Raw genomic sequence first — 57,671 nt, 5'->3', positions numbered from 1 at the left:
CCCGCTCGTGCACCGCGCCCGCCTGGCTCCGCTTGCCGCCGTTGATCGACTCGGCGTAGCTGCTGCAGCGGATCGTCCGGGAGCCGCGGCAGGCGTAGGTGCGCGCCCCCGCGACCGACTCCGTGACGCCGAGGCCGCTCGTGATCGACGTCGTCCCGAGCACCACCCGGGCGCAGCCGCCGCTCACGTTGACGTTGGACTGGTTGCAGAGCAGCGCGTAGCCGCCGCCCACGACCTCGACGCACGACCCGCTGGCCAGCACGGCGCGGTTGCCGGTGACGTCGACGAGCTCCGCCCCGCCGACGAGCTCGGAGCTCGCCCCCTCGACCGAGAGGAGCATCTCCTGCCCCACGTCGACGCGCTGGGTCGCCCCGACGCGCGCGGCGTGGCTCCCGAGCACGTTGCTTGTGAGCGACAGGCCGACGACCTGCGCGTCGTCGCCGTCGATCCGCGTCGCCTCCGGGCCGCCGACCTTGACCGAGAGATCCCGCGAGGCGTGGATCGAGAGCGCCTCCGCGCCCGCGTCGTCGACCATCGTGATCCCCTGGGTCTCGCCGCTCCTCGGCGTGGTCCACGACTGGAGCGCGGTCGTCGCCGACGCCGCGGGGAGCGGGAACGGCGCGACGGCGGTCGCGTTGTAGGCGCGGCCGAGGACGAAGGGGCGATCCGGCGAGCCGTCGAGGTAGCCGACGTGGACCTCCCAGCCCACGCGGGGCAGGAACATCGAGGCGCCGAGCGGGTGCTGGAGGCAGCGGATCCAGTGAGAGGCGCGGTCGTCGGTGATCCCGGAGCGATCCCAGAGGAAGCGCAGCTTGATCCGGCCGAGATCGTCGACGTGGATCTCCTCGCCGGGCGGCCCCGTGATCACCGCGCCGTCGATGTGCTCCACCGCGGGCGCCGGGCGGAGCGCGGGCCGGAAGGGCGGGTGATCTCCGCCGTCCGCGGCCTTCGTCGGCCTGAGCGCGATCCGGTTTCCGTAGGGCGCGGCCGCGCCGCCGTCGCGGCTCGGCCGCGCGTAGCGGTGGGAGAGCTCGGCGACGAGCATCCGCTGCTCGAAGAGGTCCGCGCCCGCGCCCGTGATCTCCACGAGGCGCCCTGGCCCGAGGCGGATGCAGTCGCTCTCCCCCGTGACGGTGACCTTGTCGCGCTGCAGCTGCTCCAGCCGCCGCCTGGCCCGCGCCTTCGCGGCCTCGGCCGTGGGGACGCCGGCCGGCACCTGGAGCCACGCGAGCTCGCCCTCGCCGGCGTGGCCGTCGATGTAGACGTCCGGGTGCCGCACGTCGAAGTCACGCACCGTGACCCGATCGGCCACGGCCTGCTCCTCCCACTCGAGCGACGAGAGGGCGCGCGCGCCGAGCTTCGCCCCGCGAACCCCGGCGTAGGGGAGCGCCGCGCCGCCCTCGATCCCGTCGTGCGAGCCGCTGCCGTCGCCGAGGACGACGCGGTGCTCGCCCTCGGCCGTCGTGTCGAACCAGTACGAGATCCCCTCGTCGGCCAGCAGGCGCTCGATGAACGCCCACTCCGCCTCGGCGTACTGGACGCACTGGGGCCGCACCGTGTACGCGCCCGCGAGCCGCGGCTCGATCGCCGCCGCGGGGATGCCCGCGCCCGCCAGCACCTCGGTCACGATCTGCTCGGTCGTCTTCTCGAGGAAGACCCGGTAGCCGCCGCGCAGCGTGAGGAGCCACGGCGGATCCGAGAGGCGGAGCGCGTAGATGCGCTCCCGGCCGCGGCGGAGATCGCTGCTCGCCTCGACGACGAGGAGGCGGACGAGCCGCTCGGAGCCCTCGGCGGGGTCGACGAGCGCGAGCGTCGCCGGGGCGCGGAGGAGGGCCGCGAGATCCACCTCGTCGGCGACGGCGACGCGCACCTCCCAGGACGAGAGGGCGTCCATGGCCTCGCGCCCAGCGAGCTCCAGCACGACGCACTCACCGAGCGGCTCGCAGGCGAGCCGGACGTCGACGTCGCTCATGGCTCCCAGGTCCGTGAGCCACGGGGGAGGCCGGCGTCGTTCCGCGGGGATCTGCGCATGTTCGCTGCCACCTCGAGATCGCTCCTGGCCACGCGAGGTCGCCGTGGCCGGTGTAGACAAGAGCCGCAACACCGTAACAGAGCAGATCTACGCGCCCGTTGGCCAGCCCGTCGCGCGGCGTCGCGCGGCGTCGCGCGGCGGACCGCCCGGGGAACGCTCGGATCGGCTCGAGGGTGCACGCGGGGCTCGTCGTCGGAGGGCAGCACGACCATGCCCGCCGGTTGTCGTGAGTCTCTGGGTCCTCGGCGCACCCAGGCTCACGCAATTACGCGTGTTCTGCCTGAATGATCTCTCTATTTCTGCCTGGCCAACGAGCTGCCGTTGCGGGACGAGCTGGTACCGTTCCTGGTGGCGCGCTCGGGACGGGCCCTGGACGATTTCGCCCGGTGGGTCGCACCGCGGCGGGAAGTGGAATGGGTGCTCTCCATGCTACAGTACATGCCAATGTCACCGTGGACCCAGGAGGAATTGAAGCGGCGGCTCGCTCGCTCCGATGATCCGGAGATCGAGGCGCGCCGGCAGGGGATCCTGCGCACCTTGCTCGCGGATAGCCCGGAGGTGAAGGAGGAGCTCATCGAGGAGGGCCAGCCTTGCGACGCAGAGCCGCTCCGTGAAATTTTTCGTGAGGGCGTTCACGAGAGGCGACGATCTGGATAGACGTGCCCCGGCGGCTTCGGTCGACCAATCGACGAATGGTCCGGTGGGCAGAGGCACCCATGAAGCGACGGTTTCGGGAGGAATACGATCACAGCCCGAGACCCATCGCTCCGGGTTCGGTGTCGATCCTCCTCGTCGCTTGTCCGCGCTGCTGCGAACGGGCCGAGCTGGCTCGCCGCCACGAGCCGCCCCAGGAGGTGCTGAGCTGCTCGCGATGCGGGCACGTCGAGCAGAACCCGAGCAGATATCGGTACTGGCTTCGGGTCGCATGCTGCGGCCACACCCTCTATGCGGTCGACAGCCACCACCTCGCGTTCCTGGAGCTCTACATCGCCTGTCCCCTGCGCGAGCGCCTGCGGATGCATTGGGCCGATCGCGATTACCTGGCCACGCTGCCCCGGTGGATGTGCCTCGCCAGGAACCGCAAGAGGGTTCTCCGCGGTCTACGGGCCTTACGGAGCAAAATCGTTGATTCATGATCGGGTCGATGGTCATGCGGTTGACGCGGCCCGCCACGCCACACCTCGTCGCGGCCTGACTTCACCGTCGACGGCGTCAGGGCGCACGGGTAACACTGCGTGGAGCCGCGGACCTCCATGACCGACGAACACCCCGCCTTCGAGCAAGCCATCCAAGACGTCATGGAACACCGCGCCTGCGCCCTGGTGGTGAAGCGCGACCTCGTCGAGCTTGCGCTTCTCCTCGCAGACGAGTTCTCGTATGTCAATTCCCAGGGTGCCCTCTGGGGGAAGGCCGAGTACCTCACGGCGGTCGACGGGAGCGCGCTGCGCTGGGCAGTGCTCGAATTTACCCGGAGAGAGTTCACATAAAGGCGGGAAGAACATTGACCTTTTCTTCCTGGCTTCCCGCCTTCATGTTCAATTTTGAGCACTACCTGCTCGGTGGTCTTCTCGAGGATGATCCGGCAGCCGCCGCGCCGCGTGAGGATCCCGTGCACCTCGTGGATCACGTGGCGGAGATCGGGGACAGGGCGGAGAACCCTCTTCGGGTGACGCCGCCGGCAAGCCAGTAAACCACGCCCGGCCCGCTCGCAGGTGCTTCGCGTGGCGTGGGCTAGCGAGGACCCGCCCCGCCCGCGGGCGCCGCCGCGGCGAGCGCGCGGAGCCGCGCGTGCAGGGGCTCGCCGAACGCCTCGAACTCGACGACCTCGACCGGGAGCGCTGCGGCGCGCTGCTCGAACGCCTTCCGGTCCTCACGTCGGACGAGCGCAAAGTGCGGGCCGGCCGCGCCCCGGAAGGCGTGGGAGACCCAGCGGAGCTGATCGCCGAACACCCGATCCTCGAGGCTGACGCCGATGAAGAGCAGCGTCCGCCCCGCCATCTGCGTGCGCAGCGACTCGAGCGCGGCCGTGTAGCGGACCTCGACCGCAGGGCTCGACGGGTACAAGGTCGTGTACCCGTCGGGGGTGAGGATGATGTCGTCCACGTGCTGAATGGCGCCGTGCAGGTGCCACACGGTGGGCCGCTGCAGCGCGCCCTGAGAGAGCTCGACCAGGCCGCTCGGGGACTCGATGATCCACTCGCGCAGGTTGCCGGGATCGGGGCATGCCCAGCGCAGGACGGCGTCGTAGTTCGTGGTGATGACGAGCTGGCTGCCCAGCCCCCACACGAGCCGCGCCAGCTCGAGGGACGCCGGCTCCACGTCCGTCGCGTCCGGGCTGAGCTGCTCGACGAGGAAGCGGTTCCAGGTCGGCCCGAGCGCGCGCTTCGCCTCCTCTGCCGCCTCGAGCAGCCGCGGCGCATCGAGCGAGAGGAGCGCGTTGACGAGCGCCGCATCCTTCTTGCGACCCTCCTCGTCGAGGCGCACCGCGGCCGCAGCCAGCAGCGCAGGCCAGCTGGGAAAGAGGCAGCTCCCGTCGGAGGCCCGCCGCACCGCCATCGCGACGCCCGCCCCGACGAAGGGGACGAGCCTCCTGTTGCGGACGGCCTCGGCCAGGCTGCGCGGGAAGGTCATCGATGTCTCAACCGCCGCGCCGACACGTACCATCGGCCCCGGCCGCCCGTGCGTCGGCGCCGGCGCGGAGATCCTGTAGCGACGCCGCGCCGCGGCGGCGTAAAGCGCGTTGCTCGGCCGGCAGAGCCCGGCCTCGTCTCGGACCACACCGATGAGCTCGAGCCGCGCGATGTCGTCGTCGAGCCGCGTGAAGGGGATCGGCTCCTCTGCGACGATCTGCCGGAAGACCGGCTCGAGGCCTTCGCGGTCGATGGCGTGGAGGACGTGCGGCAGGTTGTGGGCCTCAGCGCGCAGCAGCGTCGCCGCCCCCTCCGTGAGCGAGCCGGAGCGCGCCACCTCCTCCGCCAGCGCCTGCGTGAGGTACGGCTGCCCCGCCGTGAAGGCGCAGAGCTCGGCGGCGCGCGAGGCGGGGAGGCTCGGCGCCTCGGCTGCGGCGAGCAGCGCCGCCACCGCCGCCTCGGAGAGGCCGCCGAGGTAGATCTCATCGAGCACGTTGCGGAGCGGCGAGTTGCGGTGCACCGCCATGTCGCAGAGCTCGATCCCGCCCGCGAGGACGAACGTCCAGCGGCCGAGCTCCCGGTTGACCAGCCGGAGGTTGAACGAGGCGCGCAGCGCGGAGCCGAGCCAGCGCCGGGTCTCTTCCGGCAGCACGCCGAGCTCGTCGAGGAAGAGGCCGATCCGCGGCGCCTTCGCCGCGCCGGCCGCCGCCCGGAGGAACGCCTGCAGCCCGCCGGCGCCGCCCGGGAGCGGGGGTGCGGTGGCGAGCGTGCCACCGAGCTGATCGGCGATCTGATCGGCGAGGTGGCGCGCGCACGCCGCTGGATCGGCCCCGGCGACCGCCTGGAAGTCGACGAAGGCGATCGGCTGCCACGGCCGCGCGCGCTCGCGCGCCCGTAGCAGCACGCTCGTCTTTCCGAGCTGCCGTCCGCCGAGGACCGCGCCGACGGCGTCGCCGTGCCGCAGCCAGCCCTCGATCCGGGCGAGATCCTGCTCCCGGCCGACGAAGAGCGGGCTGCCTGGATCGAGCGGGCCGTGCAGGTGGAAGATCATTCGAGGGTCCTCCGCGCGAGGCCCGCGATGAGCGCGTCGACGTCGTGCGATCTCCGCACCATCGCCGGGTAGGCCGCCATCGCGAAGCGGTATTGGTCCCCGTCGTAGGCGACGAGGCTGTAGAGATCGAGCATCTCGAGCGCCTCGGTCACACGCCCCTCGTCGAGGAGCCCGCGGCGCCGCGCCTCGGCCATGAGCTCTGCGAGCGAGAACGTCGGTCCGGGCAGGAGCAGACTGACGATTCGCTCGCATGGCGTCGTGTCGCTCCAGGCCGTCTCGATGACGTCGCGCTGGAGCTCGCGTTGCGCCGCGATCCGCCCGACATCTGCAGCGGCGACCCGCCGATCGAGGGTCCCGACGACGAGCTGCTGGCAGACGAGCTGCACGAGGTTCGGATGGGAGGAGGTGACATCCATGATCGCGGCGACGACGCGCTCCGGGTCCAGCAGCTCGAAGCCGAGCTGCTGCATCGGCTTACGGACGATCGCCTCGACCGCGTTGTCGTCGAGCGGCCGCAGCAAGAGCTCTTCGCAAAAATTGAAGAACGGCGAGGCGGGATCGTGGAGCTGCTGGTAGAGCGTGCGGCTGCCAGAGAAGACGAAGCGGCAATGTCCCTCGTGCGCGACGGCCCGAAGGGCGCGGAAGAGCCGCCCTCCGTGCGCGACGTCGTCCGCGAGCAGCGCGTCGATCTCGTCGAGGAGAAGTACGACCGTCCGCCCGCTGGCGTGCTTGCGGAGCGCGGCGATGTGCGGCCTCACGAGCGCCACATCCACCGCTCCGCCGCCTTTGGTGTCGACCTCGCCGCCGAGCATCGCCAGGAACTCGCCCCGCGTGGGTCGATCCTCGCAGCTCAGGTAGAGCGGCTCGTAGCGTGGATCGGTCGCGAGCACGCGCTGCACGCGGAGGAGGATCGAGCTCTTGCCCATGCGGCGCCCAGCGACGACCGCGAAGCTGCGCGTGCCGATGCTCTGCGTGAGCGTCTTCACCTCGCGCTCGCGCCCGAAGAACATGTTCTCGGGCACCGGCCCGCGGACGACGTAGGGCGATAGGCTGCCGGGATCCGTGCCCTGCTCGAGGATCATCTCGACGAAGCGGTGCGCCTCGTTGGCGATCACGAGCGAGGCGAGCTGCTCGCGATCGAGCACTACAAAGTCGTAGCGGTAGGGGGACCCGTTGATGCGGTCCCGCAGCGTGCGGGCACCGGACGACGCGCCGGGCGGCGGCACGGCGACGAGGACGATGAAGTACCCGAGGAGCTGCCCTGCCTGGAGGAACTCGGCGAGCCGATCGACGAGCGCCGGGTCGTCGTCCTGCTGCAGGACGAGGACCGGGAACCGCGTGTGGCGGATCCAGAGCATTGGCGCCTCGACGAGGAAGCCGATGACGCCCCGGCGCAAGGGGAGCTCGCGCTCGACGCGGAAGCCGATCGCTTCGCGCAGGAGCTCGTCGAGGAGCCTCCGGCTCTCCTCGACGAAGCGCGTGCTGCCGGTGTCCGCCGCGTCGATCAGCCGCTGCCAGCGCTCGTCGAGCGTCGCCAGGCGGTGGCGCACCTCCTCTGCGTCGGCCGCTGGGCGCTGTACGAAGAACAGCGTGACGTCGCCGACGCGCAGCGCGTCGCCGCGCTCGAGCCGGACCGGCTCGCGGACGCGCTGGCCGTTGACGAAGGTGCCCTGGGTGCTGCCGAGATCTTCAACGGTCACCACCTGCCCGGCCACGTGCAGGCGAGTATGGCGCGGGGAGACCGATGGGGAGTCGAGCTGCAGCCCGCATTGTACGGCCCGTCCGATGGTGACGTCGCTGGCGATCGCGTAGTAGGTGCCGCGCCCCTGGCCCGCGGCGATCAAGAGGACGCCGACCACGACCGGCGGTACCATGTCGAGGGTCGTCGCCATCTCGAACTCCGCGTCCTCGGACGGGGTGGGCGCCGCGCAGAAAGACAAGAGAGGCGCACCCCCGACCCGCTCATCCGAGGGTGCCAGGCGTTGAAGCGCCTGGGCGAGCTCGTCGGCTGCAGGCCGCTTCGCGGGATCCTTGTGCAGCGCGCGGAGCACGATCGCGTCGAGCTCGCGCGGGAGGGCCGGGTTCCACGTCGACGGTGGATCCGGCTCGTCGCGCGTGATCCTGACGAGCACGTCGACGATCGTGGCGCCGTCGAATGGCAGCCGCCCGCACAGGAGCTCGTACGCCACCACGCCCAGCGCGAAGATGTCGACCGCCGGTCCGCGCGCGTCCCCGCCGATGGCCTCCGGGGCCATGTACAACGGCGTTCCGGCGATCGTGCCGGTGCCCGTGGGTGAGCTTGCCCCGACCGGCGCCGCGAGCGCGAAGTCGAGGAGCACGAGCCGTCCCGCCGGTGTCGCCATCATGTTGCTCGGCTTGAGATCTCCGTGCACCACGCCCTGCGCATGCAGGTACGCGAGCGTCTCGGCGATGCGCCGGACGATCGCGATGGCATCATCGAGGCGCGGCGGCCCTCTCCGCCGCAGCGCGTCGAGCGGCTCGCCCACCACGAGCTCCGTGACCATGTAGGGCCGCCCATCGTCGAGCACGCCGTGATCGACCAGCGTCACGATGGACTCGTGCCGCAGGCGCGCGAGCACCCCGATCTCGTTGATGAGGCGCTCGGCCGCGCCGTGTTCGCCGATGACCTTCACCGCGACCTCGGCGCCACCCGCCACCGGCCGCGCGCGGTACACACGCCCGAAGCCGCCGCTCCCGAGCAAACCCAGGATCACGTAGCCGCCGACGCGGCTATCCGGCAAAAGCGCACCCCTCACCGTGGCGATCCTACCGCCGTCTCAGCCCGCGCGGGACGATGGCGACGAGGTCGAGGAAGGCGAAGTCGACGAGGGAGACGATCGGACCTCGGGCGGCGCCGCTCCGGTGAGCCGCGTGCACGGGTCACAGCCGCCGGATCCGCTTGCTTGTGTTCCGGAGGCGCCACGCGCGGTACGAGACGCGGGCCGTGTCGAACGTCGCGCTCCGCGGGGTTCTGGGCAGGAGATCGCAGATGACCATCCCCGCTCCAAAGTCTGTGAACCGGAGGCTCGGCTGGTTCGTTTTCAGCCCAGTGGTCATCGTTGCCGTCGCCTGTGGCCTGTGGATGGGCTGGGTTCACGACCGGCCACAGCCGGAGGAGCAGCGGGCTGGTCGCATGGCGGAACCAGCGGAACGAAGCGATGCCATGCCGCTCGGAACCGACCCGAACCGGCCACAAGGTACCTCTTCCTTTCACGTCTACAGGTCTGACGATCACGGCCTGTCCTGGAGCCTGGCCGGGAGAGGGCTTCCCACCAGAGGACGGATCCACGCCCTCGCGGTCCGGGAGACGACCGCATACGCCGGCTCCGATGACGGACTTTTTGTCTCTGCGGACGGCGGGCACAGCTGGGCGGGGCGCGACATTCCCCCGGATTCCGCGGTGCAGTGCTTCGCCTTCGTGGGACGCCGTCTCTTCGCCGGGACGAAGGGGGCGGGAGTCTTCGTCACGGAAGACGCGGGCCATTCCTGGCGTGCAAGCTCCAAGGGCCTCATCGACCCGAATGTACGATCCCTTGCGGTCCAGGGGGCCGTCGTGTACGCCGGGACCGATTCCGAGGGCGTCTTCGTCCTCCCCGATGGCGCCGAGGCGTGGATCCCGTTCGGCCGCGAGTTGCCCGACGGATCGCAGGTCTTTGACCTGGCGGTCAAGAACACGTGGATCTACGCCGCTCTGTACAGCAGGGGTCTTTATCGGCTTGCCGTCGGTGGCGGGAGCTGGCGGAGAGTGGGAGACGTGGTGCCGCTTCGATTTCACGTGCATGGCGAGTCCCTCCTCGCCGGGCACAACCCGGGAGGGGTGTACCGGTCCATCGACGAGGGACTGACGTGGCATCTCGCTGACGGTCTGACGGATCGCTCACCGACCTGGGTTCTCGGCGACGCGGGCCCGAACGTCCTCGTGGGAACGTCACCGGAAGGTGTCTCGATCAGCCACGACGCAGGCGCGAGCTGGAAACCGAGCGCCGCCGGGCTCCCGCCGGGTGCGGCGGTCGTCGCGCTCGCGGCCGACACGAGCTATGTTCTCGCGGGAGTAGTGACTCAAGACGGCAGGTAGACCCGGGGGCGAGCGGGGCCCGCTTCGGTTGACCAATCGACGGATGGTTCGGTGGGCAGAGGCACCAGTGAAGCGGACGGTTTCGGGAGGTGCTGAGCTGCTCGCGATGCGGACACATCGAGCAGAACCCGAACGGGTAGTTGCATGGTTCCAATGGATTGCGAGGCTCGACCGATCTGCCGGGAAGCAAGCTCCGAGGGCAAGGAATGCGGAAAGGAGAGCAACCGCAAGGACACAAGGGGCGCAAGGGACCAGAGACGAGAACTTCTCTTGCCCGCCCCTTGCGCTCCTCGCGCCCTTGCGGTTTCTCTTCCCTTCTGCTGATTTTCTCGGGACCTGCGCGTCGCCATGCGAGCCGCGCTGCGCGCCCCGGACCTCCATGACCGACGAACACCCCGCCTTCGAGCAAGCCATCCGCGACGTCATGGAACGCCGCGCCCGCGCCCTGGTGACGCGCGACCTCGCCGAGCTCGCGCTCCTCCTCGCAGACGACTTCTCGTACGTCAACTCCCAGGGGACCCTCTGGGGCAAGGCCGAGTTCCTGACGGCGGTCGAGGCGGGCGCGCTGCGCTGGAGCGCGCAGACCGCGGAGGAGGTCAGCGTGCGCAGCTACGGCGAGCTCGCCGTGGTGACGTGCGTGGTGCGCGACGAAGGGACCTGGCACGGCGAGCCGTTCAGCGCGCGGTTCCGCTCCACGCAGGTCTATGCGCGCCGCGAGGGCGTGTGGCGCTACGTGGCGGGCCAGTCGACGGGCCTGGACCAGGGCTGAGCGCGGGGGGAGGACCCTCGCCCGTGGAGCGCGCCAGCGGAGCGCTGGCGAGGGGCTCCGCTCGCCGCGCTGCGCTGCGCGGCGTCACGCGGTGGACCCCACAGGGAACGCTCGGCTCGGGTATAGTCCCCGGGCGCTTGGCGCGAGGCGGGCCCTCGTGAAAGAGAAGATTGCTTCAACCCTCTCGCAGGCGATCCTGCGCCCCGGCGGCGCGGAGACGCAGCCGCGGGCGGGCGACGCCCTGCCGCCGTCGAGCTTCGGCCCGGAGAGCCTCGCCCCGTCGAGCTTCGGCCCGGAGAGCCCCGGCCCGTCGAGCTTCCACCCGCCGAGCCGGTTCGAGGAGTACCGGCTCCTCCAGAAGCTCGGCAGCGGCGGCATGGGCGACGTCTACCTCGCGCACGACACGCTGCTCGACCGCATGGTCGCGGTGAAGTTCATCCGCGCGGCGACCGCGGACGCCGAGGTGCGCGCGCGGCTGCTCGCCGAGGCGCGCGCGGCCGCCCGCATCCAGCACCCGAACGTCGTCGCCGTCTACCGCGTCGGCGAGCTCCGGGGGCGGCTGTTCGTCGTCTCGGAGTTCGTCCGCGGCCAGAGCCTCGACCGCGTCGACATCCCGATGCCCTCGCGCCGCGTGCTCGAGCTCGGGGCGGGCCTTGCGCGGGGCCTCGCGGCCGCCCACCGCCGGGGGGTGCTGCACCTCGACATCAAGCCGGCCAACGCGGTGCTCACCGCGGAGGGCGAGGCGAAGCTCCTCGACTTCGGCCTCGCCAAGCTCCTCGAGCCGGCCGCGCGACCCGACGCGCGCGGGGCGCGATCCGAGATCCCTGGAGGGCGATCCGACGTCCCTGGGGGGCGATCCGACGTCCCTGGGGCGCGGTACGATGTCCCTGGGGCGCGGTACGATGTCCCTGGCGCGCGAGCCGACGTCCCTGGCGCGCGGTACGACGTCCCTGGCGCGCGGTACGACGTCCCTGGCGCGCGAGCGGACTGTCCCGGAGGGCGATCCGACATGCCCGGGGCCCGAGCCGACGGTCCCGGAGGGCGATCCGACATGCCCGGGAGCCGATCCGACGCGCTCGGCGAGGGCGCGCTCGCTGGCGGCGAGGCCCTGCGAGGAGCTCCGTGCGACGCCGACGCGGCGATCGCGCCCGGCGATGAGCCGCTCGCGGGCGAGTTCCGCGAGGCGGCCGAGATGGCGGCGCGCCTGCTCGACGTGACGACGAGCGTCGGCGGCGGCACGCCCCACTACCTGCCGCCCGAGCTGTGGCGCGACGAGCTCGCGACGCGCCGCTCCGACGTGTACTCGCTCGGCGCGCTGCTCTTCGAGCTCTGCGCCGGCGTCCCGCCGCACCACGACGTGCCGATGACCGAGCTCCCGCTCGTCGTCCAGAGCGAGGCGCCCAGGCCCCTCGCCGCCCTCGCGCCGGGCGTCGATCCGCGGCTCGCGGCCGTCATCGAGCGGTGCCTCGAGATCGACCCGGCCGACCGCTTCGCCTCGGGCGACGAGCTGCGCGACGCGCTCGAACAGCTGCTCGCCAGGAGCCGCCACGCCTCCGTCGCCCCGGAGGGCAACCCCTACCGCGGGCTCCTCGTCTTCGATCTCGAGCACCGCGCCGTGTTCTACGGGCGCAGCTCCGAGACGGGGACGATCCTCGACCGGCTCCGCTCCGAGCCCATGATCGTCGTGGCCGGCGACTCGGGCTCGGGCAAGTCCTCGCTCTGCCGCGCCGGCGTGCTCTCGCTCGTGCTCGAGGGCGCCCTCGGCGGCGGGCGCGCCTTCCAGGCGGCCATGATGGTGCCCGGCCGGCAGCCGCTCGCCGCGCTGGCCGCCGCGCTCGAGCCGGTCCTCGGCGCGCCCGCCGAGCGCATCGCGGAGGCCGTGCGCGCCGCGCCGGGCTCGCTCGCCCGCGACCTCCGCGCGCGGCTCGGCGAGCGCGGCGGGCTCGTGCTGTTCATCGACCAGATGGAGGAGCTCGCGACGCTGAGCAGCCCGGGCGAGGCGGCGCTCGTCGGCGAGGTGCTCAGCGCCTTCGCGGCGCGCTCGCCCTCCCTGCGCCTGCTCGCCACGGTGCGCGGCGACTTCCTCGCGCGCGTCGCCGGCATCTCCGGCCTGGGCGACGACATCGAGCGCGCGCTCTACCTGCTCCGCCCGATGTCGGCGGACAAGCTCCGCGAGGCCATCACCGGGCCGGCGCTGGCCAAGGGCGTCGCGTTCGAGTCCGACGCGGTCGTCGACGCGCTCGTCGAGTCCACCGCGCGCGCCGAGGGCGGGCTGCCGCTCCTCCAGTTCGCGCTCGCCGAGCTCTGGGACGCCCGCGCCGCGCCCGACGCGCCGCTCAGCAGCGCCGATCTCGCGCAGATCGGCGGGGTCGAGGGCGCGCTCGCCCGCCACGCCGATCGCGTGCTCGGCCGCATGCCGCCCGAGGTCCACGCGGCCGCGCGGCGGCTGCTCGGCGCGCTCATCACCCCGCAGGGCACGCGGGCGCGGCGCGCCGAGGGCGAGCTCGCGGAGAAGGGCGGCGACGGCGCGGCGCGCGCGGCGCTCGACGCGCTCGTGCAGGGCCGCCTCCTGTTCGCCCGCGAAGGCGAGCAGGGGACGGTCTACGAGATCGCCCACGAGGCCCTGATCCACGGCTGGGGGACGCTGCGCCACTGGCTCGAGGAGCAGCGCGAGCAGCGCGCGACGCGCCAGCGCCTCGACGCCTCGGCCGCCGAGTGGGAGCGGCTCGGCCGGCGCCGCGACGCGCTCTTCAGCGCGCGCCAGCTCAAGGAGGCGAAGGGCCTCGATCCGGCCGACCTGCCGCCGCGCGAGGCGGCGTTCCTGAGGGCGTCGCGGCGCGCCGTCCTGACGCAGCGCGCGGTCCGGTGGGCCCTCGTCGTGGGCGTCCCGCTCGTCGCCGCGCTGCTCTACGGCACGCTGGAGCTCAGGGCGGCGCGCCAGCTCGCCGCGCGGGCGGACAGGAAGATCCACGAGGCCGCGCTCACCTCGTCCGCCGCGGCGATCGAGCGCGCCGAGGCCGAGGCGATCCGCGCGGAGGCGCTCTCGGCGTTCGATCGCCGGCGCCGCGACGAGGGGGAGGCGCTCTGGGAGCGCGCGCAGGGGCGCGCCGCCGAGGCCGAGCGGCTGCAGCTGCAGGTGAGCCAGAAGCTGGAGGCGGCGCTCACGCTCGACGGCGCCCGCAACGACGCGCGCGCGCGGCTCGGCGACGTGCTCTACGAGCGCGCGCTCGCCGCGGACGCGCGCGGCCACGCCTCGCTGCGCGACGAGCTGCTCCAGCGCATGACAACGTACGATCCCGACGGCGAGCGCCGGCAGCGATGGAACGCGCCCGCCGAGGTCGCCATCGAGACCGATCCCCCCGGCGCGGACATCACGCTGGAGCGGTACGAGAGCGACGCGGAGGGGCGCCGGCAGCTGACCGGCCAGCGCCTCCTCGGGACGACGCCCTTCGCGAGCATCGCGCTCGCGCAGGGCTCCTACCTGCTCACCTGCGAGGCGCGGAATCGCACCATCGTGCGTTATCCGTTCCTGGTCCAACGCGGAGAGTCATTGAAGCTCTCCATCCCGCTCCCGCACGCCGGGGACGTTCCTCCCGGGTACATCTACATCCCGCCGGGCCGGTTCCTCTTCGGCGCCGCCCTCGACGACATGTACCGGTGGGCGTTCCTCTCCACCGTTCCTCTCCACGAGATCCGCACAGGCGCGTACCTGATTGCGCGGCACGAGACGACGTTCCAGGAGTGGCTCGACTACATCCAGGAGCTCCCGAAGGAGTCCCGCGGCAGCTCGTCCATCCAGGCGGGCAACGGCGCCATGACAGGCGCCCTGGGGCTGCGCCGCTCGCCAAGCGGCGTGTGGCAGCTCACGATCCAGCCCACGATCCAGGCGTATACCGCGCGGGCAGGGGAGCCGCTCGTGTATCCATCGCGGGCGGTCCGCGCGCAGCAGGACTGGCTTCGTTTCCCCGTCACGGGCATCTCCTTCGCTCAGGCCACCGAGTATGCCGCGTGGCTCCACAGGACAGGCCGCGTCCGCGGAGCCCGCCTCTGCACCGACTACGAGTGGGAGCGCGCGGCGCGGGGCGCCGACAGCCGCATCTTCCCGCACGGGGACAGGCTGTCTCCCGCCGACGCCAACTTCGATGAGACCTACGGCAAGGAGAGCTCCACGATGGGGCCGGATGAGGTGGGCTCGCACCCCGCCTCACGTAGTCCGTTCGGGGTCGATGACATGGCGGGAAACGTGCTGGAGTGGGCCATTTCTTCGATCGAGCCCGACAAAGTGCTGTTGCGAGGTGGTGCTTATATCTATGATCAAACCTCGGTCCGAAGTGACAACCGGACCGTCGTTGATGGCACCTTCCTCGACCCGGTGATCGGGCTCCGCATCTGCGCCTCGTTCCCTCCACCACCGTGAAGGCGACGAGGCCTGCGGCGCTCGAGCCGACGCGGGCTCCGTCGCTCGCGTGATCGGGCCCCGACCGCCCGAGGGAAGACCGTCGATGCGCAAGGCGTCACGGCTTTAGCGGCAGCGTTCGGAGGCGATCATGTTGAAGCGAGGGTTCCTGGCAGGGGCGATGGTCGGGCTCATATCCCTCGGCGCCGGTTGCGCCGCGGAGATCGACGGCGGCGAGGACGAGGAAGCGCTGGCGGAGAGCTCGTTCGCGATGAGCAGGCTCAACGGCATGGCCCTCAACGGGGTCCGCTTCAACGGGGTTCGCTTCAACGGGGTCCGCTTCAACGGGGTCCGCTTCAACGGCGTCTCGCTGGACGCGACGACGCTGGTCGGCACGCGCGAGGGCGACGGCGCGCCGGTCGCCGGGGCCGACTTCATCGGCGCGGACGTCGAGGCGGTCCTGGACGATGGGTCGTCGGTGGCCGTCCGCGTCACGAACGTCGTCGAGCGCGACGGGCTCCAGTACTACACGGTCAAGTACAGCGCCGGCCCCGGGGTCTGGGTGAACATCTGCGGCGAGGGCCTCGACGCGATCCCGGTGAAGGGGACGTGGAACGCGGTGACGGGGGCCCACTCGGACGACGGGGGCATGTTCACGTTCGCCTGTCAGGGCGCGGCGATCGGGAAGTGCGCCGAGTGGGGCTACAGGGAATGGATGGCCGAGGCGGAGTGCAACGCGAGCGGCTGCGAGGACAGGGATCTCTCGTACTTCCATCAAGCGTGCATCCGCATGGTGCGCGCGGACTACTGCGGCGACGGCGTGCCGCACACCCAAGCCGGGACGGCGATCGACGTCTGGGATGCGCTCGGCATCCAGACCGAGACGGTGGGCTCTGGCATGAGCCTCGAGGCCGAGTGGACGGTGGACGGCGCCGCCTGCGTCAAGCACACCCGGTGGAACGGCCTCGGCAGCAGCAACCCGGATCGCGACTACATCCTGGCGCATTGCCCGGAGCGCTGGGCCGGGGACGATCCGAGCTGCGGCGGGAGCACCTCGACCTTCCACAAGGAGAACGGCTTCACGACGCCGCTCGGCCAGCGGCGCATTCTGCGGAACGCGTCGTTCACGACCAACGTGAGCCCGCTGTAGGCGGCGCCGTCGCGCAGGTCCCGTCACCGTCGCGCCCGGGCGGGGGAGTGCCGGAGTGTGTCAGCGCTGCGGCGCGACGATCGAGGGGGGCCGCTGCGCTCCCCGCGAAAACCGCGGCTCTCGACGCGATCGAGCCCCGCGCGGCGGTGGACCATGTCTTGCGATGGGGGCGGGAGCGTCAGGTACAAGCCGCCCTGTTCCGAGCTCCTCGCCGCGCGCATGAGGCAGCGAGCATGGGCTGGAGGTGCACGTCATGCTGCTCGACCGATCCTTTCGACGAACGCTGATTGCCCGTCTCCTGCAGAGCGCCGGCCCCTCGGCGGCCGCAGCGCTCCTCGTCGCAGCGCCGGGCTGCGGAGAGGCCGCGGCCGAGGCCGAGAGCGCCCAGCAGCTCCGTTGCTTCGACTGGTTCGACGAGCTCGGGGCTTGCCTGGACCGCGACGCGGCGCTGGAGGAGTTCAGGACCATCTACCGGCCCTGCGACGGCAAGGACAGGGAGCTGGAGAAAGACACGATCGTGTCGGTGGAGAGCGACGCGACCCGCCGTGACGGCGCGTGCTGTTACGAGGTGATCGTCGAGGAGAACACCATCGACTGCGCCGCGGTGGGACGGCCCTTTTCCCTGGACGGGCACCACCTCACGGCGGCGCCGCGGCCGGCCGAGGCGGGGTGGCTCGCGCGTGCGACGGCGAGCGGCGCCGGTGGGCAGCTGCCTTCGCTGGCGGATCTGACGGACGAGGAGCGGGAGACGCTCGCCGGCGGCTGGCTGCGGAGCGCGCTGGAGGAGCACGCGTCGGTGGCGTCGTTCGCGCGCTTTGCGCTGGATCTCATGGCGCACGGCGCGCCGTCGTCGCTCGTCGAGGCGGCCCACATCGCCGCGCTCGACGAGGTCGGTCACGCCCGCCTCGGGTTCTCGCTCGCGACCGCGTACGGGGGCGGTCCTGTCGGTCCGGCCGCCTTCCCGATGTCGCCGGCGGTGCCGATCGCCGCGGATCTCGCGGCGCTGGCGCGCGCCGCCGCGGAGGAGGGCTGCGTCGGCGAGACGGTGGCCGCGATGATCGCGGCGGAGAAGCGCGCCCGCGCCGAGGACCCCGCGGTGCGGGCGGCGCTCGAGGTGATCGCGGAGGACGAAGCGCGGCACGCCGAGCTCGCGTGGCTGACGGTGGCGTGGGCGATCGGGGCGGGCGGCGAGTCGGTCCGCCGGGCCGTGGCCGAGGTGTTCGAGGCCGCCGCGGCGTCGCTCGGGCGTCCGCCCCCGCCGGGGGCCGAGCCGGGCGGCGGCCGCGCCGCGGCGCTCGCGGCGCATGGGCACCTCGCCGTGGCCGACGTGCGCGCGCTGCAGGGCGCGGCGCTCGCCCAGGTGGTGCTGCCGTGCGCGCGCGCGCTGGGGCTCTGGAGGCCCGCGGCCGCCGCGGGGGCGGCTCGGCCGGCGGCGAGCGCCTAGCTCTACTGCGGGAAGTCGGCCGGGGAAGCGAACCGCCAAGACGCCATAAGACGCCAAGAAAACCGGGGAACAGGGGGGAATGCCCGGACGGCCAGCTTTCCCCTCTCCCCTTGGCGTCCTTGGCGGCTTGGCGGTTTTTCTGCTGATCCGGGGCAACTTCCCGCAGTAGAGCTAGCGACCTCCGGAGGCGCTCAGCTCTTCGCGGCCGCGAGGATCGCCGAGGCGTGCTTCTTTTGGAGCCACCTCGAGCCAGACCTGCTTGATCTTGCCGTCCTTGCCGACTTCTTCGAGCCTGGCAGCGAGGCGCCTCCAGGGTTGGACAAGAGCCGCCCGGTGCATCGGGCCTCGTCCCCTGACGTTCGCCCGTTGGCGCAATCCTCCTCCCGCCGATGACCGGCTGAGAGCATGCAGGCCGTGGAGCCTGGAGAGCCACCTCGATCCCGGACGTTCCGCGAGGCGCATCGCCATTTGAGGCAGCGCAGAGCGCCGGTACAGCGAGGCCACCGCGTCGCGCCCAGCGTCAGCGATGAAAGCGGATGTTACGCCGGTGATACACCGCGTTGCGCCGCGGAAACCCCGCCGCACAGGTCCCCCCGTAACGGGTTGGACGCTCCACCGTTACGCCGCGCAGCGCTGCACCTCCCCTCCATGGGATTCCCGTGGAGGAGATCGCGTTCCTTTCAAGGGGCGGGCGCAGGTCCTGCTCGTCAGCGGTGCCCCCAATCCGCGCCGGCGCGCGCAGGCCCGCGCCTTGCTGAATACGAGCGCGCGGCCCGCTGGACGGCCGCGTTGGCGAAACGAAAACCACAAGGGATCACCATGAAGACGATGATCAAGACCCTGGGTGCGATTGCATGTCTCTGCGCGGGTTCGCTCGTGATGCTCGACTCCGGCGACGCCTCGGCGGCGGCGTTCCGGCGGCTCGGCGTCGGCTACTGCGGATACGAGGGCCCGTCCGTGGTCAACACCAGTCTCTCCAGCTCCACCAAGATCACCTGCACGCTGCCGTCGGACAGCACGCTGGAGCACTCCGACATCGTGACCCTGAAGGTGTACGTCCTCAACCCCTTGGGGAGCCTCTCGAGCGCGAGCGCATGCGTCAGGAACCCGACGGGCACGAGCTTTGTGTGCGGTGGCGACGATGATTCGAACGACGCCAGCGCCATTCTGCAGCCCGCCGTCACCTCCAGCGTCCTGCTGAACCCGAGCTACGCGAGCTGGTTCCCTTACGTCAACGTGACCCTCGGCGCCATGAGCTCCCTCAACGGTATCAAGGTCACCGACTACTGAGCTGCGCGCCCGCATCCGCGGGCCGCGCCCGCTGGCCTCGCGGGCCGGCGGGCGCGGCCCCGGCTGCGCCATTCCCCCTGCATCGATTCCAGCTCGCGACCTCCGGCACGAAGGGAGAGGAACGAAGATGAACGACGAACGAACCCGCCTGCGCTCCTCGCGGACAGGCCTCGCCGTGATGGGGATCTCCACGGCGGCGCTGCTCGCCTCGCTCGTGAGCCTGCTCAGGACCGCGCCCGCCGAAGAGCAACCCCCACGGGAGGCACCCTCGCGCGGAGCGCGCGTGATCCAGGACCCGGCGCGCGAGCGCGCCGCGGGCCAGGGCGACGCCGAACGGGTGGGGCGGCTGGAGCGCCGCGTCGCCGATCTCGAGAGCGCCGCCGATCCGCAGGAGGAGGGCTCCGAGGCCGCCCCGAGCGAGGGGCGCGAGGGCGCGGAGCCGCTCGACCCCGAGGCGATGCGCCGCGAGGAAGCCGCCTGGTGGACGGGCGTCATCGACGCGCACGCGCAGCAGCGCCGCGACCCGGGATGGGCCGGGAGGGCGGAGGAGAGCTTCCAGGCGGACCTCGGCGCGATCGCGCCGGGCCGAACGCTCGAGGTCGTGGACGTGGACTGCCGCACGACCTCCTGCGCGGCCACGATAAGGTGGCCCGCCTACACACCCGAGGTGATGAAAGACGCGGGCTCTCTCGCCGGGCATCCCTATCGGGAGAGGTGCACGAAGAGCATCTCGGTGCCCCCCCCCGAGGACCCCTCTGCGCCCTATCTGGCGCAGATCGTGTTCGACTGCGCGACGCAGCGCGCCGGCCTCGCCCGCCGCTGAACCGCCGGAAGGCTCGGCCGGCGGCGAGCGCGTAGCGACCTCCGGAGGCGCTCAGCTCTTCGCGGCGGCGAGGATCGCCGAGGCGTGCTCCTTGGGATCCACCTCGAGCCAGACTTGCTTGATCTTGCCGTCCTTGCCGATGAGGAAGGACTGGCGCGCGGCGAAGTCGTTGCGCAGCGGCACGCGGAACGCCCTGGCGATCGCGCCTCCGGCGTCGACGACGAGCGGGAACGGGAGCTCGTGTTTCTGGATGAAGGCCTCGTGGCTCTGCGCGTCCTGGGTCGAGACACCGTAGACCTCGAGCCCGGCGCTCTGGAGATCGGCCCAGCCGTCGCGCAGGCCCTTGGCCTGGACGGTGCAGCCCGGCGTATCGTCCTTGGGGTAGAAATAGACGAGCACCTGCTTGCCTTGCAGGCTCGAGAGCTTCACGTCCCTGCCGTCGTGCAGCGTGAAGGTCACGTCGGGCGCGGCGTCGCCGGCCTTGAGCGCGGCGGGCTGGGCGGCCCCGGACGCGCCGGCCTGCGAGGGCTTCTCGGCGGCCCCGCTGGCCGCGCCGGAGGGCTCGTTGCAGCCGGCGGCGAAGGCCAGCGCCGCGAGCGCGATCGTGGGGGCGAGGTGTGCTCTGCTCTTCATGGCGCGCATGGTCTCATCGGCTTCCGGGGACGACAAGCGAGCATCGGCGAGCCGAGGAGCGGCACCGCCAGGACGCCTGAAGGCGCAGAGAGGTGTCTTCACAAGAGGCGCCGAGAGAGGCCTCGTGTTCTTCATGGCAAGGCGCAGGCGGCGATTCGCTCGGTCGCGCCGCGCCGCCAGGCCGGCGCCACCACCAGGCGCGCAATACCCGCACGTCCCGACCGAACGCTAAGGTACCACCCGATGCGCGGTCCACGCTATACATGCGCTGGCCATGCGCTGGACACCTGGGAAACGCAGTGCAAACCTCCGAGACCTTCGCGGCGCATCCGGCGGAGCGAAGCTCGGTGTGGGCGGGACGGTGATCCTGCTCGTGCTCTCGCTGGTCTTCGGGAAGGATCTCCTGTCGGGGCTCGGTCAGGGCTCCGCGATCCCCGGCGCGCAGAGCGGGCGCGCGAGCTCGCCCGAGGAGGAGCGGCTCGTCGATTTCGTCTCCTTCGTCCTCGATGACACGGAGGCCGTGTGGACGCAGGTGTTCAGCCGGACGGGGCAGCGCTATCCGGCGCCCGTGCTGACGGTGTTCACCGACTCCGTGAGGTCGGGCTGCGATATCGGCGAGTCGGCGATGGGCCCGTTCTACTGCCCGGCGGACCGGACGGCGTACATCGACCTCGGCTTCTACCGCGAGCTCAAGGCGCGGTTCGGCGCGCCGGGCGACTTCGCCCAGGCGTACGTGCTCGCCCACGAGATCGGCCACCACGTGCAGAACGTGCTCGGGACCGAGCGCCGCCTGCGCCAGCTGCAGGCCGCGCGCCCGGGCGAGAAGAACGCGCTCTCCGTGAAGATGGAGCTCCAGGCGGACTGCTTCGCCGGCGTGTGGGCCCACTCCACGCAGAAGCGCGACCTGCTCGAGGCGGGCGACGTCGACGAGGCCCTCCGGGCCGCCTCCGCGATCGGCGACGACCGGCTGCAGAAGGCCGCGACCGGCAGGGTCAACCCGGAGACGTGGACGCACGGCTCGTCGGCGCAGCGGGTCGCCTGGTTCAAGCGCGGCATGCAGGGCGGCCGCGTCGAGGACTGCGACACATTCGCCGAGAGCTCGCCCTGAACAGGCGCCGTCCGCCTTCCCGCGCGCGGGAAGGCGAGGGGCGCGCAGATCGCACGAGCGGCGGCTCGCGACAGCTCCGCGCGACGGTGTACGCTGCTCGCCCGCCGATGGTCTCGCCGCACGGTGCCCCTCGCTCCCCGACGCAAGGCCGCCTCCGCCCTCGTGCGCGTCCCCTTCGCCCTCGCGCGCTCGCGGAGGCGCCGTGAGCTCGCGCGAGTCGCCTGACTCCTGGACCGCCGCGCCACGATCGATCGCGGAGGTCATCGAGGACAGCCTCCCCCAGATCGAGGTGCGCCTGCGCCCGCGCGCCATCGCCACGGTCGTCGCGCGCGTCACGGCCGACCTGGGCGACGAGGAGCACCCGAGGCCCGCGCTGCTCGCCGCGCTCGCCCGGTGCGCCGACGGCGCGGCCGCCGAGGTCGACCGGCTGCGCAGCGCCGAGTCTGCGCTCGTGCTGGCCTACCAGTCGGCCGCCACCCCCGCCGAGCGGCGCGAGCTCCTCGCCCGGCAGCTCCGCGTCTGGGCGCGAGAGCGCGAGCAACGCGAGAGGAGCGGCGCCGCCTCCCTGCTCGGCTGGGCCGCCGCGCGCGTCGAGCGAGCCGGCGACCTGTCGGCGCTCGGCCGCAACCTCGACCTCGAGGCGGCCCAGGAGCGCTTCGCCACCGCCATCGCCGACCGCCTCGACGAGATCGAGGTCGCCTACCACGCCCTCACCCACCTCGCGAAGCACCTCGACGACCCGTCCGACGCGGTGCACGTCGCCCGCGACGGCGGCGCCCTCCGGCTCGCCATGGCGCACGCCGAGCCGAGCCGCCCCGCGCCCGTCCGCCGGGCCGCGCTGCTCGCCGCCGTCGCCCTCCTGCACCGCCTCCCGGCGCGCGAGCGCCTCGGCCACCTCGGGCTCGACGCGGCCCGCTCCGTGCTGGCGTGGTCGCGCGGGGTCAACGCGTCCCGCTGGGTGCAGATCGCCGCCCTCGAGATCGGCGTCCTCCTGTTCCCCGACGAGGCGTTCTCCCTGCTGGCCGAGCGCCTCCGCGCGCGCGACGCCGCCGACAAGGACGGCCCCATCCTCCGCCGCAACGCCCTGCGCCTCCTCGGCGCGGCGGCGCGCCCGTCCGCCCCGGTGATCCCGCTCGACCGCGCGGCGCGCCTCGCCGGCGCCCCGCGGGACCCGCGCCGCTCGAACGGCGCGCAGCCGAGCCGCGCCAGCCGGTCGACCATCGCGCCGGAGGCCGCCGCCGCCTCCGGAGGCGCCCGCGAGGGCGAAGGGCCGCCCGACACGCCCGCGCCCGACTCGGCGCCCCGGCTCAGCGCCGATCCCGCCGCCGGCGCGCCGCCCGCCCGCGTGGCGCCCGCGAGCGCGGACCCGCTCGCCATCGCGCTGCTCGCCCGCGACGACCCGAGCGAGCACGTCCGCCAGGAGCTCGTGCGCCAGCTCGTCGAGCTCGGCGGCGCGGAGGCCCTCACGGCGCTCGCCGAGATCGCCGAGGGCGACGGGTCGCCTCGCGTCCGCGGCTACGCGCTGCGGGAGCTCTCGCGGCACGCGACCGACCACGCGGACGCCGCCCCGTTCGCCGAGCGCGCCGTCCGCTTCGCCCTCGCGAAGCCAGGCCCGCCGCTCGCGTCCCGCGCGGCCCTCGAGGCGGTGCGCACGCTCTGCGCCGGGCCCTACGCCCCGCTGCCTCCGGGGACCTTCGTCGAGCTGCTCGCCGAGTTCGCGAGCCGCCCGGCGATCTCGCCGGACCTGTCGGACGACGCCGCCGCCGCGCTGCGGCTGCTCGAGGTCGAGAGCCGCCCGGTCGCCGAGCACATCCGCCAGACGCTCCTCGCCGCGGCGTCGGAGCTGCTGGAGGGCGAGAGCGCGCCGGTCGAGCTCCCGGCCGACGCCGAGCCCAGGGACGTCGAGCGCGCGCTCGTCGTCGCGTCGCGCGGCGACATGACGTACACGCTGCGGCGCCGCGGCCGGGGGCGGTACCTGCTCACGCGCGGCGAGCCGCGCGGCTTCCGCCTCTGGCGGCTCATCCACGAGATGCGCACGCCGATGCCGGACAAGCGCAAGGGGTGGATCCACACGAACGGCCGCCTGTTCGCGGGCGAGCTCGTCGCGCCGCCGGTCGGCATGGCGGAGGTCACGCCGACGCGCGTGCCGGGCGAGCGCCACGTCTACCCGCCCGTCGGCGGCTGGGGGCCGTTCGTCCCCCGCATCGACGACCTGCTCGCCGCCGCCAGCCTGACCCAGCGCGAGATCCGCCTCATCACGGCGCGCGGCACGGTCACGGTGCGCGGCCCGGCCAAGCTCGCGCACCGGCTGCGCGCCCGCGCCCTGCTCACGCTGCGCTACGACCGCTACGCCCAGGCCCGCATGCGCGCGCTCGTGGCGCAGGAGCCGGCCGAGCAGAAGAAGTTCACGCTGATGACGGGCGAGCTCGGCTTCACCGTCGCGCTCGGCGACACCGGGGGCGAGGTCGAGGGTCGCCCGTACGCGATCGAGCCGCACCTGCCGGGCAAGTACCTCGCGGTCGCGCTGCCGCCCTTGCTCCAGAGCGGCCGCGACTGGCTCGCCGGCCCGTCGGTGCCCGTCTGGATCGACGGCTTCTTCTCGTACCTCGTCTCGCCGGCGGGCAACGTCCCGACGCAGCTCGCGTGGATCGTGTTCCTCGTCCTCGCGTACATGGTGCTGCGGGCCGCGTGGATCGCGGCGCAGATCGAGCGCGCCCGCCGGGGCATCCCGCTCACGATCGGCGGCTGGGGCACGCGCGGCAAGAGCGGCTCGGAGCGGCTCAAGGCCGCGCTGTTCCACGCGCTCCGCTACGACGTCGTCGTGAAGACGACCGGCTGCGAGGCGATGTTCATCCACGCCATGCGCGACCTGCCGGCGCAGGAGATCTTCATCTACCGCCCGTACGACAAGGCCACGATCTGGGAGCAGCGGAACATCCTCACGGCCGGGCGGAACCTCCGCGCCCAGGTGTTCCTGTGGGAGTGCATGGCGCTCCAGCCGCTCTTCGTGGACACGCTCTGCTCCGAGTGGATGCGCGACGAGATCACGACGCTGACGAACGCCTACCCGGATCACGAGGACATCCAGGGCCCCGGGGGCGAGGACGTCGCCCGGGTGATCGCGCGCTTCATGCCCACGGACGGGCTGTCGTTCACGACGGAGGAGCAGATGCTCCCGCTGCTCAAGGACCAGGCGCAGCGGAAGGGGACGAACCTCGTCGCGATCCCGCCGATCGACGCCGACCTCCTGCCGGTCGACCTCCTGGATCGGCTCCCCTACCAGGAGCACCCGCGCAACGTGGCGCTCGTGCTGGCGCTCGCGGACCATTTCGGCGTCGATCGCGAGTTCGCGCTGGTCGAGATCGCGGATCACGTGATCCTCGATCTCGGCGTCCTGAAGACGTACCCGACGGTGCAGTACCGGGGGCGGAAGCTCACGTTCTCGAACGGGATGAGCGCGAACGAGCGCGCCGGGTTCATGTCGAACTGGACGCGGCTCGCGTTCGACAAGCACGACATGGACGCGACGCCCGGCAAGGCGACGGTGATGGTGGTGAACAACCGCGCGGACCGGGTCGCGCGGTCGCGCGTGTTCGCGCAGATCATCGTGGAGGACATCGGGGTCGATCACGTGGTGCTGATCAACTCGAACCTCGGCGGGATGATGCAGTTCATCACCGAGGGGCTCGACGCGCGGCTCCGGGACATGGTGATCACGGGCGACGGGGGCAAGGAGCGCGCGCTCGAGCGCTTCGACGAGCAGATGAAGAAGGTGGGCGTCCCGGCGCGGGCGGGCGCCTTCGAGGAGGATCTCACCCGGATGCTGCGCGCGCTGCCGGCGATCGACGAGGCGGCGGCGGCGGCGATCGTGGGCGGCCCCGCGGTGGCGGGGAAGAAGGGGGAGCCCGAGGCGATCGAGGCGGCGGTGAAGCAGGCGCTGGAGGCGCACGCGCCGCCGGCGGGGGAGGACGACATCCGCCCGGACATCGTCCACCACGCGGCGCGGCTGTCGCGCCGGCTCGCCCGCCGCGACAAGGCGCGCGCGGAGGTGGAGGCGGCGCTGTCGCGGGGCGCTGACGCCGAGGCCAACCAGGCGTTCCGCGCGGCGTTCCGCGAGCTGTGCCTCGAGCGCATCGCGGTCCTGTGGAACGCCGACGCGAAGGGGGACAAGGTGATCGACTTCATCACGCGCGAGATCCCGCCGGGGTTCGACGCGCGGCTGATGGGGTCGCAGAACATCAAGGGGACCGGGCTCGACTTCGTCTACCGGTGGCTCTCGATGGATCGCGTGAGGACCGCGATCGAGCGGATGCAGAGCAACGCGTCGGCGCGGCGCGAGGTGCTGACGTTCTTCCTGTCGTACTCGGATTTCGGCCTGATCGATCTGCGCGAGGCGCTCGCCGCGACGCGCGCGGCGAAGGAGCAGGGCGGCGCCGGGTGGGCGGAGCACGCGAACCTGATCGACGGGGCGATCCGCAGGCTCGAGGCGCTCGACAAGGAGAAGACGGCGGCGCTCGTGGTGACGGGCAAGACGGGGGTCGGGACGAAGGTGCTGCTCCGGGTGGAGCAGTTCGTCGATCACATGGACTCGGTGCGCCGGACGCGGTGGGCGAAGATCGTGATGGACGATCTGTTCGCGATGCGCATCGGCCACGGCCAGGCCGCGCTGCTGCTGCGGGAGATCGTGGGCCGGCAGAAGGGCGGCTGGCTGGCGAAGGATCTCGCCAAGTGGGTGGAGAAGCGCAGGGCGTGGCTGGAGAGCCGCCGGAAGAAGCAGCCGAAGAAGGCCGAGCCGGCCGCGCCGCCGGGGGCGGCGGCGGAATCAGGGTAGGGGCGTAGGGGCGTAGGGGCGTAGGGGCGTAGGGGCGTAGGGGCGTAGGGGCGTAGGGGAGCGCGCGCCGGGGGCGCGTGGCGGCACGGCAGGCGGGGCGCCTCGCCCCCGAGGGGCGGATGCCTTAAGCTGACCGGGCGATGGGACATCCTGCCAGGCGCACCGGCCTCTCCCCCGCGGAGTACCTCGCGTTCGAGCGGGCTTCCGAGCAGAAGCACGAGTACGCGAACGGCGAGATCTTCGCGATGTCGGGCTGCACCCGGGCGCACAGCCTGCTGGCGGGGAACATCCAGCGCGAGCTCGGCAATGCGCTGCTCGAGCGCGCCTGCGAGGTCCACACCTCCGACATGCGCGTCAAGATCGCGCCCACGGGGCGCTACGTGTACCCCGACGCGTCCGTCGTCTGCGGCGATCCCGTGTTCGAGGACGCGGAGATCGACACGCTCCTCAACCCGAACGTCATCGTCGAGGTGCTCTCCGACTCATCGGAGGCCTACGATCGCGGCGACAAGTTCGCGCAGTACCGGAGCGTCCCCTCGATCGCGGAGTATGTGCTCGTCTCCCAGAAGGAGGTGCGCATCGAGCACTTCCAGCGGCAGCCGGACGGCCGGTGGCTGCTGTCGATCCTGGGCCCCGGCGCGCAGATCGAGCTCGAGTCGGTCGGCGTCGTGATCGACGTCGATCGCGTCTATCTCAAGGTGCCGCTCGCGCCCTCCGCGAGCGATTGAGCTGTGTGCCTCGAGAGCGCCTCAAGGTGCCGCTCGCGCCGTCCGCGGGCGATTGAGCTGTGTGCCTCGAGAGCGCCGGGGGCATTCTCGATCTCCGCGAGGCGCTCGCCGCGGTGCGCGCGGCCAAGGAGCAGGGCGGCGCCGTGGGGTGGAAGCGTGCTATCCTCACAAGCCGTGATGGCTGGCGCCGCCGTTGCTCGGGACAGCTCGGACCGCCTCAGCGATGAGGCCTGGCTGGAGCTTGCCGAAGACGAGCCGGGCGAGCTCGTCGGCGGCGTGCTCGTGGAGGAAGAGGTGCCGGACTGGATCCACGAGACCGCCGTCATGTGGCTCATCCGGGTGCTCGGCGCGTGGGCAGCGGCCCGCGGCGGTTTCGTGGCCGGCTCGGAGCTCAAGTACCTCCTCCGCAAGGGCAGCGGGCGCAAGCCGGACGTCTCCATGGTGCTGCCCGGGCAGAGGCCCCCGCCGCGGCGCGGGCCCATGCGGCGCCCGCCGGACGTGATGATCGAGGTGGTCTCGCCGCGGCCGCGCGATGTCCACCGCGACCGAATCGAGAAGCTGCGCGAGTATGCGGCGTTCGGCGTGCGCTGGTACTGGCTGCTCGATCCGGCGACGAGGATGCTGGAGATCTACGAGCTCGGCCCGGACGGGCGCTACGTGTGGGCGCAGGCAGCCGCGAGCGGGCGCGTCGAGGCGGTGCCGGGGTGCGACGGGCTGGTGGTCGATCTGGACGAGCTCTGGGGCGAGCTCGACCGGCTGGGGGACGAGGAGCCGGCCGAGTAACGTTCTCTTTGTCAGGCACCGGACGGATCGTTCCCCGAACCGGGGACGAGCTCCTCCAACGGGTCGAGCAACGGGTCGAGCCGACCGATGCTCGCCCAGGCCGCATGCGCAGCTTCCACGTGTCTGCGGCGGAGATCTGCGTCGGTGGCGATGCGTGCCAGCCGCTCGTGCGTGAGGCCGATTGAGTACGGCTCCGAGAGGCGCTGGAAGAGTCGCAGCGCCTGCTCGTAGCAAGCGCGAGCAGCGTCGTGGTCGGATCGATCGCGTGCGACGTCACCGAGGTTTAGGATGCAATTGGCCTCGGCGAGCACGTTGCCGACGCGGCGGCAGAGCGGAAGCGCCTGCTCGAAGTGCGTGCGCGCCTGTTCATAATCCGAGTGTTGCAGCGCGATGATCCCAAGGCCCTGGACGCAGTTGGCCTCGCTGAGCACACTGCCGATGCGGCGATAGAGCGGCAGCGCCTGCTCGAAATGCAGGCGCGCCCGCTCGTGGTCTGAGCGGTCCAACGCAATGATACCGAGGTTTCGGATGCAGTTGGCCTCGCCGAGTACACCGCCGATGCGGCGGAAGAGCTGCAGCGCTTGCTCGAAATGCGCGTGTGCCTGCTCGTGGTCTGAGCGGTCCAATGCAATGGCGCCGAGGTTGTGGATGCAATTGGCTTCCCCGAGAACATCCCCGATGCGACGATACAGCTGGAGCGCGTCCTTGAAACAGGCGAGCGCCTGCTCATGATCCGAGCGTTCCTGCGCGATGCGTCCGAGACGCAGGATGCAATTGGCCTCGCCGAGCACATCGCCGATGCGGCGGTAGAGCGGCAGCGCCTGCTCGAAATGCGCGCGCGCCTGCTCGTGATGCGAGCGTTCCAGCGCGATGCCTCCAAGGCTGTGGATGCAGTTGGCCTGGCCGAGCACGTTGTCGGCGCGGTGGTAGAGCTGCAGCGCCTGCTCGAAGTGTGCGCGCGCCTGCTCGTGGTCTGAGCGGTTTAACGCGATGTCCCCAAGGCTTTGGACGCAATTGGCCTCGCCGAGCACTTCGCCGATGCGACGATAGAGCGGCAGCGCCTGCTCGAAATGCGCGCGCGCCTGCTCGTGGTTTGAGCGGTTCAACGCGATGTCCCCGAGGTCGTGGATGCAGTTGGCCTCGCCGAGCGCATCGCCGATGCGACGATAGAGCGGCAACGCCTTCTCGAAATGCAGGCGTGCCTGCTCATAATCCGCACGGTGCAACGCGATGAGGCCGATGGCATGCAAGCTATCGGCCTCGCCCTTGGCCTCGCCCGCGGCCCGATATGCCTCCAAGGCGCCCCGCAGCTCAACGTCTGCCTCGTCGTACCGATAGGCATCCAGCAATGCGCGGCCAAGCCGAAGCCGCACCCTTGCACCCTCGAGATCGCCATGCCCCGTCCGCCGCTCAACCACGCCCTGCAGCAGCTTAGAGAGCCGAGCGACCTCGGCCTGTGCCTCCTCCAGGCTCCCCTTCGACGGCGGCAGGTGCGCGTGCGCCCTCTCTTCCCGCTGCGCTTGCGGCTCTCCAGCAGCCCTCACGCTGATCTCGAACTGCCGCCACGTGAAGAGGTCCGGTGCGCTTCGAAGCAGCGCATCGAACACCTCGTCCGACGCCATCAGCACGAGCGGCCCCGGCACGAGCCGCGGCAGGAGATCCCTTGCGAAGTTCAGCTCGGCCAGCGCGGGGGAGACGCGCGCGCCCACGTCGCATTGCTCAAGCCCGACAAGGACCACCGCCGTCCGCCCCGCGTCGCCAAGGCCGAGCTTCTCCAGCTTGTCGAACGGCCGCTCCGCCGCGCCGAGCGTGACCAAGAGGACGTCGGGCATCCCGTCGCGCCCCGACCAAGCCTGGAAGCGATCGAGCAGCTCGTCCCGCGCCGGGCCTGGGGGGACGTGCACGAAGATCAGCGCGAACGACTCGCTCCAGGCGACGGCCCGCCAGAGTGCGTCCACCCTGCCGTCCGCGTCGATGTCGAGCACGACGCCGCTCAGCCCCCGGTCGGCGCGCTGCGCGCCTGCCGGAACGCGTGCGTCCGCCGCGCGAACGGGTGCACGTCGTACCAGGTCTCCCCGTTGTACTCGAGCACGACGAGCTCGTAGAGCAGCCACTGGCGTGCCTCATCATCGAAGGCGCCCGGGAAAGAACCCGTGTTGACGATGTGGTGGAGCTCAGCGAGGTACGCTCGGCCCTGAAGCAGCCGCTCCATGTTGCCCACGAACTCCTTCATCACCCCGTCGATCTCCGCATGGGTCAGCCGGAGCTCGGGCTTCATGAGCGCGCCCTGCGTCACGATGCGGAGCAGATCGCGCAGGCAGCCGCCAGACTGGACGATCGCGTGACGGAGCGCGTCGTCGTCGGCGAACACGACCGAGCAGTCGATCCGGCGCGCGAGCATTCTGCGGAGCGCCGCCACGCCCGCCTCGTCGGGGATCTCGGCGCCGGTCCCCCGCGCGCGGACGGCGATCATGGGCAAGACGACGTCGTTCGGGGCGCGGTAGACGTGTCGGAGGCGCCCCTGGGTGAAGTGCAGCGAGACGGGGATCGTGACGATGAGGTGAACAGGGACGTTCTGGATCAGCGGAAGCTGCTCCAGGAAGAAGAGATCGTGTGTCGTGCGCTTTGTGCCGTCGTCGAGCTGGAGTCGTTCGATGCGCTCCAGGTTGTCGGCGATGATGACGAGATCCTCGATGTCCTGCTTCACGAGATGAGAGCGCACGTCTTGGATCAGATCGCCGAGGCCCTCGATCAGCGATGTCACATGATCGCGGCTCGCCTCGCGGTAGCGCTTCTGCAGGCCGGGCGACGTCTTGAGCGACAGCTTGAGCTTGGCTACGCCCGCGGGGATCTCAGCGTCGAGCGAGATGCCCAACCCTTTCACCCAGGACAGGACCTCTTTCCACACCTTCCTTGCCGTGGTCGATGTTCGCGCATAAGGACCGAGCACCTCGTCATCCAGGATCGCAGAGAAGATCGCTGTGATGAACTCAGGAAGTTGGATATCCCGGACGTCAAGGTATTCCTGTAGATCGACCACGACAGCGTGAAAGCTCTGCCCTTGTCTGTCCTTATTGCAGCTCGCCGGCGAGCCAGCGGAGCTCGGTCGATTTCCCGCTGCCGGGGTGCCCACTGAGGAGCTGGACCTGGTAGTCGCCGCGGAGCGAGCCCCGAATGCACTCCTCCATCCGCTGGATGCGGTTGCCGCCGCGCACGCTCGAGAGATCCTCTCGCAGCGCCAGCAGGTCCTTGCCGACCAGATCGAACCGGGGATTGCAGGCAGCGCGGACCGAGCGCGCATCCCGAGCCGGGAGCTCGAGCTGGTCGGTCAGGACGATCGATTCGAAGCGGGCAGCCATGATGCGGTGCACCTTGCCGCAACCGAGCCCGGGCCGCTAGGCGGACTCGGGTTGGCGCTGAATAATGAGTAATTACATGTGGTTGGCTAGCGCTGTCGCCATGGCCGGCAGCGCCGCGAGCCACAGTCTTGCGCACCGCCTCCCCGCGCAGGCCATGCCGTCGCCTGGTGGCAGGCCGAGCAGCTGCAACGCAGCGCGCGGAAAGATCAGCCGCCGGTCTCGATGCCGGCGAGGATCCCCTCCAGCGCCTCGACAGCGCGCATCGGAAGCCGCACCGAAACGGCGGTGGAGATCGAGGTGAGCTCCGGGTTGATCTCGATGGTCGGAACCCCGGCGTGAGCGGCGTCCAGCACCGGCCTCGTGATGTAGGGGAACAGGCTCGACGTCCCGATCGAGACGACCACGTCGAAGCCCCGCGCGAGCTCCCGCCGGAGGATCTCGACCTTCTCCAGGGGCAGCATCTCCCCGAAGAGGACGACATCGGGCCTGAGCACGGCGGCGCACGCGGGGCAGCGCGGGCACGGGGCGAGCTCCGCGTAATCGTCGACGTGCGCCTCGTAAGGGCAGCGCGTGCAGAGGATGCGGTGGAGATCTCCGTGGATGTCGATGACGTTCGTGGAGCCTGCGCCGCGGTGAAACCCGTCGACGTTCTGGGTGAGCACCCAGCAGCGCTCGAGGCGGCGCTCGATCCGGGCGATCGCCGCGTGCGCGGCGTTGAGCCGCGCGCCGCGGCACGCGCGCTCGATCTGGTGGACGTACTTCCACGTGACCTCCGGGCGCTGCTGGAACATCTCGCCCGAGAGCGCCTCCTCGATGGCGATCCCTTCGTCGGTCGCCTTCTCGCCGTAGAGCCCTCCGATCCCGCGGTAGGTGGGGATGCCAGAGGCCGCGGAGACCCCCGCGCCGGTGATGAAGAGGGCTGAGCGGGCCGAGGCCAGGAGCGCGCTTGCTCGTTCGATCGACATCGCGCGCCCAGTCTACCCGTGTCGCCCGCGCTCGTGCCCGCGGATCGGCCAGGAGCGCGAGCGGGAGCTGCGCGAGCGCCGGCGCAGGGCCGGCGATGGTCGGCCGCGGCCCCGGCCAGCCGGGGCGCGACTACAGGCTCTTCCCGTCGAATTTCATGGTCTTGAGCGTGTCGATATCGACGTCGTCCAGGCAGCGGACGTTGATGGCGCACATCTCCTGTCCGTTGGGACCGACTCCCCGCGCGAACGACTCGACGCCGCAGACGGAGCAGAACACATGGTGAATGACCTTCTTGTTGAACTGGTAGTCGGTGAGAACGTCGCCACCCTCCTTGAGCGTGAGCTGGTCCACCGGTGCGAAGGCCAGCATCGCACCCAGCTTCGAACAGCGTGAGCAATTGCACATGACCACGGGAGCGCTCAGGTCCACCTTGACCTCGTAGCGAACCTTCCCGCAGTGACAGCCACCTGTATAGGTCTTGATCTCCGTCATGCGCGCATGGTGCCACAGGGAGCTGGCCGCGTGACGCAAAAATGCGATGTGTCGTGGCGGGCTACGCGGGTTACGTGGGCTACGTGCGTTTGCGTTACGCTTGTGCAAAAGATGTTCCGCGCCGAGGCATCGCAGCGGCAGGTCGCCGGCGCTGGTCTCGGCCGCGCTGCATTGCATTCTGTCGGAAACTTTTCTCGGCCCAGGCTGTCGAACGACGCCGCTCCTCGGCGAGGGGCCGCGCCCCGCCTACTGCTCCTCGTAGTTCCACGTCAGCCCGCCATCGACGAAGTACGTCGAGCCCGTCACGTAATCGGCGTCCGCCGAGGCGAGGAACACGGCGAGCCCGGCCACGTCCTCTGGCTTTCCCAGGCGGCCCAGCGGGATCTGCTCGAGCAGCGCGCTCAGCTTGTCGCGATCCTCGAGCAGAGTGGCATTGATCTCCGTCTCGATCGCGCCCGGCGCGATGGCGTTCACGGTGATCCCGGTGCCGCGCAGCTCCACGGCGAGCGTGCGCGTGAGCATGCGGACGCCGCCCTTGCTGGCGCAGTACGACGCAAAGTGGGGAAACGGAAGATCCTCGTGGACCGAGCTGATGTTGATGATCTTGCCGGGTCGCCCCGCCTCGCGCAGGTGACGGACCATCGCCTGGCTCCCGAAGAACACCGCCTTGAGGTTGGTGTTGATGACCTGATCGTAGTCCTCCTCGGTCACCTCCCAGAACGGCGCCCGCTTCTCCAGCCCGGCATTGTTGACCAGCACGTCCAGCCGGCCGAAGCGCGCGACGGCCTCCTGGAAGAGCCCTCGCACGCTCTGGACGGAGGTGACGTCGACGGCGAACAGATGACCTCGCCTTCCGGCGGCCTCGACCTCTGCGAGGGCTTCCTCGGCGCCCTCCTTGCTCTTGTGGTACGTGAGCGCCACGTCGGCGCCCTCCCGGGCGAACCGGACAGCGATGCTGCGGCCGATTCCCCGGCTGCTCCCTGTGACCAGCGCGATCTTGCCTTGCAGTCTCATGGGGACCTCCTGTCTTCACGAGCATTGTGCGCGCCGCGCCCCGCGGGGATCGCCAGGAGATAGAATACCGCGCATGCGCATCGCCTCCCTGCTGCCGTCCGCGACCGAGATCGTCTGCGCGCTGGGCGCTCAGAGCGAGCTCGTCGGTATCTCTCACGAGTGCGACTTCCCCGAGGGGCTGACCGGCCTCCCGGTGCTCACCCGCCCGCGGCTCAGGCCGGCGCGCTCCAGCCGGGAGATCGACGCCGCGGTCCGCGACGTCCTCCGGGACGCGCTCGCGGTCTACGACATCGATCTGGACGCCCTCCGGGAGGCGCGGCCGGACGTGATCGTGACGCAGGACCTCTGCGACGTCTGCGCGGTCTCGTTCGAGGACGTCCGCGCGGCCGTCGCCCGCCTTGCGCGGCAGGACGTGCGCATCATCAACCTGCACCCGACGCGGCTCGACGACATCTGGGCCGACATTCGCCGCGTCGCGGAGGGGATCGGCCGCCCGGCAGGCGGCGAGGCGCTCGTCGAGCGGCTGCGCGCGCGCGCCGCCGCCGTCGCCGCGCGCGCGGCCGCGGCGCCGGGCAGGCCGCGCGTGCTCGCGGTCGAGTGGATCGAGCCTGTCATGATCGGCGGCACGTGGATGCCGGAGCTCATCACCCTCGCGGGCGGGGAACCCCTCGTGACGCGACCCGGCGAGCACGCGCCAACGCTCTCGCCGGCCGCGCTCGCCGCGCTCGATCCCGACGTGGTGATGATCAAGCCGTGCGGCTTCACCCTCGAGCGCACGCTCGATGAGCTCGATCTCCTCCCCCATGTGCTGCCCTGGGCGACGTATCGGGCCGTGGCGCAAGGCCGCGTGTACATCGCTGACGGCAACGCCTTCTTCAATCGCCCTGGTCCCCGCATCGTGGAGTCGCTCGAGATCCTCGCGGCCTGCGCTCACCCGGCCCTGTTCGCCGACGCGCGCCGCGCGCATGCCCGGTCGGTGGCGCGGATCGACGCGGAGCTCCGGCGGCACGCCTTCGACGACGGGTGACGCCGCCCGCTCCAATGTCGAACAAGGGCAGGAGGCGGCAAGAACCGTGCGCTGTCGGCCGTCTCCGCTTTTGCAACGCGGGTTCTCGCTCCCCGGGTATCGTGTGCGGCATGTCTCCACGTCCCGCGCTGGCGTCTTTCGCTCTCGTGACGGGCATCGTGCTGCTCCTGGGCGGCACCGCGCACGCGGCCTGCGTGCTGGCTGGCGTCGCGAAGAAGGGCGTTGTTCCGCACGCGGATCGGGCTGCTCATCTCGCCTTCATCAGCTTCGCCCAGTGGACCGCAGGCGCGCTCGATGTGCTCGCCGCCCGCGGGCTCGGGCGAGGCGAGCCGTGGACGCGCGGGCCGCTGACGATCTCGGGGCTCCTCGTGATCGGCTGGGCAGGCGTGGCGCTTCCGCTGCCCCTCGATGCCTCGCTGACATTGCGGGCGATGCTCGCCCTCTACGCGGCCGCGCACCTCGGCCTGCTGGCGGCCCTGTGGGGCTCGCGAGGAGCTCGCCTGGACGTCAGCACGCCTCCGTGATGCCCTCCGCACGAAAAAACAGGCATCTTGATCTCGGTGCGACCGAAGCGGCGGAGAGCATGCGTGTTGAGCTCAGGCTCGGAAGGAAGGCTTACCGTAGGGTGCCACTCTTCCGCAGCCGCCGCAACGCGAGGAGGGCGAACGGCGAGGCGAGCGTCAGCAGCCGCCACGGAGATCCGCCTCGGGGGTCGCCGGCGTCGATGGCGCAACCGCCGCTGTCCGCTCCTCCCTCGTCCGGCGCGCCGCCGCCCGCGGAGCCCGCGGAGGCGACGGCGCCGCCGGCGCTTCCCGTGCTTCCGGCGCTTCCGGCGCTTCCGGCGCTGCCAGCGCTCACGGCCGTGCCGGCGCCGGTCCCGCTGCTGCACGTGCCGCTCGGGCAGCCCTCGCCGGGCGCGCAGAGGCCTGGGTCCTCGTCGACCTCGCCGTCGCAGTCGTCGTCGAGCGCGTTGCACACCTCGGCGCTCGGTTCGCCGGGCGTGCATGACCCGGGGGTGCACGCGACCGCTTCCCGCGCGCACATCCCGACGCCGCACACCTCGCGCACGCCCTCGTCGATGCGGCCATCGCAGTCGTCGTCGGCGAGATTGCATATCTCGGTCGCGTCCGGGTGGACGTCAGGGGCCCTGTCGTTGCAGTCGTTGGAGCTCGGCGCGTACCCCTCGGGGGGGCACTTCGCCGTGACCGTCGCGCCGAAGAACGAGCCGTAGCCGTCGCCGTCGGCGTCTTCATACTGCGTGGTGATCGCGAGCTCCTCGTCGACCTCTCCATCGCAGTCGTCGTCGATCTCGTTGCAGGCCTCTTCCTGATCGGGATGGATGTTGATGCTGTAGTCGTCGCAATCGCCGCCGCGGTCGGCGTGATCGGCTGGCCGGGTGCAATCGACCCTGGGCACGCTGGAGTCGCCGTAGCCGTCGCCGTCGCGATCGAGGTAATACGTCGTCCCTGTGCATCCGTAGGCAAACGCGGTGTCGGCGGACGAAGCGCCGTCTCCGCGCTGGCTGTTGTCGCCGTTGGCCGCGAGGGCCCACACCTGGACGACGACCCCGCCCGGCGCGCCCGGCGCGATCCACTGCGCGTCGAAGCGGACGACCCCGCCGCTCGCCCGCTTCGGCGCGTCGTGGACGAGCTGGCGCTCGTCGATGAGCTTGGTGCCTTGACCGTTGATGGGGGAGAGCCGACCTGTTTCGGTGAGGAGATAGATGCCCCCGGCGTTGATGTTGGCAGAACGGATCTGCACCTGCAGAGTCACCGTCTCGCCGGCCGCCGGGTTCTTGGGGCTATGGTCGATGGTGATGTCCGGCACCGCGCCGCCGGTGTGACAGCCGTTGCACCCCTCCACCGCAAGCCCGGCGCGGCGGGCGTGGGCCTGCGGCGCAGCCAGGGTGGTCAAAAGGGCCAAGCTCACCGGGAGGACCGGTGAAATAAGCGATGTACTTCGCATGCGCCTCGCCGCGCAGCCCAGGCTCGCGAGCTCCGCGCGCTCCGCTGCGACGCTCAGGGATAGCTGCCCTCGCCGGGTGCGACAAGTGCATTTGTGCGGAGTGTAAACTTGCGCCGTGACCACCCAGAGATGCTGTTTTCGACGTTTCTCGGACGGCGGTTGTCGCGACGTGCATTGCCGCTCGCTGCGACGCGTTATCCGGATTCGAGCCGGACGTGCTGCGGCCTTGTCACATCGCAGACGACACCGTGGTACTTGAGGAGCCCTTCGTCGAGCGTCACCACGGTCGCATCCGCGCAGCGGGCGGCCCACAGATACACGAGGTCGGTCGCGTTGGCGAAGGGCCTGCGGCCGCGCATGCGCCTCGTCAGCTGGTCGAGGAACTCCGTGATGGCGCCCGCGTCCACGGGCGCGACCAGCTCGATCGCGAGGCCCCCCAGCGGGCTCGTGGCCGCGGGCGCGGCCCGCCGCGACGCCGCGAGCCGCTGCTCGGCGACGTACACCTCCAGCCATAGCTCGGGCGGCGCGAGCACGCGCGCCGCGCCCGCGGCCACGGCGGCGCGGGCGCGCTCGAGAAACGCGAGTGCGTCCGCGTGCCCGGGCTCTGCAAGCTTCATCGAGGCGATGGCGACGGAGCTATCGAGAACGATCCGCATGAGGCCTCCTCGGGGCGGACGCACCATCGCGCGCGCCGCTCCAGATCTGCCCGGCGGTCCGGGGGGTCTGGTGACATCGAGACCCGGTATCCAGGGCCGCGGCCGGATGGAAGGTCCACCGGCAGCATGGGCCGAGGCCGCGTGGAGGGGACAGGGCGATGGCACATGCTGGCACGGCGGTGCTCTCCCGGCGGCCGGAGACACGTGGGGTCGCCCGGTACATGCCTTGCTTGTCGCCGTCCATGCGAAACTTCCTGCTTCGAATCCTGGTCGCATCCCAGTGGGGCGCGAGCCTTGCGCTGGTGTCGGGCTGCGGCACGCACATCGAATCCGGCGCGAGCTCGAGCTCGCCTGGAGGCGCGACGTCGGGGCCGAGCTCCGGCTCGAGCTCGCCTGAAGGCGCGACATCCAGCTCGAGCTCGACGGCAGGCGCGACGTCGGGGGCCGGCGGAGGTGGCGAGGTCGATCCTCCCGACGCCTCGGCGCCGCTCGAGCCCTATCCGGATCCGACCTGCGTCGGGCCGTTTCATGACGGCGGCTATTACGGCCAGTGTTGCTACGAGGTGCACTGCACGGCGCCGGCCGGCGGCGCCTGCCTTGCGGCCTCCGAGGCTGGGCCGCTCCTCGACGACCTGCCGCCCGGCTCGGGGACGTGTACGTGCAGCCCCGAGGGCGAGGGCGCGGCCGGGTGGATCCAGGGCCCCTACGCGAACCGCAAGGCGTCGGATCCGGCGAGCTGCTGCTACCTCGTCGGTTCCATCGCCTGTGAAGGGCGCCCCCTCCTGGTCCGGGGCGAGCCGCGCGTCGCGCCGCTCGCGCGCGCCCCGAGCGCGTGGTCGCAGACCGACGTGCGGCGCTTCGAGCGCGCGCTCGCCGACACCGACCTCGGCGCGCTCGCGCCCGCGGCGCGCCGCGAGCTCGCCCGGCGCTGGGCCGAGCGTGGCCAGAACGAGCACGCCTCGGTCGCCTCCTTCGGCCGCTTCGCGCTCGCGCTGATGGCCCAGGGCGCGCCTCCCCAGCTGCTCGAAGCGGCGCACCGCGCGGCGCTCGACGAGGTGCGGCACGCGCGCCTCGCGCTCGCGATCGCCTCGGCGTACGCGGGGGAGCCGGTGGGCGTCGGCCCGCTGCCCCTGCACGGCGCGCTCGACGATCTCGGCTCGCTCGAGGCCATCACCCTGGCGACCGTCGTGGAGGGCTGCGTCGGAGAGACCCTCTCGGCCATCGAGGCGGAGGTCGCGGCGCAGGCGGCAGAGCCGCCGGCGGTGCGCATGGCGCTCCAGGCGATCGCGCGCGACGAGGCCCGCCACGCGGAGCTCGCCTGGGCGTTCGTCCGCTGGGCCGTCACGACGGGCGGCGCGCGCCTTCGAGAGCGCGTCGCCGCGGCCTTCGCGCGCGCGCTCGAGCAGGTGGGCGCCGGAGCGCCGGGCATGGCGGACCGCGATCTCCCGCCCTCCCACGGGTTCCTGGCGGCCGACGAGCTCCACCGGCTGCGGCGGCAGGCCGTGGTCGACGTGCTCCGCCCCGCCGCCGCCGCGCTCGTCGACGAGCGTGGTTCATCCGCCGGACGAGAGTTCAGCGGCGCTCGCGGGAATGCCGTGCTGCGCGGCGGCCCGACGTACCTGTCGACGTGACCTGGCGCCGGGCAAGCGCCGTCCTCGCGGGGCCGCGCCGGGCCCGACCTCGCGGGCGCCGGCGCGCTGCCGAGGCGGCGCGCCTGCGACAGCCTGGATCCTGGCGCGCAGTCAAGCCCTGGGCACGATCTTGCTTGTGCGTCGCGATGAGGTGGAACGACATGGCTACACTCTCGACATCCGCATGGGTGCTGCATGAGCTCGGTCTGGCCGCGGGGTTCGGCGGCCCCCTCTTTGGCCGGCTGGCGTTGCGCCAGGCGGTCAAGGACATCCATTCCGAGGCCGAGCGGGGCAAGGTGCTCTCTGACGCATGGCAGCGGTACAACCTCGTCAGCGCGATCTCGCTCGGCACCGCCGCGGCCACCTGGTTCATCGGGCGGACGGTGATCTCGGGGCGATCGATCGACCGTGAGACCCGCGATCTGGTGCGCTTGAAGGACGTCCTCCTGGGCGCGACGCTCGCCACGAGCGTCGCCAGCATGCTGGGCGGACAGCAGATGCTCGAAGAGGCGCCCGACGGCGGGCTGCCCCTCCTCAAGGAGGGTGAAGCGCCGGCGCCTCGCCCGCCCGCGAAGGCCGCGGCGCTGCACCGGCTCCTCGGCGTCATGGGGCCGCTCAACATCGCCCTCACGGCGGGGGTGATCGGCGTGACCACGGTCCTCGCCATGAAGTCCGGTCGTTCGGCGAAGTGGAGCCTCCTCTCCCGGCTGCTGCCTTGAGCCGCACCCTCCCGGGCGCGGCCGCCGGAGAGCCGGCGCGCCGCCCTGGCGGCTGCCCACTGGCGCGCACCTGGGCCGCGCCAGCGCGCGGCGTCGCGCTCGTGATACGGTGGGCCGATGAAGGCAATGACCATGTTGGTGCTCGCCCTCGTCGCCGTGGGCTGCAGCGACGAGCACGGCGAGGAGGGGTGCCCTGAGCTCTGTGAGCAAGCCGTGGAGTGCCCGGGGGACGCCATGACGGAGCAGAGCTGCCTCGCGATGTGCAGCGCCGATACGGAGGCCGCCGAGGAGGCAGGCTGCCACGACGCCTGGGAGTCGTATCTCGAGTGTCGGAGCCACGCCGAGGACCACTGCGATCCTGCGAAGTACGACGAGGAGTGCAGCATCCAGAAAGAGTCGCTGAGCAGCTGCCTGGATCGCAGCTGAGCCGGGGTGCCGGCGGGCGCTCGACCAGGTGAGCGCCGCCCGGCCCGCGGCTACTCGAAGCGGTGGACCTCGCGCCCGCTCGGGAGCTCCTCCGGGATGAGCGCCTCGAGCCGCTTCGGCGTCGCGCGCGGGTCGAGCAGCGCCTCTCCGACGAAGGCGCAGAGCCAGCTGATCTCCTCCTCCGTGAGGTCGATCGGCTCCTGCAGCAGCGGGTCGACGGCGGCGAGGACGGGCGCGAGCGGGCCCATCTCACCCCGCAGATCGCGATCGAGGTGCTTGTTCGTGTACTCCGTGGCCGACGTGTAGACGTCGAGGTGGTGGCGGATGGCGCCTTCCAGCGACGTGAACGAGCCGTTGTGGAAGAACGTGGGCTGGAGGGCGACGTTGCGCAGCGGCGAGGTCCTGAACTTGTACCGATCGGCCGGATCCCCCGTGACCTGCTCCAGGCCGAAGTCCTCATCGGCGTTCGGGCCGTCGAAGACCACGTTCGCGTGCGCCGGGTCGTCCTTCGGCGCGATCTGCGGCACGCCGATCGCGTGCTGCTGGAAGTCGCTGAACATCTCGTTCGACTCCCCCGACACCGCGTGGCACCTGACGCACCCCGCCTCGCCGAAGAAGAGCAGCGCGCCGCGCTTCTGCTCCAGCGTCATCGCGTGCCGGCGGCCGCGGGCGAACCTGTCGATGGGCGCGTCGGCGAACGTGAGCGACATCTCGAACTCGGCGATGGCGGCCGCGATCATCTCGTAGGTGATGTCGTCCCCTCGCTTCACCGCCCGGAAGCTCTTGGCGAACCGCTTCCGGTACGCCTTCACGTCGTTCACGCGCTCCGTGACCTCCTCGCGCACGACATCGTGCGACGGCGGCGCCTCGTACCCGGTCATCTCCGTGATCTCGGTCGGCGGGATGAACGCCTGGGCGTTGAGCAGGTGCGGCAGGGAGGAGAGCGACATCCCCTCCGGCGCGGTGAACGAGAACCCCTGGCTGTTGTCGAAGGGGTCGCCGGACACGGCGAAGAACCGCGAGTTCCACATCAGCGTGGGATAGAACGCCGTGTTGATGATGGTGGGCGTGCGGCGCTGGTTGCGCGGCCCTGTGCGGCGCGGCCCGACGACGCCGTTGTTGTCGATGCCGATGGCGATCGACTGCGTGTCGGCGAAGCCCGCGGTCGGCGCGTGGCAGCCTGAGCACGAGTTGTCGTCGTTCAGGCCGAGGAGGCTGTCGAAGAAGAGGTCACGCCCGAGCTTCGCGAGCTTCTTGTCGAGCTTCCGCCCGAGCCGCGACTCCAGCGTCGACTCGATCTCTCCGGTGAACCCGTGTCGGGCGAGCACCTTGGCGAGCCGCTCATCGACGGAAGAGCCCTTGGCGCGCGCCGGCCGCGCCAGGACGAGCGTGAGGACGAGAAAGGCCGTCAGGGCGGCGAGCGCGCGCCCGAGGGATCGCAGGGTCATGGTGCCTCCAGGTCCCCCGGCGGGGGAGGCGCACATCGGGGTGCGCGCTTGAGATCAACCAGTCCTGCCCAGATCCTGACCGAGCGGCGGTGAATGGGATGATAAGAGTCTAAACTCGTGAGCTTTCGATCGGCAAGACAAATGAGACAAATATTCCATGATTCAAAGGGCTTACTGCGTGTACTCGCGTATCACCGCGTGTTCATGCGTATCCATGCGTATCCCCCCGTGCTCTTGCGTGTCCCCGCGTATCCCCTCGTGTCCTCGCGTATACGGCGGTCCGTTCACCGCGTTATCTGCGGTTGTCGCGCCTACATTCGGCGGGCGCGCCGCCGTGCGGCGGGCTTGGCGTCGTTGTAGGTGCGTGGCCGGCGCTCCGCGTCGGTGCGGCGCCCCCGCGCAGCGCGCCTCCGAGGTCGCGTGACACTCATGCTTTGTGGGGCGCGATGGGCCGTCGTATGCTTGAGGACATGGGCCGGACAGCACCTCTGGCGGATCCGACGGCGCTCGTGGGGGGCGCGCTCACCGGCGGATATCGGATCGTCCGCGTCCTCTCCGCGCAGGGCTTCGGTGTCGTGTTCGAGGCCCGGGGCCCCTCGGGCCGCCGCGTCGCGCTCAAGGTCTTGCGGCCCGAGGTCGTCACCGAGGACACGCTGTCACGGCTCACCCGCGAGGCGAGCGTCACCGCGAAGCTCGACAACGCGCATGTCGTCCCGATCGTCGATGCCGGCCACGACCTCGAGCGCGATCTCGCCTACCTCGTCATGCCGCTGCTCGACGGGACCGACGTCGCCGCCCTGCTCGCCGAGACGGGGCCGCTCGCGCCCGAGGTCGCCGTGCGGATCGCGCTCCAGGCCGCCGCGGGGCTCTCGGCGGGGCACGCCGCGGGCCTCGTCTACCGCGACGTGCGGCCGCCGCGCATCTTCCTGGAGCACCTCGCGAGCGGAGAGATCCTCGTCCGCGTCTTTGGCTTCGGGCTCTCGAAGGGCTGTGACACGGCCACCTCCGCCCCTGGCAAGGCGGCGAGGAGCACCGGTCCCCTGCGCGACGAGTCGGGGCCGCGGGACCGCACCGCGGACGTGCGGGGTGACGTGTTCGGCCTGGCGGCGACGCTCTACGAGATGCTCTGCGGCGCCTCGCCGTGGGCCGAGCTCGACGTCACGGCGGACACGGCCGAGCTCGGCCCCACGGACACGGCGGCGGACGGGCCGGCGTCGTCTCTCGCGCATCTCGCGCAGCTCCCGTCGATCCAGGATCGCGCCCCGTGGATCGGGGCGCGCCTCGCGACCGCGCTCTCGCTCGCGCTGCACAGCGACGTGGACCGGCGCTATCCGTCGATCGAGGCGTTCGCCGAGGCGCTGCGCGCCGCGTCGGGCAGCGAGGAGCGCATCACCATCGACATGCTGAGGCCGCTCGATCCCGAGCTGCGCGAGGCCATCGCCGAGCGCGCCGGCGCCGAGACCGATCCGCTGGTCGGCCGCGAGCTCGGCGGCCGGTACGCGGTGCGCCGGCTGATCGGGCGCGGCGGGATGGGCGCCGTCTACGAGGCGGAGTCGCCCGAAGGGCGGCGGGTGGCGGCCAAGGTCATCTTCAAGAGCGCCGTCGGGCAGGACGACCACGCCGTGCGCCGCTTCATCCGCGAGGCGCGCGCGGTGACCGCGATCCAGAGCCCGCACGTGGTCAAGACGTTCGAGCTTGGCATGGATCTCACGCTCGCGACGCCGTTCATCATCATGGAGCTCCTGCACGGCGTCGACCTCGCCAAGCTCCTCAGGATGCGCGGGCCGCTGGAGCCGGAGCCCGTCGTGCGCGTGTTCATCCAGGCGGCGCGCGGGCTCGCGGCGGCGCACGCCGAGGGGATCGTGCACCGCGACATCAAGCCGGCGAACCTCTTCCTGCACGCGCCGTTCGAGGGCGCGGCCCAAAGGCCGTCGACCTCGATGGCGCCGCCGTCCACCCGGCGCGGCGCGCTCGCTTCGGGGCCGCCGTCCACCCGGCGCGGCGCGCTCGCTTCGGCGCCGCCGTCCACCCAGCGCGGCTCGCTCCCGGCGGGGCCGCCGTCGGTGCGGCGCTCGGGCGGCTCGGTCCGCCCGCCGTCCTCGGGGCGGCGCCCGTCCGGCTCCATCCGCCCGCCGTCGTCGAGCGATCGCAGGATCGTGGTCAAGGTGTGCGATTTCGGCATCGCGAAGCGCACGGGGGACGGCGTCTCGCACGAGCTCACGCGCGCCGGCGGCGTGCTCGGGTCGCCCATCTACATGTCTCCCGAGCAGGCGAAGATGGCGAAGGACGTCGATCACCGCTCCGACATCTGGAGCCTCTCGGTCTCGCTCTACCAGGCGCTCTGCGGGAGCTGCCCCTGGGATGCCGACGCCTCGCTCGCCGAGCTCCTGCTCGCGATCTGCACCGAGCGCGTGCCGCCGCTCTCCGGGGCCGCGCCGTGGGTCTCCCCGGCGCTCGCGGCCGTCGTGCACCGCGGCCTCCTGCGGGATCCCGCGGAGCGCTGGCAGAGCATGGAGGAGCTCATCGCCGCGCTCGAGCCGCACGCGGACGGCACCGGCGTCGTCACGCTGGATCAGCTGCGCGGCATCGACCCCGAGCGGCGCGCCGGCGCCACCCCGATCTCCGCGCTGCGCGAGTCCAGGCTCTCGCGATCGGCCGAGGGGGAGGAGCGATCCATCGGCGGCAGCTCCTTCACCGCGGTGAAGGAGCCTTCCGGCGCGGCGCGGCGGCGCTTCGTCGGGGCGGCGGTCACGGTGGTCGCCCTGGCCGCGATCGGCGGCGGCCTCGCGCTGCGCGCCTCGACGGGCAACGAGCCGCTCGCGTCGCCCGCCGCGCCGAGCGAGCCCGCGCTGCCCGTCGCGCCCGCGCCCGCGCCCGCGCCCACGCCTGCGTCCTTCACCGCCGTCGTGACGCTCCCGAAGGAGGCGACGGTGCGGGTCAACGGCGCGGCGCGTCCGGTGAGCGACGGCCGGCTCGACCTCACGGGCAAGGCCGGCGACACGTTCGAGATCGAGGTGACCCGCGGCGGCGCGACGACGAAGGAGACGGTGTTCCTGCTGAGCGACGGCACGATCCGCCCCGATCGCATCGATCTCCAGCCGCCCCCGCCGGCCTCTGCGTCGGTCGCGGCCTCCGAGCCTGCCCCGCGCCGTGACAGGAAGAGCCGCGCCCCACGCGGCGCTCCTCCCGTGGCCGAGCCTGCCGCGCCCTCCGCCACGGGGGCGCCTGCGGCTCCGCCCGCTCCGCCCGCGGTGGTGCCGGTCGACCGGTGGTGAAACCGATGCCGCGCGCCCGTCGCGCCCTGCGGCGCTGCTTTGCGGCGTGCGCGCTCGCCACGGCGAGCGCGGCGCCTGCGCCTCCGGCCCGCGCGCAGCCCCCGCCGGCGGAGGCTGTCCCGGGCGCGCCACCCGAGCCGCCTGCGCCTGCCTCGGCGTCCGCGGCGCCCGCGTCGCCCGCGCCGGCCGACGAGGCGCTCGCCCGGGCCAAGGCGCTCTTTCAGGAAGGGAACGAGCTGCGCAAGATCGGCGACTTCCAGCGCGCGCTCGAGCTCTACCTGAGGTCGCGTCAGGTCGTCGCCTCGGTGCCCAACACCCTCAACGCCGCGTTCTGCCTCGATCAGCTCGGGCGTTACGACGAGGCGCTCGAGCTCTACGAGGCGCTGCTCACGGAGCTCCGCGCGGAGCTCGGCGAGCCGGAGCGCCGGAGCGTCGCGTCCGCGGTCGCCACGCTGCGAGCGCGGATCGGCAGCGTCGTCGTCTCGTCGAACGTCGATGGCCTGGTGCTCATCGACGGGAGGCAGCGCGGCCGGCTCCCCCTCGCCGGCCCGATCCGGCTGCTCCCCGGGGATCACACGCTCCGCGTGGTCAAGGACGGCTGGCACACGTTCGAGCGGATCGTGACCGTCGGGGTCGCCGAGACCAGGTCGGTGGACGCGAAGCTCGATCCGCTCGCCAGCACCGGCCGGCTGAAGGTCGAGGACGAGCGGCTCGTCGGCGCCGATCTCCTCATCGACGGCGCGCTGATCGGCCAGCTGCCGTGGGAGGGCGCGCTCGCGCCTGGCCCGCATTTCTACTCGGTGCGCAAGGGCGATCTCGGCTCTGCGCCCCGCGAGGCGAGCGTCATCGCGGGGCAGCTCGCCGTCGCCACGGTCGAGGCGGGGCCGCTCGGCGAGGAGGTCCGCGTCGTCGCCCAGCCGCTGAGCGCGGATCTGACCATCAACGGCGTCCCGGTCGGCAAGGGGCAGTGGCGTGGGGCGCTGCCGCTCGGGCGCCACACCTTCGAGGCGCACGAGCCGGGCTACTTCGCGCGCACGCTGCGCGCGACCGTCGACAGGACGACGAGGGGCGACATCGTCCTGCCGCTCGCCATCGACGACGCGCACCCGCGCTGGGGTCGGAGGGTCGGCGTCTTCCGGCTGGAGGCGACCGGCGGCTATGCGTTCGCGTCGTCGCTCGAGAGCGACGCCGAGCGGAGCTGCGGCAGCTACAGCTGCTCGGGCGTCTCGCGCCCGTCCGGCGTGCTGGCCGGCGTGCGCGGCAGCTACGAGTTCCCGATCGGCGCCGCCATCGAGCTCACGGCCGGGTACCTGAGCCTCCACACGACGCTCGATCGCTCGCTCGACGCGACCTATGCCGCTCCGCGCGGGGGCGACGAGAGGCTCCCCATCCGCTACAGCTTTCACGACGACATCGGCCTGGCCGGCGTGACGGTGATCGTCGGCGGCAGCTATCATTACGGGCTGTCGTCATGGCTCGACGTCGGCGGCGCGCTCGGGCTCGGCGTGGTGCTGGCCGAGATGAGCGACGAGGTGACCGGCACGGCGTCCGACGCGGAGAGGACCGTCAGCGTGGCCGTGCAGAACGCGGGCAGGGCCGTCCGCGCCGCCGCGCCGTTCGCGATGCCCGAGCTGAGGCTCCGGCTGAAGCTCGGGCGCCTCAGCGCCAGCGCGGGCCTCGGCGTCGGCTTCTTCCTCGTCGACGGCCCGCCGCTCGAGACGGGCAACACCTACGTGGTCGGGGCCGAGTGCGACGCGGCGCACCCCACGGTCGACTGCGCGCCGGGCAAGAAGGTCGTGTTCGAGGAGCTCGCCCACGGCACGTTCACGATGTTCTTTCCGAACGTCTCCGCAGGATACCGGTTCTGAGCCCCGCCGCGCGCGGCGCTCACCGGTTCGCTTGATCCCTCGCGAGGCGCGCCTGCTCGCGCACGAGGTCGAAGAGGGCCGCCGCGTCGAGCAGCGACGTCGTGAGCCGGCCGAACTGGATCACGTCGCCCACCGAGACCTCCTGCGGCTCGCTCTCGGAGAGCAGCTTGCCGTTCACGCGGGTCCCGTTCTGCGAGCCGTTGTCGACGAGCACGAGCTGCCCCTGCTCATTCCGCCGGAAATGCGCGTGCAGCTTGGACACGGAGGGGTGGCGCAGCACCACGTCGCAATTGCGCGTGCGGCCCACCGAGATCTGGTCGAGATAGGGATTGCCCTTCGCCTTGACGATCTGGAACACCTCGCTCGCTGGGCCGGGCGGAGGCGGCGGTTTCCGGTGCGCCGCCGGCGACGCGGCGACCGTCCGGAATGCGATCTGCTGGTTGTCCGGACCAGCCTCGGACACCACGAGGAGCAGGTTCGTCACCTGGCGGACGAAGCGGTCCCGAGGCATCACACGCGCTAGCTCGATGATGTCCCCTGAGTCTTCCACGATGTGTCGAGTATAAGCCGATCCGGCGCCGCGAACCGTCCAGGGAGGCACTTTTGCCCTGGCGTCCCGCCCACGCACAGGGTCCCCGGCGCACGTGGAACCGCGATGCCGCCCGCACGTCATCGCGGCGCAGCGCGAGGCACCCCAAGCGCCCGAGCGCATCTCGGCGTGCAGCGCGCGATGCCGTGACCTCGCGCCCGCCGCTTGGTTTACCGTGTTGTGGTAATTCTATTGTGTTGGTGCGAGCTCAACGGGCAGCTTGTGCTCGAACGCGCCGGGATCTGGCGTACCTTCCGCGCCTATGCACGCACCCGTTCGTGGACGCATCTCGGTCAACCCCCGTGGCTTCGGGTTCCTGAACATCGAGGCCTCTCCGGAGAGGGCGGGGGGGCCGGGCAGGCCGGGCTTGGCTGCCCTCGGCTCGGCGACCGCCTTCATCGCGCCGCCCGATCTGAACCCGTTCCTTGACGGCGACGTCGTCGACGCGGTGGTCGTCGAGGCGGAGCCGGGCCGCTTCAGCGCGTCGCAGCTCGCCCTCGTCCAGCGCGATCGCTCCGAGCTCTTCGGGACGGTCGTATCGCACGCGAAGCGGCCGCACCTCCGGGTCGATCGCCTCGTCTCCAACACGGACTGGCCGTTCAAGCCGGGCAGCGCCGACGACCTGCCCGAGGGCGCCGCGGTGGTCGCCACCATCGAGGGCGCGGCGGTCGTCCCGGCGCGCGTCGTCGCGTCGGAGGCCGATCTCGGCATCGAGCGGTGCCTCGCCCGCAACGGCGTGCGCGCCGTGTTCTCGGGCGAGGTCCTCGAGGCGTCGCGCGCGGCGGTCGCGGCGGTGTCGGTCCAGCGCGAGCTCGCGCGCGGCCGCCGCGACCTGCGCGACGTCATCACCGTCACGATCGACGCGCCCGTCACCACGGACATCGACGACGCCGTCTCGGTGCTGCCGGCCGGCCCCGACGGGGCGCTCCGCGTCCTCGTCTCGATCGCCGACGTGGACGCGTTCGTCCCCGAGGGCTCGCCGCTCGATCTCGAGGCCCGCGCCCGGGGCACGAGCGTCTACCTGGCTGGCCGCGTCATCCCGATGCTCCCCGACGCGATCTCCAGCGAGGCGGCGAGCCTGCTCCCGGGGGTCGATCGGCTCGCCGTCACGGTCGAGCTGCGCATCGACCCCGAGGGGGGCATCACGTCGATCGACCTGCACGAGAGCGTGATCCGCTCGCACGCCCGCCTCTCGTACGACGCCGTCGAGGAGTTCCTGACGACGGGCCGCTCCGCCGGCATCCCCGAGGCGGCCCGGCCGGTCGTGCGCTGGCTCCGCACCGCGGCCGCGCGGCTGTCGACGGTCCGCGCGGCGCGCGGCGGCGTCGAGCTCGATCGCGAGGAGGCGTACGTGACGCTGGACGCCGAGACGCGCGAGCCGACCGCCGTCTCGCCGCGCTCCGACACGGGCGCGCACCGCCTCATCGAACGGCTGATGGTGGCGGCGAACGAGGCGGTGGCCAGCTGGCTCGTGGCGCGCGGGCTCCCCTGCGTCTTTCGTGTCCATGACGAGCCGACCGAGGAGCGCGTCCGCGCGCTCGAGCAGTTCGCGCACAACTTCGGCGTCGAGGCCGGCTTCGGCGCGCGCCTGAGCCCCCTCGGCCTCGCGGCGTTCGAGGCGCAGTACAGGGGCTCCGAGCTCGCGCCGGCCATCCGCACCGTGGTCGGCAAGGCGCTCGGCCCTGCCCGGTACACGGGCGCCGGAGGCCTGCATTTCGGCCTGGGCGCCCCGCTGTACCTGCACTTCACGTCCCCGATCCGCCGCTACGCCGACCTCGCGGTGCACCGCGTGGTCAAGCGCTATCTCCAGGGCCGCCGCGACCAGCGCGCCGACGCCGAGGTGCTCGCGTCGCTCGCTCACCACCTGAACGCGCGCGCGCGCAGCGCCGCCAAGGCCGAGACGGAGCGGCACCGCATGCTCGTGGCGCGCCTCTTCGCCTCCCGCGTCGGCGAGGAGATCGAGGGCTACATCGTATCCATCAAGCCGTTCGGCCTCGTCGTCCAGATGGTCGAGTCCGGCGCGACGGGCACGATCGCGCTGGAGGCGCTGCCGGGCGGCCCGTATCGGATCGACGTCGCCGCCCAGGCGCTGGTCGGCGCGAGCCGTCGCTACGGCGTCGGCGAGCCGATCCGCGCCGCCATCGCGGCGACCAACGAGGAGCTCGGCCGCGTCGACCTCGTCCCTGCGGGCGCTCGCGGCGCCCCGTGACCGGGGCCGCGGCTCCTGTCTACGGCGACAGGAGCACGACGAACGCGTCGGTCCCGTTCGCTGCGTGCTCGCCGAGGCCGAAGTCGATCTTCCCCTCGGCGGTGCCCGAGAGCGCGATGACCCCCGTGCCCGGCGCGACGGCCGCCGCGTTCGACCTCTGGTTGCCGGCGGCGCCGAGCACCTTCCCCCAGACGTGATTGCCGTCGGCGTCGAGCTTCACCACGAAGGCGTCGAAGCCGCCGCCGCCGGGCAGCGGCCCGCCGCCGAGGTCGACAACGCCCTGGACCGAGCCGGTCACCACCACGCCGTTCTCCGCGTCCGCGGCGATCGACGTGCTCTCCTGCGTGCCGTCTCCGGCGAACCACCGCGCCCACACGGGCACGCCGTCGGGGGCGAGCGACGCCACGAACGCCGTCTGCACATCGTTGGCGGGGAGCGTGCCGGCCGCCCCGAAGTTGAGCTCGCCCATGTACGTCCCGGTCACGAGCACCGCGCCCGAGGGGGCGACGGCGATCCCGGTGCCCGCCTGCGACGCCGTGTCTCCATAGTCCGAGAGCCAGACGCCGTTCCCGCCGCTGTCGAGCTTCAGGACGAACAGGTTCGGCCCGAGCCCGGTGTTCTTCACCTGCCGGGAGCCGACGGTCAGGGCGCCGTTGTACCTGCCGGTGACGAGCACGCTGCCGTCGCTGCCGACGGCGGCGCCGGTGGCGAACTGGTTCTTGTCGTCTCCGTAGATCCTGGTCCACAGGGTGGCGCCGAGCGGATCGTACTTCCGCACGAAGATGTCGGTGCCGCCTGCGCTGGTCGCGCAGACCGGGACGGGCGGCGACGAGCAGAGCAGCGAGCCGCTGAAGTAGCCGGCGATCACGATGTTTCCGGCGGGGTCCACCGCGATCGAGCGCAGCGTCTGATCGGCCGCGTCTCCGAGCTGGCGTGCCCAGCCTTGCTCGCCCTTCTCTCCGCTCATCGTGACCACGAAGGTGTCGAGCGCGTTGACGTTGCGAAGCGTCGTGCCGCCGAACGTGAACGACCCGTAGAACGTCCCGCCGAGCACGAGGTTGCCTTCGGGCGTCACCGCGAGCCCGTTGAGCGTCTCGGCGCCGCTGCCGCCGAACCTCACGCTCCAGCGGTGCTGTCCGGAGGGGTCGAAGCTCGCGACGTACACGTCGGAGGTGCCGATGCTGACGAGGGTGCCCGTCTCCTTGCCGGTCAGGTTGATGGTCCCCGAGAAGGTGCCGCCGATATAGACGTTTCCCTGCGCGTCGACGCCGACGCTGGTCGCGCTCTGGGTGTTCTGATCACCGTAGAGGGCGGCCCAGAGCGGCGCGCTGCAGGCGAAGCCGTCGCAGTCCTCGTCGGTGTCGTCCGTGCACGTCTCTCGTTGCGGGGCGACCTCGCCGCCGCACGGCCGCCACGACGTGCCCGAGAGATCGCACATCTGCAGCCCCACCGCGCAGAGCCCCACGCCGCTCGTCCCCTCGGGGCCGCTGTAACAAGTCTTGATCTGGCCCGGGGTGCACACGCACCCCGCGTCGGGCTCGTTCGTCGCGCCGTCGCAGTCGTCGTCCACGGTGGTGCCGCAGTCCTCGGGCCTCGGGACCACGGCGCCTTCGCACTCGCCGAAGCCCTGGCCGTCTGGCTGGCACCTCCGCACGCCCGCCGCGCACACGCCGACACCCTCGGTGTCTGCCGGGCCGGGATAGCAGGGTTGCACGTCGCCGGAGCTGCAGAGCGGCGGCGCGCCTCCGCTGCCGCCTCCACCGTCGCCGCCGGCGTCGGGACGTGGGCCGATCGGCACCGGGTCCGAGCACGCTCCCGAGAGCGTGAGCGCCAGCGCGGACCCGACGAGCATCGATCGAGCGCGCGGGGTTGTCCTCGTCACCATGAGGGGGCGGAGCTCCATGTTCGGCGATCTGGCTTCAGTCTTGGCGTGATTTTCTCGTCCGCTGCTTCTTCTTGGTCAAGTCGATGATGAACGTGCTCGCGGGCGGCGCGGTCGCCGGAGCGTTCGGCGCGTCCGGGCGCATCGTCTCTGGCTCGTTCACGTTGCTCCGCGATCCTGGCTCGTTCACGTTGCTCCGCGATCCTGGCTCGTTCACGTTGCTCCGCGATTCGTCGGTGCTCTCCGAGGACGGGGAGAGCTGGGTCGGCCTGGCGCTCGCGCTCTGGGCCGGCAGCAGATCGTGCTGGACCGCGTCGCTCTGGGGTTCGTCGCGGAGCGCCATCCAGATCGCGAGCACGCTCACGATCATGAGCGCCACGCCGCCGAGCGCGAGCGGGATCATGAGCTTCGGCGGCAGCCTCGGCTGAGCGTGGCGCGGCGCCCACGCCGCGGCCGGCTGCTCGCCGTAGGGCGCGCTGGCGCCGTGCGGCGGCGCGGGCGCGCCGTAGGCCGGGCCGGCGTTGTGCAGGCCGGAGCCCGTGTTGTGGAGCGAGGCGGGCGCGCCGTGCGGTACGCCGGCGCTGTGCCGCGGGGCCGGCGCGCCGTAGGCCGGGCCGGCGTTGTGCAGGCCGGAGCCCGTGTTGTGGAGCGAGACGGGGGCGCCGTGGGGCGCGCTGGCGCCGTGCGCCGGGGCGAGCGCGCCGTAGGCCGGGCCGGCGTTGTGCAGGCCGGAGCCCGTGTTGTGGAGCGAGACGGGGGCGCCGTGGGGTGCGCTGGCGCCGTGCGCCGGCGCGCTGTGGGGCGCGCTGGCGCCGTGCGCCGGCGCGCCGTGGGGTGCGCTGGCGCCGTGTGGCGGCGCGCCGTGGGGTGCGCTGGCGCCGTGTGCCGGCGCGCTGTGGGGCGCGCTGGCGCCGTGCGCCGGCGCGCTGTGGGGCGCGCTGGCGCCGTGCGCCGGGGCGGGCGCGCCGTAGGCCGGACCGGTGTTGTGCAGGCCCGAGCCTGTGTTGTGGAGCGAGACGGGCGCGCTGTGGGGCGCGCCGGCGCCCTGCCACGATGGGGGCGCGCCGTGCGCTCCGGCGTGGCCGGCGCCGGTGTTGTGCAGGGCCGACGGCGGTCCATTCGGAGCGCCGGGGGCGGCCTGCGCCATGCCGGGGTGTCCTCCGTGCGCCTGGGCCGCATCCATGGCGCTCCCGCGCGGAGCTCCGGGCGCCGCCATCGTGGCGGCCTCCCACGAGGACGCCCCGCTGTTGCCCGGGCCGAGCTCCGACCCGATCGCGGGCGCCGAGCCCATCTCGTTCCATCTCGCGCCCGACGGGGCCGCGGGCCGCGGCGGAGGCTCGGCCTGCGCGTCCGCCGAGGCGGCCGCCGACAGGAGCATCGGCGAGAGCGGCGGCGCGCCCGCCGACGGCACGTCGCCCGCCGCGAGGCGCGCCGACGCGTGCGGCGGCGCCGCTCCATGCAGGAGCGCGCGCACGTCGGCCTGCATCGTGCGGGCGTCCGGGTAGCGCCGGTCGCGATCGAACGCGAGCGCCCTGTCCACGACGAGGCACAGCCCGTGCGGCGTCTCCGGCGCGACGCTCGCGAGCGGCGGCGCCGCCATGGTCGCCATCTTCACGAGCAGCTCGGACTCCGTGCGCGCCTCGTGGATGCGCCGCTTCGCGATCACCCGGAACATGGTCGCGCCGACGGCGAACAGGTCCGCCCTGTGGTCGACCGAGATGCCGCGCACCTGCTCCGGGGCCATGTACGACACCGTCCCGAGCGTCGCGCCCGTGCGGGTCCGCATCGCCGTCTTCACGCCGTCGCGCATGCGCGCGATGCCGAAGTCGAGCACCTTGAGGCGCCCGGTCTTCTCGACGAAGAGGTTGTCGAGCTTGATGTCGCGGTGGATGATCCCCTGCCCGTGCGCGGCGCCGAGCACGTCGAGCAGCTCATCCATCAGCCGCAGCATCTCGCCCGGCTCGATGCTGCCGAGCCGCTGGATCCGGTCGGCGAGCGACTCGCCGTCGAGGAGCTCCATCACGAGGAACGGCGCGCCGTCCTCGGTCACGTCGATGTCGCGGATCTCGACCACGCCGGGGTGCTGGAAGCGATTGACGGCCTGCGCCTCGCGCTCGAACCGGGCGCGCAGGTCCTTCGAGCGGGCCACCTCGGGGTGGAGGATCTTGATCGCCTCGCGCCGCCCGATCTTGTGGGTCGCGGCATAGACGGCGGCCATCCCGCCGATCCCGACGAGGCGATCGATCGTCCATTTGCCCCGCAGGGTCGTTCCTACGCGCCTTTCGCAGGCCGCCCTCTCGTCGTCCATGCCCCGATCGAATGTCACAGCGTGCGGGATCGAGGTCAAGGTGAGAGCCGCGGCGGAAGCGACCTCGGCGCGCCCCTCCGCGCCGACGAGCCTACCAGCGATCCTCGCTCAATCGGGGACGGGGTGCACCCCGTCGCGCACCCAGGGATCGATGGTCCGCCGGAACGCCGCCTCGGTCCGGAGCCCGGCCAGCACGGACGCGAGCCCCCACTGGAGGCGATTCACGAACGTGAAGTCCTGCGGCATCTTCGGCACGTGGGGGATGGTGGGCATCTTCTCTCCCTCCTTGAGGGCGAGCCCCCGGATGCCGCGGGTCAGGTACGCCACCGTCTCGCGCGCCTTCTCCGGGGAGCACTTCCATGTCCCGTGCGTGCACAGCGGGACCATGAGCTCCATCGTGTAGCTCCGGTAGAGATCCCAGCTCTCGTCGGCCGGGTCGTAGCCGAGCACCTCCACGCACGCCCGGTCGAACTCCTTCCAGTCCGCGTCCATGGCGGCGCGCATGTAGCGCTTCATGCCCGCCACGAGGTCGGGCGGGAGCTGCTTCACGCAGCCGAAATCGAGGATCGTGACGCGCCCATCCTCGTGGAAGCGGTAGTTGCCCGGGTGCGGGTCGGCGTAGAGCCAGCCGTACCGGAGCATCGAGCGGAAGGTGAAGCGCCAGATGGAGAGGCCCGCGCGGTTCTTCGCCTCCTGGCTGCCGCGCTCGCAGAACTCGGCGTAGCTCATGCCGTCGACGAGCTCGAGCGTGAGGACGCGCCTCGTGGTGAGGCTGTGGTGGATGCGCGGGATAGAGACGTCCTCGTCCCCGGCGTTCATGCGGCGGAACAGGTCCGCCATCTCGGCCTCGCGCGCATAGTCGAGCTCGGACAGGAAGACCTTGCGGAGCTCGTCGACGGTCTGCCGGGCGTTCAGCTTCTTGGCGAGGGGCGCCATCATCGCCTCGAGCATCGAGACGCTCTTCAGGTCGTTCTCGATGGCCCTGTCCATGCCGGGGTACTGCACCTTCACCGCGACCCGCTCCCCCGACCTCGTCGTTGCGCGGTGCACCTGTCCGATGCTCGCCGCCGCGAACGGCTCGCGCTCCCAGGCCGCGAACACGTGCTCGGGCGGGGCGCCGAGCTCCTCGCGGATCATCTGCTCCGCGGCCTCCGGCGACAGGGGCGGCGCCTTGTCGAGCAGCTTCTTCAGCGTGGCCTGGAACTTCTCCTCGTATCCCGGCGGCGCGAGCCCGTCGATGTAGCTCGCCATCTGGCCGAACTTGAGCGGCAGGCCCTTCATCTCGCCGAGCGTCTTCAGCATCGCCTCGGCGGTCTTCTTGACCTCCTGGGCCATCCTCCGCCGCGCTTCGGCCTCCTCCTCCTCGGTCCGGGTCGCGCCGAGGACGCGCTTCGCGCCCTCGATGGCGAACGGGATCGTGCGGGGGGCGAGGCCGGCGAGGCGCGCGAGGCGCCCCAGCTTGGATGTCGGCGGGTTGTCTCGGGGTTTGTCGTCGGCCATGCGGGACTGACTCGCTAGGGTGGAAATGTCGGCGGCGGGGTCATGCGCCCGCGCGGCGCTTCGGGGCCGCGCGGATCTTCGGAACCGGCCACATGGAGACGGTGTTCCTCAGCTGCTGAGCCTGCTCGGGAGAGATATCCCCTTCCACGTGGACCCGGGCGCGCCGGTCCTCGACCACGACCCGCACCGCGCCTCGCCCGACCGGCGCCGCGCGGAGGACGTCCGTGATGTCGTCGAGCAGCCGCTGCGGCACCCGGCCCCGGAGCAGCCGGACGTTGCGCCCCTCGACGCGCACGCAAAATAGCTCATTTGCGCGCAGGAGCGCCACGACCAGCGGTACGACGAGGGCGAGCAGGGCGACGGGGATCAGGAGGGACATGGGTGGCCGCCCACGACGAGAGCTCCTCCCCAGGCCCACCGCGGGCCTCGATCGTGAACCGGTGCCGGCCGTTGTCAACGAGGGAGACGCGGCGGGCCGCGCGGCTGGAGCGCGCCGCGCGGCTCGGGCGCCGGCGACCGCCGCACCGGCTGCGTGGCCGTGCCTGGGGAGCGCGCCGGAGCTCGCCGCGCGGCTCGGGGGCCCTGGCCAGCGCGCCGCGCGGTGCCTACCTTAGGTAGCCATGACGAGCGCCGCGCCCCAGCCTGCCGCCATCGATCCGCGCCTGGATCTGCACGACGAGATCAGCCGCCTGAAGCGGGAGAGGAACGCCGTCCTCCTGGCCCACTACTACCAGGACGGCGACATCCAGGATCTCGCAGACTTCCTCGGCGACTCGCTGCAGCTCGCCCAGCAGGCGAAGAAGACGACCGCGGACGTCATCCTGTTCGCCGGCGTGCATTTCATGGCCGAGACGGCGAAGATCCTGAACCCCGAGCGCATCGTCGTGGTCCCCGACCTCGCGGCGGGCTGCTCGCTCGCCGACGGCTGCCCCGTCGACCGCTTCCGCGCCTGGCGCGCCCGGTACCCCGGCGCGGCCGCGATCTCGTACATCAACTGCTCCGCCGAGGTGAAGGCCGAGAGCGACTACATCTGCACGTCGTCGAACGCGGAGAAGATCGTCCGCGCGATCCCGGAGGGGCAGGAGATCCTCTTCGCGCCCGACAAGAACCTTGGGCGCTGGCTCGTCGAGCGGACGGGCCGCCCGATGCGCCTGTGGCAGGGCAGCTGCGTCGTTCACGAGACCTTCAGCCTGCGCAAGATCGTCGCGCTGCGCGAGCGCCACCCGGACGCGAAGCTCATCGCGCACCCGGAGTGCGAGGAGCCGATCCTGCGGATGTCCGACTACATCGGCTCGACGACCGCGCTGCTCAAGTACACGACAGCGGACGACGCCCTGAAGTACATCGTCGCGACGGAGAGCGGCATCGTGCACCAGATGCGCAAGGCGTCGCCGCACAAGGAGTTCATCGAGGGGCCGCCGGAGGGCAACTGCGCTTGCAACGAGTGCCCCTTCATGCGGCTCAACACGCTCGAGAAGGTCTATCTCGCGCTGCGCGATCTCGCCCCGCGCCTCGAGATGGCGCCCGAGCTGCGCGAGCGCGCGCGCGTCCCGATCGATCGCATGCTGGCCCTCAGCTGAGCTCGCCGCGCGACGCGGCGATCACAGCACGAGGGAGAGGCCGAGCGTCTGGACGAACGAGCCCCGGGCCTGCGGCAGCGCGCCGACGTTGCGCCGCCGCCCCTGGGCGTCGATGGCCTGGCCTTCCCGGGTGGCGTCGCCGCCCCGGCCGAGCAGGAAGGCGCCCGAGGTCTCCAGCTCGATCGTGAGCCAGCGGCGGATGATGTCGAATGACACCCCGAGCCCCAGCGGGATCGCGACGTACGACGCGCCGCGCTCGCGGACCGTGAACTCACCCCCGGGGTCGAGGACCCGCATGCGGTCGAAGTCGAACCTGTCGTAGCCGACGCCGACCGACAGCCACGAGCGGGCGCGCTCGCCGAGCGGAAGCGTGGGCGCGAGGCGCGCGCCGAGCGCGAGGGTGCGCACCGTGGGCGCGCCGTCCTCGCGCGGCTCTGCCGTGATCGGGCCGGGCTGCGCGAGCGCGCCCGCCTGGAGCGAGAGCTCGTGCCTGGCGTGCACGAAGAAGGCGGAGAAGCGCAGGTAGTCGAAGATCTCCCAGCGCGCGTGGACCCCGACGCCGATCGCGGGCTTCAGGCGAATCCCCGTCGGCTGGCCGGCGTCGTCGCTCGAGCCGAACCGGTTGACGAGGGCGATGTCCGGGCCGACCTCGATGTGCCTGGCCCACGGCAAGCCGGTCCGGGGGGGCGCGGGCGGCAGCGGCGGTCGCGGCGGCCGCGGAGGTCCCGGCGGCTGCTCGGCGGAAGCGGCCTCCTTCGAGGTCGCGGCGCTCGAGGGCTCCTCGGCGTGCGCGGTCGAGGCGCAGGCGAGCGCGACCGCGCACGCCGCCGTGCCTCGTCCGACGCGGGCGCGAGCGGTTCGCATGCCCGCCCTTGTAGCAGGCTTTTGTGAGCGGCCGAGCCGCCAGCTGCGCTCGCGCCCCACCTCCTGCTGCGGGCCCGCCGGGCGCGCTCCGCGGATGCCGAGGTGCTCTTCCCTGGGCCGGTGGCAGCG

At 72.0% G+C, this 57,671-nt stretch carries 42 protein-coding genes (1 of these 42 running past the window's edge); 23 read left to right on the top strand and 19 right to left on the bottom strand.

The window, feature by feature from the left end; translation table 11 throughout:
- Positions 1-1,972: the 5' portion of a type VI secretion system Vgr family protein gene (locus tag WMF22_RS40360; RefSeq protein WP_438033173.1), read on the bottom strand. It extends 233 nt beyond the left edge of the window; the window shows 1,972 of its 2,205 coding nt (coding positions 1-1,972); the start codon lies at positions 1,970-1,972; the stop codon falls past the left edge of the window.
- A gap of 381 nt (positions 1,973-2,353) precedes the next feature.
- Between WMF22_RS40360 and WMF22_RS40355 the strand changes: the two genes are divergently transcribed.
- The 3 genes from WMF22_RS40355 to WMF22_RS40345 all read left to right on the top strand — a co-directional run bounded on the left by WMF22_RS40355 (position 2,354) and on the right by WMF22_RS40345 (position 3,722).
- On the top strand, positions 2,354-2,689 hold the full coding sequence (locus WMF22_RS40355) for a hypothetical protein (protein WP_438033172.1): 336 nt from the start codon (positions 2,354-2,356) through the stop codon (positions 2,687-2,689).
- Positions 2,690-3,285: 596 nt separating this feature from the next.
- Positions 3,286-3,519: a DUF4440 domain-containing protein gene (locus WMF22_RS40350; RefSeq protein ID WP_438033171.1), complete on the top strand. Its 234-nt coding sequence runs from the start codon at positions 3,286-3,288 to the stop codon at positions 3,517-3,519.
- A 44-nt stretch (positions 3,520-3,563) separates the two neighbouring features.
- Positions 3,564-3,722 carry a hypothetical protein gene (locus WMF22_RS40345; RefSeq protein WP_437295257.1) on the top strand — a complete coding sequence of 53 codons (159 nt, stop codon included), beginning with the start codon at positions 3,564-3,566 and terminating at the stop codon, positions 3,720-3,722.
- Positions 3,723-3,763: 41 nt separating this feature from the next.
- On the opposite strand, the gene WMF22_RS40340 is transcribed toward WMF22_RS40345, so the two are convergent.
- Positions 3,764-5,713: an SIR2 family protein gene (locus WMF22_RS40340; protein ID WP_438033170.1), complete on the bottom strand. Its 1,950-nt coding sequence runs from the start codon at positions 5,711-5,713 to the stop codon at positions 3,764-3,766.
- Positions 5,710-8,490, bottom strand: coding sequence for a protein kinase domain-containing protein (locus tag WMF22_RS40335; protein ID WP_438033169.1), 2,781 nt, complete (start codon positions 8,488-8,490; stop codon positions 5,710-5,712). The genes WMF22_RS40340 and WMF22_RS40335 overlap by 4 nt, the downstream gene beginning before the upstream one ends.
- 188 nt (positions 8,491-8,678) lie before the next feature.
- Between WMF22_RS40335 and WMF22_RS40330 the strand changes: the two genes are divergently transcribed.
- The 7 genes from WMF22_RS40330 (at position 8,679) to WMF22_RS40300 (ending at position 19,681) form a co-directional block, all read left to right on the top strand.
- Positions 8,679-9,809, top strand: a complete 1,131-nt coding sequence (locus WMF22_RS40330) for a WD40/YVTN/BNR-like repeat-containing protein (RefSeq protein ID WP_438033168.1) — start codon at positions 8,679-8,681, stop codon at positions 9,807-9,809.
- A 379-nt stretch (positions 9,810-10,188) separates the two neighbouring features.
- Entirely contained in the window at positions 10,189-10,578 is a 390-nt protein-coding gene (locus WMF22_RS40325; RefSeq protein ID WP_438033167.1) for a nuclear transport factor 2 family protein, read from the top strand.
- Positions 10,579-10,735: 157 nt separating this feature from the next.
- Positions 10,736-14,995, top strand: coding sequence for an nSTAND1 domain-containing NTPase (locus tag WMF22_RS40320; protein WP_437295252.1), 4,260 nt, complete (start codon positions 10,736-10,738; stop codon positions 14,993-14,995).
- A 130-nt stretch (positions 14,996-15,125) separates the two neighbouring features.
- Positions 15,126-16,124, top strand: a complete 999-nt coding sequence (locus WMF22_RS40315) for an ADYC domain-containing protein (RefSeq protein WP_437295251.1) — start codon at positions 15,126-15,128, stop codon at positions 16,122-16,124.
- 253 nt (positions 16,125-16,377) lie between these two features.
- Complete coding sequence (locus WMF22_RS40310; RefSeq protein WP_438033166.1) at positions 16,378-17,568, top strand: ferritin-like domain-containing protein; 1,191 nt, start codon at positions 16,378-16,380, stop codon at positions 17,566-17,568.
- 819 nt (positions 17,569-18,387) lie between these two features.
- Positions 18,388-18,858: a hypothetical protein gene (locus WMF22_RS40305; RefSeq protein ID WP_437295249.1), complete on the top strand. Its 471-nt coding sequence runs from the start codon at positions 18,388-18,390 to the stop codon at positions 18,856-18,858.
- A gap of 127 nt (positions 18,859-18,985) precedes the next feature.
- Positions 18,986-19,681: a hypothetical protein gene (locus WMF22_RS40300; protein ID WP_438033165.1), complete on the top strand. Its 696-nt coding sequence runs from the start codon at positions 18,986-18,988 to the stop codon at positions 19,679-19,681.
- A 51-nt stretch (positions 19,682-19,732) separates the two neighbouring features.
- Here WMF22_RS40300 and WMF22_RS40295 read toward each other — a convergent pair whose 3' ends face one another.
- The gene (locus tag WMF22_RS40295; RefSeq protein ID WP_438033164.1) at positions 19,733-20,314 is read right to left on the bottom strand and encodes a peroxiredoxin; all 582 of its coding nucleotides are present in this window, start codon (positions 20,312-20,314) and stop codon (positions 19,733-19,735) included.
- A 274-nt stretch (positions 20,315-20,588) separates the two neighbouring features.
- On the opposite strand from WMF22_RS40295, the gene ypfJ reads away from it, so the two are divergent.
- From ypfJ to WMF22_RS40275, 4 genes are all read left to right on the top strand, one after another.
- A complete protein-coding gene (ypfJ, locus tag WMF22_RS40290; protein WP_438033163.1) occupies positions 20,589-21,422 on the top strand; it encodes a KPN_02809 family neutral zinc metallopeptidase in 834 nt (277 codons plus the stop codon).
- Between the two features lie 202 nt (positions 21,423-21,624).
- On the top strand, positions 21,625-26,253 hold the full coding sequence (locus WMF22_RS40285) for a capsule biosynthesis protein CapB (protein WP_438033162.1): 4,629 nt from the start codon (positions 21,625-21,627) through the stop codon (positions 26,251-26,253).
- A gap of 140 nt (positions 26,254-26,393) precedes the next feature.
- The gene (locus WMF22_RS40280; protein WP_437295245.1) at positions 26,394-26,981 is read left to right on the top strand and encodes a Uma2 family endonuclease; all 588 of its coding nucleotides are present in this window, start codon (positions 26,394-26,396) and stop codon (positions 26,979-26,981) included.
- 177 nt (positions 26,982-27,158) lie between these two features.
- Entirely contained in the window at positions 27,159-27,764 is a 606-nt protein-coding gene (locus WMF22_RS40275) for a Uma2 family endonuclease (protein WP_437301665.1), read from the top strand.
- Between the two features lie 11 nt (positions 27,765-27,775).
- On the opposite strand, the gene WMF22_RS40270 is transcribed toward WMF22_RS40275, so the two are convergent.
- The 6 genes from WMF22_RS40270 to WMF22_RS40245 all read right to left on the bottom strand — a co-directional run bounded on the left by WMF22_RS40270 (position 27,776) and on the right by WMF22_RS40245 (position 33,595).
- Positions 27,776-29,749 carry a tetratricopeptide repeat protein gene (locus tag WMF22_RS40270; RefSeq protein ID WP_438033161.1) on the bottom strand — a complete coding sequence of 658 codons (1,974 nt, stop codon included), beginning with the start codon at positions 29,747-29,749 and terminating at the stop codon, positions 27,776-27,778.
- 8 nt (positions 29,750-29,757) lie between these two features.
- Positions 29,758-30,648, bottom strand: a complete 891-nt coding sequence (locus WMF22_RS40265; protein WP_438033160.1) for a hypothetical protein — start codon at positions 30,646-30,648, stop codon at positions 29,758-29,760.
- A 187-nt stretch (positions 30,649-30,835) separates the two neighbouring features.
- Positions 30,836-31,123, bottom strand: coding sequence for a hypothetical protein (locus WMF22_RS40260; protein WP_438033159.1), 288 nt, complete (start codon positions 31,121-31,123; stop codon positions 30,836-30,838).
- A gap of 206 nt (positions 31,124-31,329) precedes the next feature.
- Positions 31,330-32,088, bottom strand: a complete 759-nt coding sequence (locus tag WMF22_RS40255) for an NAD-dependent deacylase (protein ID WP_437295242.1) — start codon at positions 32,086-32,088, stop codon at positions 31,330-31,332.
- Positions 32,089-32,218: 130 nt separating this feature from the next.
- Entirely contained in the window at positions 32,219-32,581 is a 363-nt protein-coding gene (locus tag WMF22_RS40250; protein WP_438033158.1) for a GFA family protein, read from the bottom strand.
- A 246-nt stretch (positions 32,582-32,827) separates the two neighbouring features.
- Positions 32,828-33,595, bottom strand: coding sequence for an SDR family NAD(P)-dependent oxidoreductase (locus tag WMF22_RS40245; protein WP_438033157.1), 768 nt, complete (start codon positions 33,593-33,595; stop codon positions 32,828-32,830).
- A 73-nt stretch (positions 33,596-33,668) separates the two neighbouring features.
- Between WMF22_RS40245 and WMF22_RS40240 the strand changes: the two genes are divergently transcribed.
- Positions 33,669-34,622, top strand: a complete 954-nt coding sequence (locus WMF22_RS40240; protein WP_438033156.1) for an ABC transporter substrate-binding protein — start codon at positions 33,669-33,671, stop codon at positions 34,620-34,622.
- Between the two features lie 110 nt (positions 34,623-34,732).
- Entirely contained in the window at positions 34,733-35,146 is a 414-nt protein-coding gene (locus tag WMF22_RS40235) for a hypothetical protein (protein WP_437295238.1), read from the top strand.
- A gap of 91 nt (positions 35,147-35,237) precedes the next feature.
- Here the strand turns inward: WMF22_RS40235 and WMF22_RS40230 are convergent, their stop codons facing one another.
- Positions 35,238-36,536, bottom strand: coding sequence for a putative metal-binding motif-containing protein (locus WMF22_RS40230; RefSeq protein ID WP_438033155.1), 1,299 nt, complete (start codon positions 36,534-36,536; stop codon positions 35,238-35,240).
- A gap of 245 nt (positions 36,537-36,781) precedes the next feature.
- Positions 36,782-37,243 carry a PIN domain-containing protein gene (locus WMF22_RS40225; RefSeq protein ID WP_437295236.1) on the bottom strand — a complete coding sequence of 154 codons (462 nt, stop codon included), beginning with the start codon at positions 37,241-37,243 and terminating at the stop codon, positions 36,782-36,784.
- A gap of 242 nt (positions 37,244-37,485) precedes the next feature.
- Between WMF22_RS40225 and WMF22_RS40220 the strand changes: the two genes are divergently transcribed.
- The 3 genes from WMF22_RS40220 (at position 37,486) to WMF22_RS40210 (ending at position 40,019) form a co-directional block, all read left to right on the top strand.
- Entirely contained in the window at positions 37,486-38,874 is a 1,389-nt protein-coding gene (locus tag WMF22_RS40220; RefSeq protein ID WP_438033154.1) for a hypothetical protein, read from the top strand.
- 161 nt (positions 38,875-39,035) lie between these two features.
- Positions 39,036-39,593 carry a hypothetical protein gene (locus WMF22_RS40215; RefSeq protein WP_437295234.1) on the top strand — a complete coding sequence of 186 codons (558 nt, stop codon included), beginning with the start codon at positions 39,036-39,038 and terminating at the stop codon, positions 39,591-39,593.
- A 132-nt stretch (positions 39,594-39,725) separates the two neighbouring features.
- Entirely contained in the window at positions 39,726-40,019 is a 294-nt protein-coding gene (locus WMF22_RS40210) for a hypothetical protein (protein ID WP_437295233.1), read from the top strand.
- 50 nt (positions 40,020-40,069) lie between these two features.
- On the opposite strand, the gene WMF22_RS40205 is transcribed toward WMF22_RS40210, so the two are convergent.
- Positions 40,070-41,467 (bottom strand): cytochrome-c peroxidase, encoded by a 1,398-nt coding sequence (locus WMF22_RS40205; protein WP_437295232.1) that lies wholly within the window; start codon positions 41,465-41,467, stop codon positions 40,070-40,072.
- A gap of 470 nt (positions 41,468-41,937) precedes the next feature.
- On the opposite strand from WMF22_RS40205, the gene WMF22_RS40200 reads away from it, so the two are divergent.
- Both WMF22_RS40200 and WMF22_RS40195 read left to right on the top strand, forming a co-directional pair.
- Positions 41,938-44,742, top strand: a complete 2,805-nt coding sequence (locus tag WMF22_RS40200) for a protein kinase domain-containing protein (RefSeq protein ID WP_438033153.1) — start codon at positions 41,938-41,940, stop codon at positions 44,740-44,742.
- A 5-nt stretch (positions 44,743-44,747) separates the two neighbouring features.
- Positions 44,748-46,610, top strand: a complete 1,863-nt coding sequence (locus WMF22_RS40195; protein WP_437295230.1) for a PEGA domain-containing protein — start codon at positions 44,748-44,750, stop codon at positions 46,608-46,610.
- A 19-nt stretch (positions 46,611-46,629) separates the two neighbouring features.
- On the opposite strand, the gene WMF22_RS40190 is transcribed toward WMF22_RS40195, so the two are convergent.
- On the bottom strand, positions 46,630-47,121 hold the full coding sequence (locus WMF22_RS40190; protein WP_438033152.1) for an FHA domain-containing protein: 492 nt from the start codon (positions 47,119-47,121) through the stop codon (positions 46,630-46,632).
- Positions 47,122-47,461: 340 nt separating this feature from the next.
- Between WMF22_RS40190 and WMF22_RS40185 the strand changes: the two genes are divergently transcribed.
- Positions 47,462-49,408, top strand: coding sequence for a ribonuclease R family protein (locus tag WMF22_RS40185; protein WP_437295228.1), 1,947 nt, complete (start codon positions 47,462-47,464; stop codon positions 49,406-49,408).
- A gap of 19 nt (positions 49,409-49,427) precedes the next feature.
- Here the strand turns inward: WMF22_RS40185 and WMF22_RS40180 are convergent, their stop codons facing one another.
- From WMF22_RS40180 to WMF22_RS40165, 4 genes are all read right to left on the bottom strand, one after another.
- Positions 49,428-51,293, bottom strand: coding sequence for a hypothetical protein (locus WMF22_RS40180; protein WP_438033151.1), 1,866 nt, complete (start codon positions 51,291-51,293; stop codon positions 49,428-49,430).
- 34 nt (positions 51,294-51,327) lie between these two features.
- Positions 51,328-53,598 carry a protein kinase domain-containing protein gene (locus WMF22_RS40175; protein ID WP_438033150.1) on the bottom strand — a complete coding sequence of 757 codons (2,271 nt, stop codon included), beginning with the start codon at positions 53,596-53,598 and terminating at the stop codon, positions 51,328-51,330.
- A 108-nt stretch (positions 53,599-53,706) separates the two neighbouring features.
- A complete protein-coding gene (locus WMF22_RS40170) occupies positions 53,707-55,098 on the bottom strand; it encodes an ABC1 kinase family protein (protein WP_437295225.1) in 1,392 nt (463 codons plus the stop codon).
- A 40-nt stretch (positions 55,099-55,138) separates the two neighbouring features.
- Positions 55,139-55,477, bottom strand: coding sequence for a DUF3634 family protein (locus WMF22_RS40165; protein WP_438033149.1), 339 nt, complete (start codon positions 55,475-55,477; stop codon positions 55,139-55,141).
- A gap of 241 nt (positions 55,478-55,718) precedes the next feature.
- On the opposite strand from WMF22_RS40165, the gene nadA reads away from it, so the two are divergent.
- Complete coding sequence (nadA, locus tag WMF22_RS40160) at positions 55,719-56,678, top strand: quinolinate synthase NadA (protein WP_012240033.1); 960 nt, start codon at positions 55,719-55,721, stop codon at positions 56,676-56,678.
- Between the two features lie 21 nt (positions 56,679-56,699).
- On the opposite strand, the gene WMF22_RS40155 is transcribed toward nadA, so the two are convergent.
- Positions 56,700-57,542 carry a hypothetical protein gene (locus tag WMF22_RS40155; protein ID WP_437295223.1) on the bottom strand — a complete coding sequence of 281 codons (843 nt, stop codon included), beginning with the start codon at positions 57,540-57,542 and terminating at the stop codon, positions 56,700-56,702.
- Between the last annotated feature and the right edge of the window lie 129 nt (positions 57,543-57,671).

This window comes from Sorangium sp. So ce204 (assembly GCF_051526795.1).
In the GTDB taxonomy this organism is placed as follows: domain Bacteria; phylum Myxococcota_A; class Polyangia; order Polyangiales; family Polyangiaceae; genus Sorangium; species Sorangium cellulosum_B.
Note: the sequence above shows the minus strand (reverse complement) of the source record. Positions and strands in the feature narration are given on the sequence as shown.

Bases quoted from the DNA above. Each gene is read 5' to 3' on its own strand.
- WMF22_RS40345 (WP_437295257.1), top strand. From the start codon at position 3,564: ATGTTCAATTTTGAGCACTACCTGCTCGGTGGTCTTCTCGAGGATGAT.
- WMF22_RS40205 (WP_437295232.1), bottom strand. From the start codon at position 41,467: ATGACCCTGCGATCCCTCGGGCGCGCGCTCGCCGCCCTGACGGCCTTT.
- WMF22_RS40275 (WP_437301665.1), top strand. From the start codon at position 27,159: ATGGCTGGCGCCGCCGTTGCTCGGGACAGCTCGGACCGCCTCAGCGAT.
- WMF22_RS40255 (WP_437295242.1), bottom strand. From the start codon at position 32,088: ATGTCGATCGAACGAGCAAGCGCGCTCCTGGCCTCGGCCCGCTCAGCC.
- WMF22_RS40310 (WP_438033166.1), top strand. From the start codon at position 16,378: ATGCTGCTCGACCGATCCTTTCGACGAACGCTGATTGCCCGTCTCCTG.
- WMF22_RS40190 (WP_438033152.1), bottom strand. From the start codon at position 47,121: ATGCCTCGGGACCGCTTCGTCCGCCAGGTGACGAACCTGCTCCTCGTG.
- WMF22_RS40215 (WP_437295234.1), top strand. From the start codon at position 39,036: ATGGCTACACTCTCGACATCCGCATGGGTGCTGCATGAGCTCGGTCTG.
- WMF22_RS40220 (WP_438033154.1), top strand. From the start codon at position 37,486: ATGCGAAACTTCCTGCTTCGAATCCTGGTCGCATCCCAGTGGGGCGCG.
- WMF22_RS40305 (WP_437295249.1), top strand. From the start codon at position 18,388: ATGAAGACGATGATCAAGACCCTGGGTGCGATTGCATGTCTCTGCGCG.
- WMF22_RS40295 (WP_438033164.1), bottom strand. From the start codon at position 20,314: ATGAAGAGCAGAGCACACCTCGCCCCCACGATCGCGCTCGCGGCGCTG.
- WMF22_RS40325 (WP_438033167.1), top strand. From the start codon at position 10,189: ATGACCGACGAACACCCCGCCTTCGAGCAAGCCATCCGCGACGTCATG.
- WMF22_RS40240 (WP_438033156.1), top strand. From the start codon at position 33,669: ATGCGCATCGCCTCCCTGCTGCCGTCCGCGACCGAGATCGTCTGCGCG.
- WMF22_RS40195 (WP_437295230.1), top strand. From the start codon at position 44,748: ATGCCGCGCGCCCGTCGCGCCCTGCGGCGCTGCTTTGCGGCGTGCGCG.
- WMF22_RS40245 (WP_438033157.1), bottom strand. From the start codon at position 33,595: ATGAGACTGCAAGGCAAGATCGCGCTGGTCACAGGGAGCAGCCGGGGA.
- WMF22_RS40225 (WP_437295236.1), bottom strand. From the start codon at position 37,243: ATGCGGATCGTTCTCGATAGCTCCGTCGCCATCGCCTCGATGAAGCTT.
- WMF22_RS40260 (WP_438033159.1), bottom strand. From the start codon at position 31,123: ATGGCTGCCCGCTTCGAATCGATCGTCCTGACCGACCAGCTCGAGCTC.
- WMF22_RS40250 (WP_438033158.1), bottom strand. From the start codon at position 32,581: ATGACGGAGATCAAGACCTATACAGGTGGCTGTCACTGCGGGAAGGTT.
- WMF22_RS40210 (WP_437295233.1), top strand. From the start codon at position 39,726: ATGTTGGTGCTCGCCCTCGTCGCCGTGGGCTGCAGCGACGAGCACGGC.
- ypfJ (WP_438033163.1), top strand. From the start codon at position 20,589: ATGCGCTGGACACCTGGGAAACGCAGTGCAAACCTCCGAGACCTTCGC.
- nadA (WP_012240033.1), top strand. From the start codon at position 55,719: ATGACGAGCGCCGCGCCCCAGCCTGCCGCCATCGATCCGCGCCTGGAT.
- WMF22_RS40170 (WP_437295225.1), bottom strand. From the start codon at position 55,098: ATGGCCGACGACAAACCCCGAGACAACCCGCCGACATCCAAGCTGGGG.
- WMF22_RS40315 (WP_437295251.1), top strand. From the start codon at position 15,126: ATGTTGAAGCGAGGGTTCCTGGCAGGGGCGATGGTCGGGCTCATATCC.
- WMF22_RS40280 (WP_437295245.1), top strand. From the start codon at position 26,394: ATGGGACATCCTGCCAGGCGCACCGGCCTCTCCCCCGCGGAGTACCTC.
- WMF22_RS40165 (WP_438033149.1), bottom strand. From the start codon at position 55,477: ATGTCCCTCCTGATCCCCGTCGCCCTGCTCGCCCTCGTCGTACCGCTG.
- WMF22_RS40350 (WP_438033171.1), top strand. From the start codon at position 3,286: ATGACCGACGAACACCCCGCCTTCGAGCAAGCCATCCAAGACGTCATG.
- WMF22_RS40155 (WP_437295223.1), bottom strand. From the start codon at position 57,542: ATGCGAACCGCTCGCGCCCGCGTCGGACGAGGCACGGCGGCGTGCGCG.
- WMF22_RS40200 (WP_438033153.1), top strand. From the start codon at position 41,938: ATGGGCCGGACAGCACCTCTGGCGGATCCGACGGCGCTCGTGGGGGGC.
- WMF22_RS40185 (WP_437295228.1), top strand. From the start codon at position 47,462: ATGCACGCACCCGTTCGTGGACGCATCTCGGTCAACCCCCGTGGCTTC.
- WMF22_RS40300 (WP_438033165.1), top strand. From the start codon at position 18,986: ATGAACGACGAACGAACCCGCCTGCGCTCCTCGCGGACAGGCCTCGCC.
- WMF22_RS40340 (WP_438033170.1), bottom strand. From the start codon at position 5,713: ATGATCTTCCACCTGCACGGCCCGCTCGATCCAGGCAGCCCGCTCTTC.
- WMF22_RS40175 (WP_438033150.1), bottom strand. From the start codon at position 53,598: ATGGACGACGAGAGGGCGGCCTGCGAAAGGCGCGTAGGAACGACCCTG.
- WMF22_RS40235 (WP_437295238.1), top strand. From the start codon at position 34,733: ATGTCTCCACGTCCCGCGCTGGCGTCTTTCGCTCTCGTGACGGGCATC.
- WMF22_RS40180 (WP_438033151.1), bottom strand. From the start codon at position 51,293: ATGGTGACGAGGACAACCCCGCGCGCTCGATCGATGCTCGTCGGGTCC.